This window comes from Pannonibacter sp., assembly GCF_051860505.1.
Lineage (GTDB): Bacteria > Pseudomonadota > Alphaproteobacteria > Rhizobiales > Stappiaceae > Pannonibacter.
Genome location: NZ_JBHYDX010000033.1, coordinates 1 through 48,735 on the forward strand (window position 1 = coordinate 1; position 48,735 = coordinate 48,735).

A 48,735-nucleotide genomic window follows, 5' to 3' on the forward strand; every position below is an offset into this window, starting at 1 on the left:
TCACCAAACTCCTGTTCAGGAGCTTGAATCAAATTTCAAACAACTTGCATAGCTATTTTATGGGTCTGAAACCTAGTGCCCAGCTCTGGTTCCCGAGAGGTAGTCTTGTGATTGCCTTCTCCTCGCTTGCAGCAACGTGCCGCCATTGCGCGGAAAATCGACGCATGCCTGTTGAGCCACCTCCGCCTGGCACGGCCCCATCGTGATGAACACCCGCGAGGAACTCATCCAGGCCGTCACCGAACTGCGCAACGGGACGTTTATCAAGGGATGAGGGGGTGGGCAAAACTCCTGTCATGACATCGTCAGGACGATGAGCTAGTCTGAGCGGGAAGAATTATGCGCCCGCAAAGGTATGGCTGATGTCGTCGCCCGCAAGGACAGAGAAGCTGGAAATGCGCCTCTCGCCGGAAGCCAAGCGGCTCCTGCGGGAGGCCGCAGAGCTGCGTCACAAGAGCATGTCGGAGTTCGTCCTCGACAGCGCCCTGGCCGAAGCCGAGGCGACACTGCTGGATCGCCGCATCATTCAGTTGAACGACGCAGACTGGACCACCTTTCTCGCGGCCCTTGATGGCCCACCTGCGCGCGACGACAGGCTCGAACAGCTTCTGACATCCCCAAGCGTTTTCGACTGAGGCATGACGAGCCCGAACAAGCCCATAATCGAGAAACTGACTGCCCTGCACGATCTTGGCAGCTTCGATTGCGGCTCGGCGGTGCTGAATAGCTTTCTCCAGAACCATGCGTTGGGCAATCAGTCAGCAGGCAGTGCCCAAACCTATCTTGCCCTGATGAACGGCAGTGTCGTCGGCTTCTACAGCCTTGCTGTCGGGCAGATCGAGACCGCTGTCGCGCCAAACCGCCTGCGTAAGGGGCTGCCACGGCATCCGGTCCCGATCATGTTGCTGGCGCGCCTCGCCATCTGCCGCCGCTGGCAAGGGCAGCGTCTCGGCTCCGGCCTGCTCAAGGATGCGCTGCTCAGGACGCTGCGCGCTGCCGACATCGCCGGCATTCGCGCTGTGGTGGTGCATGCGAAGGACGACACGGCCCGCGCCTTTTACACGACCGTCGGCTTCGCCTCGTTCGAAAGCGTGCCGTTTGTCCTCTACCGCCTCATCAAGGATATCCGGCGGATGGCCGGCAGTGATGACTGAGACCCTTGCCGCCCCCTCAATTCAGGGATAGCAAGAGGCAGCCCCCGCCGGCCTGCCAGACTGGACCTTGCCGATATGCCTGCTGCTCCCCGCCTGCGCCCAGGGCGCATTTCTGATGCTGCTGCCCTGACGGATATCCTGCACCGGTCGAAGGGCTCCTGGGGCTATCCGGAGCCGGAGATGGCCGGGTTTCGCGCCAACAACCGGATTACCCCGGCGACGCTGACGTCGCAGACGGTGATCGTTGCCGAGCTTGACGGCAAGCCGGTGGCCTTTGCCTCCGGGGAAAAGCGGGCCGACCACTTCTTTCTCGACTACTTGTTCGTCGCCCCTGAAACCCAGGGGCTCGGGCTCGGGCGCCTGCTGCTTGAGGCCGTGGAGGATCATATGCGAGGAGCCGGCTTCCGACTGCTCCGGGTCGAGAGCGACGCCAACGCCGTCGGCTTTTACGAACAGCTCGGCTTTACCATTGTCAGCGACCGCGCCAGCACGATGATCCCGACCCTCAGGATACCCTTGATGCAGCGCGAACTGGCGCCGCCCGTGACGCCCCTTGCCGGCATCGCCCTGCGCTTCGACCCGGCCGCCCGCTGGGGCTTCGAGGCCGAGAACGAGGAAGAGATCGCCGCCCATTGGGCAAGGGCCCTGGCGCGCAATCCGCATATGTGGAACGGGCGCATGCTGCAGACGACAGACATTGCCATCGATGCCGGCGGCACCTTGTCCGGGACGTCGCTCGAGATCGCCTTCGCCAGTTTCATTGCCTGGCGCGACTGGGGCTGTCCGGACCGCAGCGGCGCCAATGTCTTCGGCTCGGCCGTGGTGCGGGCTTCGGGAGGGGAACTGCTCTATGGCGTCATGGGGCCGAAGACAGCCAATCACGGCCTGATCTATCCCCCGGGCGGCAGCCTCGACCTTGGCGACGTGACCCCCGATGGCAAGGTGGATGTCGAAGGGTCCATCGCCAGGGAACTGGCGGAGGAGACCGGCCTGTCCATCGGCGACGCTTCCGAAGGCGCCCTGTTTGCGGTCCGCGACGGACCAAGACTGGCTGTCGCGCAGGAACATGTGTTCGACCTGCCGGCCCGAGAGCTTCGCGGCCGCATGCTGGCGCACGCCCGGGCGACGGAGGACCAGGAGTTGGAAGATATCCTGATCATTTCGCGGGTCTCGGACCTGCCCTCCTCGAAAGTTCCCGGCTTCTCGCGGCTGATCGCCCGGCATCTTCTTGGTTGACAGGATCCCTTGCAGATCAACCCGTTGCTAACCATTTCGCAACAGGGCGGACTGGCAGAGCGGATAAAACCATGCAAAAGTCCGGCCGGTCCCGGGTGAGCGGGACACGCCTCTGACATGCAACCGGGAGAGATTGCCGATGGGACGCCGCTACGCCGTGCTCGACGTGTTCACCAACAAGGCCCTGGCGGGCAATCCCCTTGCCGTGGTCCAGGACGCAGAAGGGCTCGACACAGCGCAGATGCAGGCCATCGCGCGCGAGTTCAACCTGTCGGAGACCGTGTTCCTGTTGCCCCCGCGCGGCCCGGCCCATTCAGCCCACTTGCGCATCTTCACGACAACCCGCGAGTTGCCCTTTGCCGGCCACCCGACCGTCGGCACCGCGATCTTCCTCGCCATGGAGCGCTTCGGCGACATCAAGGGTGAGCAGAGCGCCGTCGTCGTGCTGGAGGAAGAGATCGGCACCGTGCGCTGCGGCGTGACCCTGAAGGAAAACGCAGCCGGCTTTGCCGAGTTCGACGTGCCCAAGCTGCCGCAGCCGGGCGTGCCGGCGCAGGACAAGGAAGCGATTGCCGCTGCCCTCGGGCTCATTCCCTCAGAGGTCGGTTTCGAAAACCACAAGCCCTGCCTTTATGACGCTGGCGTGCCTTTCCTGTTCGTGCCGGTGGCCGACATGAGCGTCCTGTCCCGTGTCTCGCCGGTCCTATCCCTGTGGTCCGATGCCTTCGGTCCGGCCAAGACCCGCAGCGCCTATATCTACACCCGCCAGACCCGCTCCAACGACAGCGCCTTCCATGCCCGCATGTTCGCCCCCGATCTCGGCGTGCATGAAGACCCGGCCACGGGCTCCGCGGCGGCAGCCTTTGCCGGCGTGGTGCATCACTTCGACCGCCCGACCAATGGCACACATTTCCTGCGCATCGAGCAGGGCTTCGACATGGGCCGTCCGTCGCTGATCGACCTGGAGATCGACGTGGAGGCTGGCGCGCTGCATGCCGTTCGCATCGGCGGCCAGGCAACGCTGATTGCGCGTGGTGAGTTGTTCCTCTGATTGGCTGAGGCGCGCGCGGTCCAATTTGTCTTGCGCGCTTCTCCCCCATCCGTTACAGATTCTGCCTATCGACGCGCGCCAGCCTCTAAGCTGGCCCTCATTCAGCGGTCAGCTGCTGCCGACCGGAACAAAAGGCCGAAAGCCCGCATGATCGCCATTTGCGACATGACCGATGCTTTGAACACCGCGGCTCTCCGCGGCGGCCTTTCTGCGCGCGCCCTTCTGCTTGGCCAGCTGCTTCTGCTTAGATGCCCCTGAGCGTCGGCAGGCCCATGCGTGGGCGGGCTCTCAGGGGATAGCGAACTCACCCAAGAATTGAAGACCGCTCCCGCCTGACGCCCACCATGGCAAGCATTGACCAGGGCCAGCGGGACTGAAGGGAAGGAACTCACCCATGACCGCGACCAGCCAGGCCGAAACGGCCAGCCCGAAGGACAAGGTATTCATTTTCGACACCACCCTGCGCGACGGTGAACAGTCACCGGGCGCCTCCATGACACTGGAGGAAAAGCTGCAGGTGGCCGAATTGCTCGACGATATGGGCGTCGACATCATCGAGGCCGGCTTCCCGATTGCCTCCAACGGTGACTTCGAGGCGGTGCGCGAGATCGCCAAGCGCTCGAAGAACTCTGTCATCGCCGGTCTGGCCCGTGCCATTCACGCAGACATCGACCGCTGCGGCGAAGCCGTTCGTCATGCCGGCAAGGGCCGCATCCACACCTTCGTCTCCACCTCGCCGATCCATCTGAAGTTCCAGATGAACAAGTCCGAGGACGAAGTCCTGGCGATCATCGCCGACACAGTCACCCGCGCCCGCAACCTGATCGATGACGTCGAGTGGTCCGCCATGGACGCCACGCGCACGCCGATCGACTATCTCTGCCGCACTGTCGAGGCCGCAATCAAGGCCGGCGCGACCACGATCAACCTGCCCGATACCGTCGGCTATGCGACGCCGGACGAGTACAAGTCGATGTTCATGGAGATCCGCAACCGGGTCCCGAATGCCGACAAGGCGATCTTCTCGGTACATTGCCACGATGACCTGGGACTGGCTGTGGCCAACTCGCTGGCCGGTGTCGCCGGTGGCGCGCGCCAGATCGAGTGCACCATCAACGGCCTCGGCGAGCGCGCCGGCAATGCGGCACTGGAAGAGATCGTCATGGCGATCCGCACCCGCTCCGACGTGCTGCCCTACACCTGCGACGTGCAGCCGAAGTTCATGACCCGTGCCTCCAAGCTGGTGTCGGCCGTCTCCGGCTTCCCGGTGCAGTACAACAAGGCCATTGTCGGCAAGAACGCCTTCGCGCATGAAAGCGGCATCCACCAGGACGGCATGCTGAAGAACGCCGAGACCTACGAGATCATGCGTCCCGAGGATGTCGGCGTGAAGGCCACCTCCCTGGTCATGGGCAAGCACTCAGGCCGCCATGCCTTCAAGGACAAGCTGAAGGACCTGGGCTATGAACTGGGCGACAACGCCCTGCAGGAAGCCTTCCGCCGCTTCAAGGACCTCGCCGACCGCAAGAAGAACGTCTACGACGAGGACATCGAAGCCCTGGTCGAGGACGAGATCGCAACCGCTGGCGAAGGCGCCAAGGTAATCGCGCTCACCGTCATCGCCGGCACGGGCGGCCCGCAGAAGGCCATCCTGACGATGGACATCAATGGCCGTCACGAGACCAAGGAAGCCACCGGCGACGGCCCGGTCGATGCCCTGTTCAAGGCCATTCGCGCCATCTGCCCGCACACGGCCACTCTGTCGCTGTATCAGGTTCATGCCGTGACCGAAGGCACCGATGCGCAGGCGGAGGTCTCCGTCCGCCTCGAAGCCAATGGCCGCATCGCCACCGGCAAGGGCGCCGACACGGATACGCTGGTGGCTTCTGCCCGCGCTTACGTCGCCGCCATGAACAAGCTCAACCTGCGCCAGCAGTCGACCAATCCGGGCGCGCTGATGGCCGGCTGAGCCGGCAGAGGCACTCCGCAACACTCAAAGGCCGGGGGCAGATGCCCCCGGCCTGAGCTTGATGACAAACCCTCTATCGTCATCCCGGACGTAGCGAAGCGGAGATCCGGGACCGGAGAGCCAAGGTCTCTCCGGGGTTAACTGATTGAAATATAGAGGCCTCGACTCTCCGGTCCCGGCTCGGCGCAGCGCTTGGCCGGGATGACGGGGGTGAGGTCGAGGTTTGCAAGCAGTCCGAGGCCGGGGGCACATGACCTCGGCCTTTTGTGTTCGCAGCCCGCGGTTTTCCGTTGCTCTTTGGTCCTGCTTGCGGATCGTATGGACTTCGACAGCCAGCAAGGAGCCAGCCGTGATTGCCGTGATCTTTGAAGTCGAGCCACACGCTGATCATGTGGCCGCCTATTTCGACCTCGCCGGTGCGCTGAAGAACGAACTTATCAAAATCGACGGCTTCATCTCGGTCGAGCGTTTCGAAAGCGTCACAACGCCAGGCAAGTTCGTTTCGCTGTCGTTCTGGCGCGATGAGGAGGCGCTCGTAGAGTGGCGGCGGCTGACGCTGCACCGCTCGGCGCAGAAGGCAGGGCGGGAGATGATGTTCGCCGGCTACCGGTTGCGCGTTGCCGCCGTCCTGCGCGACTATGGTCTGAAAGAGCGTGACGAGGCGCCAGAGGACAGCCGCAGGCTCAATGGCTGATCAGGTCAGCCATTGGCAACAAGGCGATGCATCACAGGACTAAGGACCTGATAGATATCCCGAGGCATGTCCCGGATGCGGCGGCGCTCGCGGAAACTCATGCCGGCCAGTTCCAGCACCCACCGCGCCCGCGTGTGGTCGCTGCGCGCGAAGCTGATCAGGTGGCTGTAGTAGGTGTTGTCAAAGAACCAGCGCACCAGCGACGGCGCCAGCTCGCGCGCATAGCCCTTGCCCCAATGTTCTCGGGCAATGACGATTTCCATCTCGATTTCCGAGGTTTCCTCAAAAGGCTGAAACCCGGCGCGGCCGACAAACCGGCCGTCATGGGTCAGGATCTTCCACATGCCGAAGCCTTGCAGGGCGTGTCCGGTGACATAGTCAACCAGCCGTCCGGCCAGCCGGACCGCCCCCCAGGCCGACGGATCCCCGTCGAGGAAGCGATTGACTTCCGGATCACCATGCAATGCCTGGAGCGCGGGAAGATCGTTCTGCGTGAAGGAAATGGCCCGCAATTGCCGGGTCGCCAGAACTGTATCTTGCATACCCTTGTTCCTCGGTTTCGACGTTTGGCGTCGCACTCAAACAGCAACCGGGAGATAGCTAGAGATTGTGCATATACAAGGGCAGAGCAGCGGCGAAAGCAGGACTATTTTCGTGGCCAACGCCGGATCAGTTTCCGTCAGCTCAGATCAAAGCTTTGAAATATAACAAGATTGTTTAACCCAATCGACGGATCAAGGCGCGGCCAGCTGCCGAGCTGGCCGCGAAAGAAAGTCTCCTGCCGTTTCGCGTACCGCCGTGTTGCCACCACAAGTTGCCGCTCCGCCTCATCCCGATCCAGTCGTCCAGCTGTCCAGTCCGATATCTCCTTGATCCCGATTGCCCGCATGGCCGGCAGGGTGTCCGACAGGCCAAGGGCAAGCAGCCCGTCAACTTCTGCCGCTCCTTCCGGTCCCAGCATCATCGCCGCCCGCTGCCCAATCCGGGCATGCAGCCATGGCCGTGGCGGGGCAAGGATGACGGAGGTGAAAGTACCGGGCTCCAGCAAGGCCGCGCCTGGCCTGTCGCTTTGCCATTCGGCCAGACGGCGACCGGATGACCGGACAACCTCGAGGGCCCGCGTCAGCCGCTGCAGGTCGATCAGCCGGTCTGCCGCTTCCCCGTCGAGCGGCCGAAGCGCTGCCCGTACCGCTTCGATACCGCCCTCCTCCGCAAGCATCCGGCATTGGCTGCGGACGTCGGCGGCAACCTCCGGGACTTCGGCAAAGCCCTGGGTCAAGGCCCGAAAATACAGGCCCGTGCCACCGACGATGATCGGACGCAAACCGGCAGCCCGTGCTTCGGCAAGGCATTGCGCCACCCGTTTGAGCCAGGCCCCGGTGGAGAACGCCTCGGACGCGGGCAAGACGCCGTAGAGCCAATGCGGCACCCGCGCTTCATCCCTTTCATCTGGTCGCGCTGTGACCAGCCGCAGTTCCCGATAGAGCTGCATGGAATCGGCGTTGATGACCACGCCATGGCTGCGCTCGGCCAACTCCATGGCCAGCGCGGACTTGCCGCTGGCGGTTGGCCCGGCTATCAGGATCGCGCCAGTCGCATCCGCTGTGCTGCTTCCGCCGAAAGGTTTGTCCATGTCCCTGGTTGCCACGCTCGTTTCCAATCCGGCCCGGCCGGTCCTTGATGATCAGCTCGTTGCCAGGGCCGCAACCGTTGTCGGCGCGCCCGCGCCGGCGAGATGGCTTGCTGCTGGGATCGCTGCCGATCTTGATGTTGACGCAACACTATCCGCAACTGAGGCAGACGCGCGCCTTCGCGACCTTCTGGCCGATCTGCCCGTGGATGTCCATGTGCAGCAGGCGGATGGACGGCGCAAGCGGCTGCTGATTGCAGACATGGACTCCACCATGATCGGTCAGGAATGCATAGACGAACTGGCAGCCGAAGTTGGTCTCAAGGACCATGTGGCCGAAATCACCGAGCGCGCCATGCGCGGTGAACTGGAGTTCGAGCCGGCCCTGCGCGAGCGGGTGGCCCTCCTGAAGGACCTGCCGCTGGACGCGGTAACCCGGGTACTCGACACCCGTATCACCCTGACGCCTGGCGCGCGTGAACTGGTTCAGACGATGCGGGCGCAGGGCGCCTACTGTGCGCTGGTGTCGGGCGGCTTCACGCTGTTCACCGGCCCCGTCGGCGAGCGCATCGGCTTCAACGAGAACCGCGCCAACATTCTGGAAGTGGTCGATGGAAAGCTCGCCGGCCTCGTCCGCGAACCGATTCTCGGCCGTGAGGCAAAGCGCGAACGGCTGGAGCACTTGTGCAAGGAACTGGGCCTGCCGCTGGAGACGTCACTGGCCGTAGGCGATGGCGCCAATGATCTGGCGATGATCGCCCGCGCCGGCCTCGGGGTCGCCTATCATGCCAAGCCGAAGGTTGCTGCAGAAGCAGATGCCCGGGTTGACCACGGCGATCTGACCGCCCTGCTCTACTTCCAGGGCTTTGCCGCGTCAGACTTTATTGCCTGACGCCGGTCACTCTCCGGTCAGTTTCCGGCGACGGCGGGGGCACCAAAGCTCTGGACACTCATGCCCATCAGCTCCTGCTGCAACAGCAAGGCGATCGCCTGCTCTGCCGGTATGGGGCGGCCCGTGAAATAACCTTGCGCCTGCGTACAGCCTTCGGCCTTCAGTGCCAGCAGTTGCTCCTCGCTTTCCACGCCTTCGGCAGTCGTTGCGATGCCGAGGCTCGTACATAGTCCGGTTACCGCGCGAACAACTGCAAGCTTGTCATCCCCCTTGTGCACATCCTGCACAAAGGCACGGTCGATCTTCACCTTGTCGAAGCGGAATTTCCGCAGGTAGCTGAGCGAGGAATAGCCCGTGCCGAAATCGTCCATGGCGATCCGGACGCCGAGCCGCTGCAGATCTGACAGGATCGACAGGGTCGCATCGGTATCTTGCAACAGAACCCCTTCGGTGATCTCGATCTCGAGACGATTGGCACTCAGGCCCGACGCACCTAGCGCGGCAATGACCTCAAGAACAAGCGTTCGCGTGCGGAACTGCACCGGGGAGACATTGACCGCAACGCGAACATGACTGGGCCACTTGGCTGCCTCCTGGCAGGCCTTGCGCAGAACCCAGGTTCCGATGCCGCTGATCAGGCCAGTTTCTTCCGCAATCGGGATGAATTCGGCGGGAGAGATAAAGCCGAGGCGCGGATGCGGCCAACGCAACAATGCCTCGAAGCCCTCGATTTGCCCGTCCTGAAGGTTGAACAAAGGCTGGAAATGCAACAGGAACTCATCACTTGCAAGCGCGTGGCGGAGATCAATCTCCAGTTCCCGGCGTGCCTGGATCTCCTTGTCCATGGCCCCTTCAAAGAAGCGGTGGACGTTGCGGCCATCCTGTTTCGCCCGGTAGAGCGCCATGTCCGCATGTTTCATCAGGAGATCTGCATCATCGCCATCGACAGGGGCATTCGCGATGCCGATCGAAACGCCGATGAAGATGCAATGACCGCTGATGTCATAGGGTTCGCCAATGGCTGCGATGATCCGGTCGGCAAGTTCGGCGGCCCGCGTCGGGCTCGACCGGTCAACAAGCAGGACTGCAAACTCGTCGCCGCCGAGCCGCGCAACATGTCCGCTATCGCCCAGTTCTTCCCGCAACCGCTCTGCAACAGCAATCAGCAGCCGATCGCCAATCGGGTGTCCCAGCGTATCGTTGACTGTCTTGAACTGATCCAGGTCGAGATAAAGCAGGGCAGCGGCAGCACCGCTGGTCTGGCAGGCGGCAAGGGTCTCAACCAGTTGCTCGCGAAACAGCACGCGGTTCGGCAGGCCGGTCAGCGCATCATGATGGGCAAGATACGAGATCTTCTCCTCCTGCCGGCGCCGCTCTGTCACATCTTCATGCACGGCGACCGTCCCGCCCTCCGGCGTAATCGCGGTCGTGACCACGATCGTCCGCTCGCCCCTGATGCTGACGATGCGCTGGCTGCTCAGGAAGAAATGCGGATGAAGCTCCGCAGTTCGCTCATTGTCATCGGCCAGCACCACTGCGCCATTCTCCCGGCACCGGGCAATGACCGTTTGCAACTCCGTGCCGGGCTGAACGTCCTCCTCAGCCAAACCAAAAAGAACACGAAAATTTCCGTTGGCAAGAAGGATACGCTCATCCGGCCCCGTCAGCAGAATACCTTGCGGAATGCTCTCAATGGCCGCTTTCAATCGATCGAACTGCTGCTGGACCTCAACCCGCGATGCAGCCAGCAGATCCAGCCGGGCCCGCTCGAGCGAGCGCATCAGATTGTCGAAGGAGGTTGCAAGGGACCCAATCTCGTCCGGTCGGCTGAGAAGCCGTTCGGGCAAGTGATGCGCATAACCACCTTCGCTGCGCAGCCGGCGGACACAGGCTGTCAGTTTCTCGATAGGCCGGGTGACCAGCACCCCGAAGGCCAGAACTGCGGCAATGCAGGCTAGAGCTGCAAAAGCAGCAACGCCGATGATCGTAACGAGGCTGGTGTCGATCTTCTGCGAGATCTGTTCAACGGAATCCTGATTTTCAAGCTTTGCCCAGATTGCAAGCTTCTGCAGCATCTTTGACAGCCGGTATTCATTCAGCCGCAGAAGACGTGTCGTCGTCAGCACACGCTCGCCGATGTGAACGTTCTGCATGAGAACATCCCGCAGACCATTCATGCCGATGAGTTCGTCGGAGATCCGGGACAGGGTCTTCTCCAGATGCTGCACCCGGTCAGACTGGCCACGGCTCTTCAGCCAGGGCGTGATCTTCAGGACATGACGGCGCAACGCCGTCAGTTCCTCCACTTGCCCCTGAATGACCAGCGCCAGGCTCTGGCTGCTGGCGGGATACGCGTCCCCCAGGAGGCTGTCCCGCAGCTTCTGGGCATGCAAGCGCAGATCATAGGAACCGCGCACGAGGGGCCAGTCCCCAACCAGGATGGTTCCGAGCCGGAGAAGTTCGTTGTCCATGCCGTGGGTTTGCCGGAACACGCGTTCCGCGTCGTCAAGGCTGCCGCTGATCGTCTTGTCGCTTTGCTCGAGCAGTCCGGCGACCGCGATATCGAGGCGCGTCAAGCTGACGCGAATTTCACTTTCAGCCTGAAGCAGGCGTTCCCGGTTGGCTTGCCGTGCGTCGCAGACATCGATGATCTGGCGCTGGATCGCGACAAGTTCATCCTGCGCACCGATCAGATTGCGGCCGAGTTCGTCGAGGCGGACCTTCTCGGCATGCAGGCGGAAGGCTTCGATGTCGGCAAAGTCAGCATTGCGCAACGCAAAGACTGATCGGCTGACATCCGCTCCCGTCCGGTTGAAGCATTCATCGATGAGGTTGCGCGACAGGGAGTTGACGTGCTGCAACGCCGCCGAAGCCCGCAAGGCGTCCGTATAGAGCGGTCCCGTCGTCTCGTTGATCAGGCGTATGCCATTCGAGACCGCAAGGATCTGCTGTGTGCTCACCACGCCAAGCGTCCCGATGAGCAGGACAAGGACGGCCCCGATGGCGGTCATGACCACCCGCAGCCTCTTCGCCTGCGGCAAGCTCAGCTTTGGCACACCAAAAGTCATTCAGTCGTCCCACCACGCCATAGGCGCCGCAACTCGGATCGAGCGCGCCAGTCAGGCATTCCCTTTTGCCCTCCCCTTGGTCCGGAGAGGGACATCCATCGCCGAGGCTACCCCGACTTGCTATAATTTCCGTAAAGGCGCATCTGGAATAATGACGATATACTTTATTAACCCTGAGGCAGGGGCGCGAAGAACAGAAATAAAAACGGAAAGAGGGCGAAGCTTTCGCCCCGCCCTCTTAAGAACTCATCAAATCAAAAGCGTTTGACCGCTCACTTGTCCTCGATCCGGACGGGAACGAAACGAAGTTCTCCCGTCGGGTTTGCCAGAAGCAGCAGGGCCGATTTACGCCCCTCCTTCTTCAGCTTTTCAATCTGCGCCAGGACATCCTGCGGCGTTTTCACCGCTTCCTGCGCGACTTCCTTGATCGTGTCGCCAGCCTGAACGCGCTTTTCTTCCGCCGCACTGCCTGGCGTGACCTCAGTCACCACCACGCCTTCGACACTGGCTTCAATCTGGAACTTCTCACGCAGTTGGTCATCCGAAGCCGCCAGTTTCATGCCCAGCACTTCGCTGACGACCTCAGGCTCGGCCGTGGCCGGCTTGTCCGCATCGCCCTCACTCGCCGCCTCGGCTTCTTCGAGCCGGCCAAGCGTGACCTTCAGATTGACCCTTTCGCCCTTGCGCAACACGACAACGTCCACGGCCTTGCCGATTTCCGTATCAGCAACCATGCGCGGCAGGTCGCGCATGCTCGGCACTTCGTTGCCGTCAAACTCGACGATCACGTCCCCCGGCAGGATTTCGGCTGCAGCGGCCGGTCCATCGTCCGAAACACCGGCAACCAAAGCGCCGATTGCCTTGTCCATGCCGAGGCTCTCGGCAATCTCGTCGGTGACTTCCTGGATCCGCACGCCGAGCCAGCCGCGACGGGTCTCGCCAAACTCGCGCAGCTGCGCAATGACGGCAGTGGCTGTCTTTGCCGGAATGGCAAAGCCGATCCCGATCGAGCCTCCCGAAGGCGAGATGATCGCCGTGTTGATCCCGATCACATTCCCGGCCATGTCGAACAGCGGCCCGCCCGAGTTGCCCCGGTTGATCGAAGCATCGGTCTGGATGAAGTTGTCATAAGGCCCGGAATTGATGTCACGATTGCGCGCCGACACGATGCCGACCGTGACAGTTCCGCCAAGGCCAAACGGGTTGCCGATTGCCATCACCCAGTCGCCGACGCGGATCTTCTCGCTGTCGCCGAAGGCAACGGCGGTGAGTTCCTTGACCGGGGTCACCTTGAGCACGGCCAGGTCGGTCTTCTCGTCCCGGCCAATCAGCTCGGCCTTCAGCTTCGACCCGTCGTTGAAGTTCGCCGTGATTTCGTCGGCCCCTTCGATGACGTGGTTGTTGGTGATGATGATGCCTTCCTTGCCATCGATGACAAAGCCGGATCCCAGCGACTGGACGCGGCGCGGCTGCCCGTCGCCTTCGCCCTCGCCCTGCTGCTGCCGGTTGAAGAACTCCTCGAAGAACTCCTGGAACGGCGAGCCATCCGGGACATTGGGCAACGGGATCGAGCGCTGCGCCTTCACCGTCTGCGAGGTGGAGATATTCACCACCGCATCGGCCAGCTTCTCGGCAAGATCGGCGACAGAGGCCGGCCCTTGAACCTGTGCGAGCGCGGCCGGAGCCCCGGCAAGCGAAAACGCGACAACGGCCGCCATCGCGGCCCCTGCCCCACGTGCAATCTGTTTGCGAGCGAACATGAGGGCCATCGGCCTTTGTCCTTCCATCCCAAGAGCGCGTGGCGGCTCCAAGCCGCCCGTCCGCACCACAGTCATACGACAAAATGGCGGCAGTTCGACATCGACACCGCCGCCCTGAAAAATCATCCGCGCACCAACCAGACCAGCAACACCCCTGCTCCCGCTGCGACAAGCCCGGCAAGCCTGAGCGTCTGGTCGGGAGCTTCGAGGACCTTGCGCATCATGGTCTTCATGGTCTCTGGTGCCAGTGCATAGAGGATCCCCTCCAGCACCAGCACCAGTCCAAGTGCGACCACCAGGTCGGTCATTGCGCCGGCAGGGCCTGCGCAGGCTGACTGGCCCCAGCCGGGTTGTTGAAGTACCGGAAGAAGCTGGAATCCGGCGACAGGATCAGGCTGGTGTCACCCGAACGCAGCCCTGCCTCATAGGCCTGCATCGAGCGGTAGAAGCCGAAGAAATCCGGATCCACGCCAAAGGCCTCGGCAAAGATGCCGTTGCGCAGAGCATCGCCATCGCCGCGAATGATTTCCGCGTCACGGCGGGCCTCGGCGACCAGAACCGTTGCATCACGTTCAGCGCGCGAACGGATACGGCGACCCTGCTCCTCACCCTGGGCGCGGATTTCGGTTGCTTCCCGCTGACGCTCCGTCTGCATCCGGTTGAACACCGCCTGGCTGTTGGCTTCCGGCAGATCGGCGCGGCGGACCTTCACATCGACGATCTCGATGCCAAGTTCCGATGCACTGATACCGACATCCCGGCGGATGCTTTCCATGATGCCATTGCGGTCATCGCGGACCACGGCCGTGAACGAGGCCTTGCCGAGTTCAGAGCGCAGCGACGACTGCAGCAGCGTCGACAGGCGCTGGTTGGCCGCCGAGATGTTGTTGACGCGCTGATAGAACAGCACAGGATCCGAGATCCGGTAGCGGGCAAAGGCATCGACCACCAGACGCTTCTTGTCGGAGGCAATCGCTTCCAGCGGCGGCATGTTGAGATCGAGGATCCGCTTGTCGATGTAGATCACGTTCTGCACCAGCGGCAGCTTGAAATGCAGGCCGGACTGCTGGGTGGCAGAAATCACCTTACCGAACTGCAGCACAAGTGCCTGCTGCGTCGGATTGACGATGTAGATCGAGAGATAGACGGCGAAGGCAGCCAGAGCCACGACAACGCCAACGAGGCCAAGAAGACCGTTTTTCATCACTGGGCTCCTACGCTGCTGCGGGCTGCCGGTGCAGAGGACTGACCCTGCGAGCGGTTCAAGAGGTCATTGAGCGGCAGGAAGGGCACGACGCCTTCGTTGTTCTGCTTCTGGTCAATGATGATCTTGGGGTTGGAGCCGAGCACACGCTCGAGGGTTTCGAGATAGAGACGCTCACGCGTCACATCCGGAGCCTTCTTATACTCGTCATAGATCTTGGTGAAGCGCTGCGCCTGACCCGTCGCCTCTGCAACCGTCTGGTCGCGGTAGGCGGTGGCAGCTTCGATCACCCGGGCCGATTCACCACGGGCTTCCGGAACGATCCGGTTGGCGTAGGTCTGGGCTTCGTTCTGGATACGCTCCTGGTCGGCACGCGCAGCCTGAACATCACGGAACGCATCGATGACCTGCTGCGGCGGATCGACCTTCTGCATCTGCACATTGATGATGTCGATGCCGGCACGATAATCGTTCAGCGTCTTCTGCATCAGATCCTGCACCGCAATCTGGATCGGAGCACGGTTTTCCGTCAGGATCGCATCAATGTCTGATGCACCAACCACCTCGCGCATGGCACTTTCGGCGACTGCTTTCACCGTGCCTTCGGGGTTCTGGATGTTGAACAGATAGTCCGACACGCCCTCGCGGGTGTTCCGGATGCGCCACTGAACCTTGAAATCGGCGTCGACGATGTTTTCATCGCCGGTCAGCATCAGGCTTTCCTCCGGAACGTCACGCGACCGCACAGTGCCACCGGTAACGAACTCTTCCATGCCGACGGTCATTTCGCGAACCTGCAGCACGCCCGGGGTCTCGACCTGGCCAATCGGATAAGGCCAGTTGTAGTTGAGGCCCGGCTGCGTCTGGTCGGTCACTTCGCCAAGCACCAGCTCGACACCAACCTGATCCGGCGCCACGGAGTAAAGTCCCGTCGCCAGCCAGACACCAACCAGAACCACGCCCACCAGCGCGATCCCTTTTGCGCCGAGGTTGCCGCCGCCACCGGGCAGCACCGTCTTCATGCGGTCCTGGGTGCGCTTGAGCAATTCCTCGAGATCAGGCGGCGTATTGCCACCGCCACGGTTCGGGCCACCGCCCCACGGGCCGCCGCCATTTCCACCGCCGCCGCCCCAGGGACCACCGGCATTGCCGCCGCCCTTCCAGCCGCCGCCGCCACCACTCTGGTTGCTCCAAGGCATAAGGTCTTCCTTCGTCGGGAAACTGTCAGATGCAGCTTCCTGGTTGATCTAACGGTTTGTGCCCTGCAAGGGGTTAGGGTGAGGTTACCACTTCATCCGGGAAATGATCCAACAAACCCGACCGCGTCTTGCAGCCCACGTACTGCCGGAATTGGGGCTCTTCACCCCAGATTTCAAGCTTTTCAGCCCCACTCCTCAAGTGATCGAAGCGTCGCGCCGCATGTGGACATGGGGTATCCCGTCCTCAAGATAGGTTTCACCATGCGGGCAGAACCCGTGCCCTGCATAAAAACGCTCCAGATGCGCCTGCGCCGACAGGACAATATCAGCGGCCGGAAAGGCCAGTTGTGTCCGTTCAATCGCCAGCTGCATCAAGCGATCTCCAAGCCGCAACCCGCGGAACGCCGGGGCGACGATGATCCGACCAAGCCGAACTTCGTCCTCGCCCAAAGCTCCCGGTGCAAAGCACCGCAGGCATCCGGCAATCTGTCCGTTCGATGCTTCGAGCAGAAGATGGTCCGCCTTCGGATCAAGACCGTCGATATCCGGATAGGCGCACTGCTGTTCCACAACAAACACGTCGACCCGCAGTTTCAACAAGTCGTGAAGCCGATGGGCGCCAAGCTCATCGAAGCGATACCACGTCGAGGTCAGCGTATCGCTCCGCGCTTCATGCGTCATGCCGCTCATCTCCTCGCCCCTGTCCGATGGGGGATTTCGTATCCGCAGTACCCAAACGGCGCTCAAACGTCATATAGGACACGTCAGCCGTATCGCGCTCGCCGCGACGACCGGGAACAAGCGACTTCAGGATCCAGAGCGCCGGATCGATTTCAGGAAACACCGTGTCCCCCTCCGGCGCTGCATGGACACGCGTAATCTCCAGCCTGTCAGCCAGCGACAGTGCCGCAGCGTAGAGCTGCCCGCCGCCGATCACCATGATCTCGTCCACTCCGTCCTGCCCTGCCCGCTGCGCCGCACATACAAGCGCGTCTTCAAGCGATGCAGCCCCCGCAACACCTTCGGGCAAGTGCGGCGCGCCCCGGCTGACCACAATGTTGAAGCGACCCGGCAGGGGCCGACCAAGACTTTCAAATGTCTTCCGGCCCATGATGACCGGCCGGCCAAGTGTCAAGGTCTTGAAGTGCTTGAGATCAGACGGAATATGCCAGGGCATGGTGTTGCCTGCCCCGATGATGCCGTTTTCGGCAACCGCCGCCACCAGGACGATGCTCAAGCGCCTGTCCATTGCCGCCCCGCCTTACTGTGCCAGCGCCGCACGGGCCTGATCAGGTTGATCGGTGAACAGCCCGTCGACCCCGGCTTTCGCGACAGCAAGCCGGATCAGTTCGGCAAACGTTGCAGCAAAGGGCGGCAGGCGGTCGGCGCGGAAGGTGTAGGGATGAACTTCAAGGCCGGCGGCTTGCGCATCCGCGACCAGCGATGTCACTTCGGCGATCCCGTCCTTGTTGTCATCGGTCAGGACCTGGGTCAGCGAAGGGCCGATGCCATTGGCGACCGACGCAATTTCCTTCAGTCCTTCAGGTTTGCGCAACTGGTCATAGTCAGTGCCAGGAGCCATGTTCCAGGCGTTCTCGCCGATCAGTTGCACCAGCTTTCCCTTGTAGCCAAGCTCGTTGCGAACCCGCTTGATCTCGTTGAAATCAAAGGACTGGATGTACACCAGATCATCGGCGCCATAGCCGGCGTCTTCCAGCACCCGCAGAACGGCCGCCGCCAGGTCCTGGCCTTCCTCGCGGTGGAAAGCCGGCGATTTCAATTCCGGATAGATCCCGGCAACCCGTCCGGTCGAAGTGTTCATGCCGCGGATGAACGCCAGTTCCTCGGCAAGCGTCGGAATGGTCAGCCCGGTCTTCTGGCGCGGAAAGCGACCCTTGAACGCCTGTTCGCCCTGCCTGTTGCCGCGCTCCAGCACATCCAGCTGCTTCAGTTCGCTGAGCAAGAAGTCAATGGCATAGTACGATCCGTCAGCCCGGGCGCGGCCCGCGAAAACCTCGGCAACATTCGTCGTCGCATTCAGCGTGATGTCATGCAGCACCACTGGCACTCCATCCTTCGACAGCACGACATCCTGCTCGATATAGTCAGCGCCCATGGCGTGGGCCATGGCCTTGGCCGCAAGCGTATGTTCGGGGACATAGCCGGAGGCCCCCCGGTGGGCGATGACCAGAACCGTGCCAGCATCCGCCCGGGCCGGCACCGTTCCGAATTCGAAGCAGGACAAGGCAAGTACGGCAAGGAGAAGACAGCGGGGCCGGGTACGCAGGAACATGGATTTTCCTTCAATCTTAAGGAGTTGTCAGGTCAGACCGCAATCGGCGCCTTGATCGCCGGATAAGGATCATAGCCCACCAGCTCAAAGTCCTCGTAGCGAAACGCAAAGAGATCGCGCACATCCGGGTTGAGCTTCATCACCGGCAGGGCACGTGGCGCGCGGCTGATCTGCAGCCGGGCCTGGTCGAAGTGATTGGCATAGAGATGCGCATCACCCAGGCTATGGACAAAGTCGCCGGGCTCAAGGTCACAGACCTGCGCCACCATCAAGGTCAGGAGTGCATAGGACGCGATATTGAACGGTACGCCGAGAAACACGTCTGCAGAACGCTGGTACAGTTGGCAGGACAGCCGGCCATCTGCGACATAGAACTGGAACAGGGCATGGCAGGGCGGCAAAGCCATGTTGTCCACCTCAGCCGGATTCCAGGCCGAGACGATCAGCCGGCGCGAGTTCGGCGAGGTCTTTATCATGCTGAGAAGATTGGCTATCTGGTCGATCGAGCGCCCGTCAGGCGCCGGCCAGGAGCGCCATTGCGCACCATAGACAGGACCAAGGTCGCCGTTCGCGTCGGCCCATTCGTCCCAGATGCTGACCCCGTTGGCCTTCAGATAGCCAATGTTGGTGTCACCGGCCAGAAACCACAGAAGCTCATGGATGATCGACTTCAGGTGCAGCTTCTTGGTGGTCACCACCGGGAACCCCCTGGCGAGATCAAACCGCATCTGATGGCCAAAGACGGAGCGCGTGCCGGTCCCGGTCCGATCCCCCCGGTCCGTCCCCTCCTCAAGAATGCGGCGCATCAGGTCGTGATATTGCTGCACGGCTTGCCTCGCTTTTCAGGTCCCGCAGGGGCTCATCCTGCTGGCGGTCTATCCCGGTCCGCGAACCGATGCAAACGGCGCGGACTGATCTGCCAGGACAATACCCGCAGCAAAGCGAGTCGCTCCACAGTCCTTTTAGCCTCCCCCTTTCAATCCTTGTCCTCAGCTTCTATATTGAAGGTGCCGGCTTGCCGGCTATGGCGATAAATTGTCAGTGGAATAAGCCTTTCGGACCCGGGGGCGGTACCCGGCGCCTCCACCCAAGCCCATCTTTTCAAGGTGAGTTTCGGCGGGGGCGAAATAGGATCGACGAGGGTGTAAAGACTGGGCTTTCGCTCGGCATGGTACCACCGATATCGGACCAAATCTGTAGTTGCCAATGACAACTATGCTCAGGACGTCGCTCTCGCCGCGTAATGCGGTGCGGGTTGTCCACTTAAAGTCCTGACGGGTAGCACCGGCAGGCGGGGTCCGGAGGCACCTGGCAACAGAAGCCTCCACTTCCTTTTGCCGGGTTGCGCTGTTGCGTTTTGCGCTGCATTGGTGGGAAGTAGAACGATGAACCGGACGCATCGGGCTTCCCTTTTCGGGCCGCTGACGCCAAGGTGCGACGAGACCAGAGACGATTCCGGCGGACGACGACCATGGCAGAAGACCTGCTCCGTTATGACATTCTCGTGCAGGATGCCCTTCGTGGGGCGGTGAAGAAGATCCTGGCCGAAGTCGGGCGCACCGGCTTGCCCGGCGAGCATCATTTCTACATTGCATTCGACACCAATGCGCCGGGCGTGCGGGTATCCTCGCGGCTGAAAGAGCGCTACCCGAACGAGATGACCATCGTCCTGCAGCACCAGTTCTGGGACCTCGCCATCGGCGAACACGCCTTCGAAGTTGGCCTGTCCTTCGGTGGCATTCCGGAGAAATTGCTGGTTCCCTACAGTGCGATAAAGGGTTTCTTCGATCCCTCGGTACAGTTTGCGCTGGAGTTCGAACCGGGGAAAACGGCTGAGCCCATCCCCGATGACCTGCTCGAAGCCGTCGGCGAACTGACGCGGCTTGAAACAGCCACCAAGCTGGAAGCCCGGGCAGACGACAAGCCCGCCAAGCCAAAACGCGAGGCCGCTGCGAAGTCCGAGGCGAAGTCCGAAAGCAAGGACGAGCCGGTCAAACCGGAAGACGGTGGCGCTGCTGTTGTCTCCCTCGACGCTTTCCGCAAGAAGACCTGACAGGTCAGGCCATGGCCGGTGACATCATCAATCTGCGCCAGGCCCGCAAGCAGCGCGACCGCTTGAAAAAAGAGGCGGAGGCCGCAGAAAACCGCCGAAAATTCGGCCAGACCCGATCTGAACGCGAACTGACGCAAGCGCGGCAGGACAAGGCCCGTGTTCATCTGGACGGCCACCATCTGGGAGACAGCGGTGACGCTGCCGAGCCGGAAGGTGCTGCTGACAAAGCTCCTGACAATTCTCCTGACACCTGACCCGGCTGGCGTCAGTCACCAGCCCGGTTCCACCTTGCGAAGCGGGTGAACCGGTTTATCCTCGACCCTGGCACCTGGAACTGGATGAGCCTGCTGGAGGCGCTGTGATGATGACCTTCGTCAAACGCTCCTTGAGCCTCAAGGGGCATCGCACTTCATTGGCGCTGGAACCCGAGTTCTGGCAGGTCCTGGATGAAATTGCCGTTCAGGAACAACGCTCTCTGGCGGGACTGATCGACCTGATCGACAGCCGACGTTCACCGGAGCAACCCCTGTCCTCGGCAGCGAGGGTGCATGTCGTCCGGTATCTGCTCCAGCGTGGAAACAGCGCCTGACTGGCAAAACCTCGGCTGAGTGCGAGAGCGACAAAGAGTAGCCAAACCTACCCCAAACCAAGCCCACAACGCGACAATTCGCACCCCTCCGATACACGCAAGGAACCGGACGACAGGCTGACGCCGATCTTCAGTTGCGCGGGGGCGGATAGGTGATCACGAGACCATTCGAGTCCGTCACATATCGGGGACCCTGCTGCACAGGAACCGGTTCTGCCGGGCGTACCCGCTGGCCTGCCTGGGCCGTCGGGCGCGTCGCCGATGACGGGATCAGGCGCAACGGATCGGCACTTTCGAGAACCTGCTGCGGCTCCGTCACCGGACCGATCTCACGGGCCGGTTCCAGCGGCGGCAGGGCCGTGGCGGATTGCACCGGGGCACCGGCCAAGGCGTTGGCCGGAACATTTTCCGGAACGCTTGCAGGAGTGCGGGCATCGAGTGTGGAGCGGATGCGATTCTCGAAGTTCAGAAGATCACCGATGGTATCGCCATTCTTCGGCGGAGCCGTCGAGGCGGGAGGCTGAACGGTGCCTTGCCGCTGCGGGGCAGCCGGAGCCGGCGCTTCAGCAGGCGCTGCAGGTTCTGCAGGGGCAACAGGGATCAGGCTTGCCGCCCGTTCCTGCTGGCGGCGTAGGGCCTCCTCGCGGAAATACTTCACCTCGCGCATCAGGCGGTCCCGTTCGAGGATCTCGGCCTGAAGCCGCTCAACCCGTTCCACCTCCTGCTCGAAGGCGCGCAGGGTCAGGAAAGCGGTGAAGGGGGCAACGTCGATCCGCCGCTCCGGCTCGGCGAGCGGGCCGCTGAACAACAGGGCCACCTGCGGCTCGGCGCCGGCGACAGCGTCGAGGCCGGCATCCACTTTCAAAGTGATGTCGCTATCGAGCGTCCAGTCATTGAGGTTGACCAGCGCCTGACCGGACAGGCCGGCGTCGTCCGCGTCAACGGCGACATTGCGCAGGGCAAGCCGGCCGCCGTTGAGAGCCAGGCTGCCATCGAGACGTTTGAGCGCCAGCGACCCGGCATCCAACTGGCTGGCGAAGACCTCCCGGATCTTGTCGTCCTCAAGCGCGAGCCCGGCGTCGGCCGCACGGATGACGAGATCGAAGGCAGCCGGATTTATCGACCGCAGCTCAGCATCGGACAGTTGCAGGGTACCGCCACCGGACAGATTGGCAACGACGGCGGAGATCGAGCGTCCGGTTCCCTGAAACTCGCCGGACAGATCAAGACCGCCAGTAGCCGACGCCCGCCCGGACGGATGCCAGACGAGATCCTCGAGCCTGGCACCTGCGACCTGCAATGTGCCGCTCAGCGCAGCCTCCGGGCCAGTGCGGGTCAAGGCAAGCTGGCCGGTGACCGTACCACCAGCCAGACTGGTTTCCATGCCCTCCAACCGCAAAAGGTCGGGCTTGAGGCGGAGCTTCGCAGTCAGCGGACCAAGGACGAGATCATCGGAGACGAAGGTCTCGGTGGCGCGCAGATCCAGGCCCAGATCCAGATGCGGCAGTTGCAGCGGGCCAAAAGCCGCCTTGGGCCAAGTCTCGCCGTCCTCGGGTTGCAGCCACTGATCCGCCCCGAGCAACAATTCCGACAGGGCCCTCAAATCGAGAGCAGAGAAGTCCAGCGCCCCGGTCAGACGCCGCAAACCGGACGCATCGCCGGGCTGCAGATTGCCGGCCAGGCGCCCCGCCACTTCGACGCCGGCAAAGCGTCCCTTGAGATCGTCCAGCGTCAGGCTGGTGCCTTCGCCAACCACTTCAAAGGTAAAATCCGCCCCGATCTCGCCGGAGAGCACCGGCAGGACCTTGCCCCACAGGAGTGCGATCGGCGCCAGATCCTCTACCTTTGTCTTCACTTCCGAAGCGTAACGCGGCTGCGAGCCTTCGACGAACTGAAGCTCACCCGTCGCGTCCAGCCTGGCATCGCCTGCCCGCGCCAGCACGCTCATGGCCATGCCGTCTACGGGCCGGCCATTCAGCCGCGCCTCGATCTGTCCGGCGTCAAGGCTCCCTTCGGTGTCGATATCAAGCCCGATCTGCCGCACCAGGACGGCCGCGTCAGGCCCCTTCAGGCGCAGGCTCGCAGCCACATCCCCTTCCCGCCAGGTATCGGTCCGGCCGGCAAAGCGGGCCGACAGCTCCAGTTCGGCACCTGCGGCCTGGCCTGAAATGCGCAGATCCGTATCGCTGCCATCCGCAGTCGCCTGCGCTTCGAGCCGTGCTGCAAGCTGCGCTGGAACCAGATGATCGGCCGCACGCATCAGCTGGAGCGTTACGGGAGATTCCGGGGCGAGGTCTTCGGCAAGGGCGACAATGCCTGCGAGCGACCTTGCGTCCACTTCGGCGGTAATCAGCCCGGATGGCGAAGTTGAGATGTTGTCGATAGAGCCACTGGCCTCGATCCTCGCGCCGGCAAAGTCCGCCGCCGAAAGGCTGGAGATCTCGAGGTCATCCCCCGCCAGGGCGGCTTCAAGCGACAGGGCCTTGCCGTCAATGCCGCGAATGGACAGTTCCCGGGCTGACAGACGTAAAGAAATGTCCGAGGACACCAGCGCGCCGGCGACTTCGGGCTGGCGCACCAGACCACTGAGGCTGGCAAGCTCATCAAAATCCAGCCAGTTGGCATCAAGGCTGGCTGCAAAACGCCCCCGTCCCGATCCGTTGGTCTCGTAGGACATCGAACCGGTCGCGCGTGCGCCGGCCAGATCAAGGGTTGCTCCGGTCAGCGACCAGCCGCCGCGCTGGAGCGCAACCCGTCCGTCAACTCCAATCGCCCCCCCCGTCACCATGCCGGACTGCGTCCTGTTGAGCCAGGCAACAAGCGCCTGGGGCTGGGCAGAGTTCAGCGACACCGTTCCGGCATAAGACATCTCGCGGCTGGTGGTAATCTCGCCCTGGGTTGTCAGGTCGGTGCGTCCGGGCAACCGGGCGGCCAGTCGCGCGACGCGCCAGCCACCCACGACGGTTTCCAGATCCAGCCGCGTTGACTGGATGATCCCGCCGCCGACAACGATCGCCGGCACGTCGAGTTCGATCTGGCCCGGAATCGGGGCTGTCGGAATATCAGCGATAAAGGCCAGGATCCCGTCACGGGCGGCAGCAAGTCCAACGGGCTTCTGCGGACCCTCGCCAAGAATCCGGTCAAGATCGACCTGCTTGGCGCTGGCCCGGATTTCAAAGCGTCTCGGCGCGGAAAGGTCTATCCGGCCATCGCCCTTGAGGCTGATGGCGCGATCTTCCGGCCCCATGCGCAGGTCAAACGTGGGGACCGTCAGGCCGGCAGGGCCGACGACGGCCTGACCCTCCGCGCGCCAGACGCCAGCCTCCGTCGCACCCCCGACCGAAGCGACGGTGAAGCGGCCGTCAAAGCCTGGCGCCCCCGCATCCTGCGTCACTGCCCCGTCGACGACCAGTTGCAACGGCTGCAGGGCAGGAACAAGCTCGGCCCGCAGCCGCAATGGACCATCCGCCAGCCGTTCCCCGGTGGTCAGGCGCAGGGAATAGGGTTTGCTGTCATGCACCAGGCTGCCGTCAACCTTGAACGGGCCTTGCAGCGAGCGGGCACTGACGGCAACGTTGACGTTCTCGACTTTCTGGCTGGAACTGTCGCGGGCATCGAGCAGGGTGATCGAGCCATTGTCGATTTCGATCTGGTCGAAAGCAATGTTCTTCGGGTCGAGCCGCGCCAGTCCGGCCGATCGGGTGTTGTCCGTCAGCCAGTCGAGCCGGCCGTATTCGTCCATCGCGAGGGTCAGTTGCGGCCGTTCCAGCCGCATGTCGAGAACCCGGATCTCGCCCTTCAACAGCGGCGGCAGTTCCACCCGCATCTGGAAGCGCGAGACAATCAACAGCGGATCTTCGGCCTCGCCAACGCGCACGTCGGTGAAGGTGAGCGTCGGGGCCGGCAACAGGCTCATGTCCGCCTTGCCGAGCACCGTCACCTTGTGGCCCAGCGCCTCCTCGGCATAGGATTCGAAGGTGGAACGATAGGCTGTCCAGTCGACAAAGAACGGCCCGACCAGCGCCGTCAGCAGCGCCAGAATGATGACCACGCCTGCCGTGATATAGACCGAGTTCAGCTTCGTTCTCCAAAGGCTCTGCCAGTCCGATGCCGGATGATCCGGATTGGACTATACGAAGGATTCAGGCCGATTGCGGCTCCAGTGCGGCAAGGGCGCAGCCGGCTGGCCCGCCCCTGCAGATCAGATCAAGATGATCAGACCGTGACGATCTTGCCTGGGTTCATGATGTTCTGCGGGTCGAGCGCCATTTTCAGCGTACGCATGACGTCCAGCGCCTCGCCATGCTCCCGCTTCAGGTATTTCATCTTGCCCTGGCCGACACCATGCTCGCCGGTGCAGGTTCCTTCCATCTCGATGGCACGCCAGTTGAGGCGCTCGACAAAGGCTTCCGCCGCTGCAATCTCGTCTGGCTGGTCCACGTCAACCAGCACCATCACATGAAAGTTGCCGTCACCCACGTGACCAACCAGCGGCGCGATCAGGCCTGAAGCGGCAATGTCCTCCGCAGTTGCCGCAACGCATTCGGCAAGACGGGAAATCGGGACGCAGACGTCGGTCGTCACGGCCTTGCTGCCGGGGCGAAGGCCGGTTCCGGCGAAATAGGCATTGTGGCGGGCGGTCCAGAGCTTGGTCCGTTCCTCCGCCTGGGTCGACCATTTGAAGGCACCGCCGCCGCAGTCGGCGGCGATGGCCTCGAACAGTTCGGCCTGTTCCTTGACCCCATTCTGGGTGCCATGGAACTCCAGGAACAGGGTCGGCGTCTCTTCGAGGCCAAGGCCGGAATAGGCGTTGCAAGCCTTCACCTGCAGCGCATCAAGCAGTTCGATGCGGGCGACCGGGATGCCCGACTGGATGGTCATGATGACGGCGTTGCAGGCGCTTTCCACGTCCGGGAACGGGCAGACGCCGCCGGAAATGGCTTCCGGCTGGCCGAACAGGCGCAAGGTCAGCTCGGTGATGATGCCGAGCGTGCCCTCGGAGCCCACAAACAGACGGGTGAGATCATAGCCAGCGGAGGATTTGCGGGCGCGGCCACCGGTGTGGATGATCTTGCCCTCGGCGGTCACCACGGTGAGGCCCAGGACGACATCCTTCATCGTCCCGTAGCGCACCGCATTGGTGCCGGAGGCGCGGGTAGACGCCATGCCGCCAAGGCTGGCATCGGCACCCGGATCAATCGGGAAGAACAGGCCAGTGTCGCGCAGATAGGCGTTGAGCTGCGACCGGGTGACGCCCGGCTGCACCACGCAATCAAGGTCCTCGGCATGAACGGCCAGCACCTTGTTCATGCGCGAGACATCCACCGACACGCCGCCGCCAGGGGCATTGACGTGACCTTCCAGCGAGGAGCCCGTGCCGAACGGAATGACCGGGACGCGGTGCTCGGCGCAGATGCGCACGATCTCGGCGACCTCGTCGGTGCTTTCGGCGAAGACGACGATGTCCGGCGCCTGATTCGGCAGCCAGGACGTGGTGTGGCCATGCTGCTCGCGAATGGCGGAGGAACGGGCGCAGCGCTCACCAAACCGGGCAGAGAGTGCCGCACCGGCGGCCTCGATTCCAGCCTCGTTGCGACGGACAAGCACCTGCATGGCTGCCAGGGACATCGGATCCTCCTTCAGTCTTTTTGCCCCGTTTCCGGGGAACCGGGCGAACCCTAGCAAATCCCTCCGCAGCACCAAAGGCTTCATGTTGATCTGACGTGAAATGACCTGTCGCGCCCGATGGCTCAGATGCGCGCCGGCTCACCGACCTTCACCTTGCCAACATGCCGATGCGAGGTCGGCTTGCCGGTGAGACGTTCCTTGAGGTCCATGATCTGGACATGCAACTGGCCCTGCCGTCCGGCCAACCCCGGCAACAGCAGCGGATCAAGCCCGGTGAAAGGAAGGAAGGGATTGCGCCGGAGCGAGCCATAGATGCCGATGCGCACCGAGGGTCGCAGGCTTTCGCCACGCGCATGAAACCCATGGGTGTCAGCGACGACGAGCGTGTTTGCCGGAACTGCCAGACTGACCGGTTTGGAAAAGCCGCGCGAGGTCAGTTCCTCGCGGGAAATCCGGAACGAGCCGCGTGCGTGCAGCCTGTCAGGATGGGCGGCGGCAATCAGGCTCTGCTCGTGTTCGAATGCCCGCCGCTGAGGTGTCAGGCGGTGGGAGCCGGGGACATATGTGAAGGGCCCCTCCTCTTCCTTGACATCATAAAGGAAATACCAGGCCTTTGCCGTCGGCTGGAAGGTATCGGAGTGGAAATGGGTTTGCGGATCCGGGCTGCCGACGTCGGGGACGGTCAGGACCACATGCAGGAAGACAATCGGGTCGCCGGCGGTGGAGGCGACGTATTTCAGCGTGTTCTGGAACAGCCCACCGGTCACGAAGCGCTTCAGGAAGGGCAATCCCGCAAGCACCTCGGGTGGCAAGGGAATAAAGCGGGTGACGGCATTGCCCTGACGCATCTCCCAGGCCTCAAACAGGTTGGCCTCGATTTCGGACCTCAAGCCGGCCAGTTCGTCCTCCGGCAAGGCATCGCGCCTGCAGATGAAACCGTCGCGGGCATAGGCGGCACGATCTTCCGGCGGCACCAGATCCGCAAGCCGGCGGCGGCGCCAGTCCGACATGGCCTCGGCCAGTTGCACACGGCGGACATGCAGGCCACGTGCGTTCAATGCGGGGCTGCCGATGATCGGATTGTCGAGAAAGGACTTGGCCCCGGTGGCGAGTTCAAAGGTCCACCAGGGAGCTTTCACGAAAGACATGAAGCGCATGGGTACTCCGCAGCACGGCTTGGGAACAGGCCGAATTGCATCATACGCAGATGGCACAAACAAGACAAAGGGCCGCGCCGGGAAGCCGGTACGGCCCATTTGTGGGAACTGGCCGCAGGCCTCAGACCGGCTTGGTCGCAGCCTCGAGCCAGATGCGGGTGCGGGCGTCGAGGTGAGGACCAACCTCCTCGTTGACACGGGCGTGGTAGCGGTTGAGCCAGTCGCGCTCCTCGATGGTCAAAAGCGCGGGCTCGACGAGGCGGCGGTCGATGGGCGCGAGCGTCAGCGTTTCGAAGCCGAGCATCGGCCGTTCACCGCCGGAAATGTCCCGCGCCTCGGTGACAAGCTCGAGATTCTCGATGCGGATGCCGTAGGCGCCAGCCGGGTAATAGCCCGGTTCGTTCGACAGGATCATGCCCGGGCGCAGCGGCTGGGTGCCGGTCTTGGCGATCCGCTGCGGCCCCTCATGCACGGACAGGAAGGAGCCGACGCCGTGGCCGGTGCCATGGTCATAGTCGAGACCGGCCTTCCACAGGGCGATGCGGGCGAGCGTATCGAGTTGCGCACCCGTCGTGCCAACGGGGAAGCGGGCCGTGGCGATGCCGATATGGCCCTTCAGCACCAGCGTGAAATGCCGCTTCATCTCCGCCGTCATCTCGCCCACCGCAATGGTGCGGGTGATGTCGGTGGTGCCGTCCTCGTACTGGCCGCCGGAATCGATCAGGTACGGCCGGCCGACGGGGATCTTGATGTTGCTCTGCCGGTTGACCCGGTAATGGCAGATCGCGCCGTTGGCGCCGGCGCCGGAGATGCTGTCGAAGGAAATGTCCTTGAGCACGCCGGTGTCGACGCGGAAGCGTTCCAGGGCTTCGGCGGCGGAGATTTCATCGAGGGTGCCGGACGGGGCGTGGTCATCCAGCCAGCACAGGAAGCGGGCGAAGGCGGCGGCATCACGCAGATGCGCGGCGCGGGCGCCAGAAATCTCGACCGGGTTCTTGATCGCCTTGGGCAGCAGGATCGGATCCGGCCCCTCGACCAGCTTGCCGCCCGCCGATGTGATGCAGGTGGCGATGGCCTCGCCCGCAAGATCCGGGTCGACCAGCACGCTCTGGCCGGCCGCACCCAGCGCCGACAGGGCGGCCAAGAAGCCAGATGGCTCGGCAATATCGGTCAGTGTTGCCAGCGTGTCGCGGACGGTGTTGGACAACTTGCGCCCGTCGATGAAGAGCTGTGTCTCGCCCTTGGCCGACAGCACGGCGAAGGACAGCGGGATCGGCGTGTGTATCACATCCGAGCCGCGAATGTTGAACAGCCAGGCGATGGAATCAGGCTGGGTGATGACCACGGCATCGGCGCCGGCCTTGGCGACCGCTGCGGCGATGCGGGTGATCTTGTCCCTTGCCTCCTCGCCGGCCTTGTCCATGGGCTGCAGGCTGACGGCGCCGAGCGGCGCGGCGGGACGATCAGCCCAGACCGCATCGACCGGGTTGTCCGTGACGGCGACCAATTCGGCACCGGCAGCGGCGCAGACCTGCCACAGGCGGCGGGTGCCGTTCAGCGTGTGCAGCATCGGATCAAAGCCGAGCTTCATGCCGGGCTTCAGGCGGGCGGCGAGCCAGTCGGCCGGCGGGGCCTCGATCAGATGATGCGGCTCGAACAGCGCGCAGTCGACCTCATCGCGCACCTGCAGCGTGTAGCGGCCGTCGATGAAGATCGCGGCCGCATCGCCGAGCACAGCGGCAACGCCGGCCGAACCGGCAAAGCCGGTCAGCCATTGCAGGCGGCAGTCGCAGGGCGGGACATACTCGCCCTGATGCGCATCGGCGCGGGGGATGAGAAAGCCATCCAGCCCGCGGCGGGCAAGTTCGGCCTTGAGCGCAGCAAGCCGGGGGCGGCCAACACTCGGATCGGTGACGGTGTCAAAGGTCTGGAACATGGCCAGACACTAGCCAGAGGCCGCGCGCCGCGCAATGCCATTGGCGATCGCCAGGGCGGGGAAATGGTTAAGAATCAGTTTCCTGCTGCGCTGCAATACAAATAATTCGCACATGCGAAATCCGCAGGGCAGTCATGCGAAACCGTGCCTTTTCGCAGGGCCGGTCGAGGCGCATATTCGTGTCAACAACGGCCGGGCATTCCGGTTTCTCTTGAACGAATGGAGTAAGACCATGGCTCTTTCGACCGCCACTTCGACTGGCCTTATCGGCGAAGGCCGTCGCCCGGCTCGCGGCCTGTTCCGTCGCGCCTTCGACCACATGATCGCCGCCCGCCAGAAGCAGGCCATGCGTCATGTGAACAGCTACCTGCTGTCGCTCGACGACGCCACGCTGGCCCATTACGGCTATGACCGTGAAGAACTGAAGCGTCAGGGCGCTGCCAGCACCCTGCTCTGAGGTTCACTCAGGCATCCGGCTCGGCTTGATCCGACAAAACAGGCGGCATGCGGTTCAATCAACCGCAGCCGCCTTTTTCTTTGTCCGTGATGCGACAATGTCAGTGCGCGTGCACCCCGCCACGCACCAGGGTCAGCGTGATCCAACCGTTCTTCTCCCAGCGCCGCGCCAGGCGGAAGCCTTGGGTGCTGTAGGCAAACAGGATACGCGGGCCATCCTCGACACGCAGGCCTGACAGGATCAGGGTCGCATCAGCGGTCATCCGCGCCGAGATCGACTTCGCCATCTGCATCAGCGGACGGGCGAGGATGTTGGCGATGACCAGATCAAACGGACCAAACTCGGCAAAGCGCCGGTCCTCGACGCCGGCGGCCGTGAAGGTGCGGATGAGATGCGGCACCTCGTTGAGGACCGCATTCTGCTGCGCCGTCTGCGTGGCGACGGGATCGATGTCGGTGGCAACCACGACCTGGCGGGCGAGCTTGGCGGCGGCAATCGCCAGCACGCCGGTGCCGGTGCCCAGATCCAGGATCCGGTCAAAGCGCCAACGGCCAACCAGCCGGTCGATCTCGCGCAGGCAGCCTTCGGTGGTCCCGTGATGGCCCGTGCCGAAGGCAAGCGCTGCCTCGATCTCGATGCCGATCATGCCCGACCGCAGCTTGTCGCGGTCATGCGACCCGTGAATGAGAAAGCGGCCCGCAGCGACGGGGGCAAGGCCCTCAAGGCTCTTCTCGACCCAGTTGAGGTCTTCCAGCAACTCAGCCTGCGGAACAGCGTCAAAGGCATCCGGACCAACGGTTGCCAGAAGCTCGGCAATCGCCTCCTCCGGCTCCATGCCGAACATCAGGATCTCGACCGCCCAGGTCTTGCCGTCCGGGGTGAACTCATAGACGGTGACCGGGTTGCCCTCGTCCTCGAAGGCCTGCTCGATCACGCCATAGATGCGCTTGGCTTCCTGTTCGTCGGCGGTGATCCGTAACCTGACCGTCTGCATTCTGTCCTCGGAGTGTAGCAAGGGAAGCGCCGATATAACCGCCCCCCTGAAAAACAGCCAGCCCAAAGCGCCGGCAGATGCAACAGCATCACGCTGCAGGCAGTTGCATGCGTGCGGTCAACCCGCCACCGGGCGTATCCAGCAGATCCAGCCGTCCGCCGTGGCCTTCGGCAATTGCCCGGGCCGTGGCAAGACCAAGGCCGAAGCCGGTGCCCTGCCCCTCTCCCATCGTGCGGGCCGCATCGCCGCGCTCGAACGGCTCGATCAGGCGGTTCATTTCCTCGCGCGTCAGGCCCGGCCCATGATCGACGACCTCGATCACGACCAGGTCATCCTTGCCCGAGGCCCTGACGTCGAGACCGCCGGCATGACGATGGGCGTTGTCGATCAGGTTGGACACCGCCCGCACCAGCTCGCTGACGCGGCCGTTCACGACAAGCCCCGACGCGCAGTGCAATCCCAGCGCGATGCCCATGTCCTCATACTGGTCCTGCACCGACAGCAGCAGGCTGGGAAGATCGACCGGCGCCGTGCGTTCTCCGGTGCGTCCTTCGCGCAGGAAGGTCAGCGCCCCATTGATCTGCCCTTCCATGACGGACAGATCGGCAAGATTTCGGCTCTTGAGGTCGCCCTCCGGCATCAGGTCCAGACGCAGGCGCAGGCGTGTCAAGGGCGTGCGCAAGTCATGCCCGATGGCCGCCAGCATCCGCGTGCGCCGCTCGATGAGATCACGGATGCGCACCTGCATCCGGTTGAAGGCAGCAGCAGCGGCCCGGACCTCGCGGGGGCCTTTTTCCGTCAGCGATACCGGATTCCCCGGCCCTTCGCCGAACACGGAGACGGCACGCTCAAGCTCCGACAAGGGACGAACCAGAGTACGCACAGCCCAGACCAGAAGCATGGCCAGGCTGAGGGCAAGAAACAACAGGATCTGCAAGAACGGATTACCCAGAAGCCCTCCGCCGCGCTTGGCAAGATGGTCCGCCCGGATCCGGCTGCCATCATCCAGGGCGATTTCGACGACCAGTTCCTTTTCCTTTCCCAGCGGCTGGGCGCCCAGAAGACGCATGCCGTTTGTCAGATCCACCGGCACCAAGGGATGCCGTAAAATATCCTCCGGAACGCCCAACACGGGCTCTCCGGGCGATACCAGTTCTATGTGATAGTGGCGGTTCGCCGCATTCAACGCATCAACGAGGCCCGGCCGTTCTGCCTGACCAGCCTCGTTCAACGTCTGCAAAGCACTGCCAAGCATCAAAAGCTCGGAAATCGACCGGGCATGCTGGGGCACGGGCCGAAGCAAAACAAAAAACGCAAAAACTAAGGTGGTGATCAGCACCAAGGCAGAAATCATCACCAGCATGACCTGGGACGCGATACGATCCGGCCAGAAATAGTCCTTCAGCGCCTTCACGCAACGCTCACTTCGGCGACAAACTCATAACCGCCGGCCCGCACGGTCCGGATGTATTGGCCGCCGCTCGACGAGGGTTCGAGTTTCGAGCGCAGGCGACTGACAAGAATGTCGATGTTACGGCCTGTGGAACTGATGTTCACACCTGTCGTCAGGTCCACCAATTGCTCCCGGCTGAGCACGCGACCGGGGCGCTCGCAGAACACCTGAAGCAAGGCCAGCTCGGCCGGGGTCAGGGTCACGATGGCCCCTTGCCGGTTGTGCAGGCTGTGCGCAACGCAATCGAGCACCCAGCCATCAAACCCGAGCCGTCGCCCGTGCAGCGACGGCACTGCCGCGCCAAGATCCATGCGACGGAACAGGGCACGGATGCGGGCGATCAGTTCGCGCGGGTTGAACGGCTTGGCGAGATAGTCATCCGCCCCGACCTCAAGCCCGATCACCCGGTCGAAATCATCGGATTTGGCCGAAACAATGATGATCGGTATGGCACTGGAGGCGCGCAGGCGATGGCAGATGCTGAGGCCATCCTCGCCTGGAAGCATCAGGTCAAGCACAATGAGATCGACCCGGCTCGTCTCCATCAGCCGTTGCATTTCAACGCCGCTGCGGGCGAGCGAGACCCGCCACCCGTGCGCCGTCAAATGCTGCTCCATCAGACAACCGATCTCCGGATCGTCCTCAACGATCAGCACATGCTGGCTGGCGTGAAGGGCCGCACCTGGCCGGACAGACTGAAGGGAGACCGCGTCTTTCATTCACATCATCCAAACGTTGCCGGCCAAATGCTGCCGGCCAAACGCTGCCAGCTCGCCTAGCGGCCTTCGCTCAATGGCGCTCGACGAAACTGTCGATCACCCGCTTCTCGCCGGCTTTCTCGAAATCGATCGTGAGTTTGTTGCCCTCGATCACTGTGATGCGACCATAGCCGAACTTGATGTGAAACACCCGCTCGCCTTTTTCAAAATTCGACGGCGTTTCGGAGGTGGAGCGGGCAACCAGTTGCCCTTCGATGGTCAGCGGCCCTTGGGCCCGCGTGCGGGCAGAGCGCATGTCGGATCGGTTGCCTTGGTCCTGATTACCCGCCTCGCGCGCGCGCTGCGCCCGCTGCCAGCCCGGCGTCGAATAGGTGTTCTGGAACGGATCGCGCGCGTCGAAGCGGGAGACGCCATAGGCGTTGCCGCCACCATAGCCGCCCCCGCTGTAGCCACCGTAGCGGGTGGAGCTTTCCACCACCTCGACATGTTTTTCCGGCAACTCGTCCAGGAAGCGGGAGGGGATGCTGGACTGCCACGACCCGTGAATGCGGCGGTTGGAGGCAAACCAGATCTTGGCCCGCTTGCGCGCCCGGGTGATGCCGACATAGGCCAGCCGTCGCTCTTCCTCGAGGCCGGCCCGGCCGCTCTCATCCAGCGCGCGCTGGTGCGGGAACAGCCCCTCCTCCCAACCCGGCAGGAACACGGTGTCGAACTCCAGCCCCTTGGCCGAATGCAGCGTCATGATCGACACCGCATCGGCGGCATCGGCAGAATCCCGATCCATAACCAGCGCGATGTGCTCAAGGAAGCCCGGCAGGGATTCGAACTCCTCCATCGAACGGACGAGTTCCTTCAGGTTGTCGAGACGGCCCGGTGCTTCGGCCGACCGGTCCAGCCGCCACATCTCGGTGTAGCCGCTCTCGTCCAGGATGATTTCGGCCAGTTCCGAATGTTTCATATGGACGAGCTGCGCCCGCCAGCGGTCCAAGCTGGCGATGAGATCGGACAGGGACTTGCGCGCCTTCGGCTTCAACTCTTCCGTGCGGCAGAGCTGGGTGGCGGCCTCCAGCAGCGGGATGCGGCTGGCGCGGGCCAGTTCATGCACCAGCTTCAGGCTCGCCTCGCCGAGGCCACGCTTCGGCGTGTTGACGATGCGCTCGAAGGCCAGATCATCGGCCGGCTGCACCACGCAGCGGAAATAGGCCATCGCATCGCGGATCTCGAGCCGTTCATAGAAGCGCGGGCCGCCGATGACCCGGTAGTTGAGGCCAAGCGTGACGAAGCGGTCTTCGAACTCGCGCATCTGGAACGAGGCGCGCACAAGAATGGCAATCTGGTTGAGCGAATGACCCTGGGTCTGCAGCGCCTCGATCTCCTCGCCGATGGAGCGGGCTTCCTCTTCCGAATCCCAGGACGAGGCCACCGTGACCGCTTCGGCTTCCGGGTCCTTGTCGTCGGTGAACAGCGTCTTGCCGAGACGGCCCTCGTTGTGGGCGATCAGATGCGAGGCCGCGCCCAGGATGTGGCTGGTGGAGCGGTAGTTGCGCTCGAGGCGCACCACGACGGCGCCCGGAAAATCGTGCTCGAAGCGCAGGATGTTGTCCACTTCCGCGCCGCGCCAGCCGTAGATCGACTGGTCGTCGTCGCCGACGCAGCAGACGTTGGAATTGCCCTGCGCCAGCAGTCGCAGCCACAGATACTGGGCGATGTTGGTGTCCTGGTACTCGTCCACCAGCATGTAGCGGAAGCGGCGCTGGTAGTCCTTCAGAACGTCCGGCTGGGTCTTGAACAGGGTGATGCAATGCAGCAGCAGGTCGCCGAAATCGGCGGCATTCAGCACTGACAGGCGGTCCTGGTATTCGGCATAAAGCTTGCGGCCCTTGCCGTTGCCGAAGGCGCGCGCCTCGCCCTCCGGGATGTCCTTCGGTGTCAGGCCGCGGTTCTTCCAGCTGTCGACCACAGAGGCGAACATGCGCGCGGTCCAGCGCTTCTCGTCGAGGCCCTCGGCCTGGATCACCTGCTTCATCAGGCGCAGCTGGTCGTCGGTGTCGAGGATGGAGAAGCCCGACTTGAGGCCGACCAGTTCTGCGTGATTGCGCAGGATCTTGACGCAGATCGAATGGAACGTGCCGAGCCAGGCCATGCCCTCGACGCCGGAGCCGATGTAGCTCGCAATGCGCTCGCGCATCTCCCGTGCGGCCTTGTTGGTGAAGGTGACCGCGAGGATCTGCGACGGCCAGGCGCGCTGGGTGGCGAGGATATGCGCGATGCGGGTGGTCAGCACCCGGGTCTTGCCGGTGCCGGCACCGGCCAGCACCAGAACCGGGCCATCGACGGTTTCCACCGCCAGCCGCTGTTCCGGGTTGAGGCCGGCAAGATAATCGGCGGCAGCCGCCTGGGGCGCACCTTGCCGCGCCGCGAGCGCCCGGGCCGCGATGCTCCCGCCCTGTGGCCGATGGGTGGGCGCGGGCGTTGACGGACCCTGGTCATAGGCCGCGTCGATCTCGCTCCAGTCGTCGGAAAATCCCGTGGGCACGCTCATCCATCCCGCCGCATGTGGTTACTCACAGAGAACAATATAGCAACAATGGCGGCAAGAGCGAGGCGGATAGGGGCGTTTTCCCGTGGTGTGAGGGGGTTGGGGGACCTAATCGGCTGTCATGCCAGCGAAGGCGGGGCCAGTAGCCACCTGCTTCCAGCCACGCCTGCGGATACTGGATCCCGGTCTTACCGCGTTGCGGCAAACCGGGATGACAGCGAAACGGCATCGCTGAAGTCAGGAAATCGCGCAGCTCCACCAAACTCAAATTGTCATCCCCGCGAAGGCGGGGATCCAGTAACCACCTCCCTCCAACAGCGCCCTGCGGATACTGGATCCCGGTCTTGCCGCGTTGCGGCAAACCGGGATGACAGCGAAACGGCATCGCTGAAGTCAGGAAATCGCGCAGCTCCACCAAACTCAAATTGTCATCCCCGCGAAGGCGGGGATCCAGTAACCACCTGCTTCCAGCTACGCCTGCGGATACTGGATCCCGGTCTTGCCGCGTTGCGGCAAACCGGGATGACAGGAGAGAATCAGACAAGACCGGGAAACAGATCGACCCAATCCGGGTTCCGCTCCTCGATGAGGCGGATTTTCCAGGCGCGGTTCCAGCGCTTGAGCTGCTTCTCGCGGTGGATTGCCTGCTCAACATCATCAAATAGCTCGTAGTAGACGAGCCGGTGAACTTCATAGCGCGCCGCAAACCGGCTTCCGATGCCTAGCCGATGTTCGGAGATCCGGCGGAGGAGATCGTTGGTCACTCCGATGTACAGCGTGCCACCCAGCCTGCTGGCAAGCATGTAGACGTAGTAGTGGTGGCCACCGACCATCCCTCACCCGCCGACCAGATCGAACCACTCGTCTTCGGTAATCACCTCGATGCCGAGGTCCTGGGCGGTCTTGAGTTTGGAGCCGGCGCCGGGGCCGGCGACGAGGAGGGTGGTCTTCTTGGAGACAGAGCCCGCGACCTTGGCGCCCAGCCGTTCGGCCATGGCCTTGGCCTCGTCGCGGGTCATGCGTTCGAGGGAGCCGGTGAAGACGACGGTCTTGCCGGCCACCGGCGAGCCGGACGCGTCGATCTTCTCGGCGTCCAGCGGGGTGACTTCGGCGAGCAAGGCCGCAAGCGCTTCGCGGTTGTGGTCCTCGGCGAAGAACTGCACCACGGCTTCGGCCAGCGTTTCGCCGATGCCGTCGACGGCGTTGAGATCGGCCCAGGCGTCGCTGGCGTGATCGAGCGCGGCCGTCATCGCGGCCTCGAACACGCCCCAGGAGCCATAGGCGCGGGCGAGGAGCTTGGCGTTGCCCTCGCCCACATGGCGGATGCCGAGGGCGAAGATGAAACGGTGAAGGTCTATGCGGCGGCTGGCGTTGATCGCCTCGAACAGGTTCTTCGCCGAGACCGCGCCCCAGCCGTCGCGGTTGCGCAGCTTGGTCAGCGCCGCCTTGTCGCGCGCTTCCAGAGTGAAGATATCGGCCGGCGTGCGCACCAGCCCTTCGGCAAAGAAGGCATCGATCTGCTTGTCGCCGAGGCCCTCGATGTCGAAGGCATTGCGCTGGACGAAATGCTTCAGCTTCTCCGAGGCCTGGGCCGGGCAGATCAGGCCGCCGGTGCAGCGGCGCACCGAATCAAGCCGGCCGGTCTTGGCGTTTTCCTCGCGCACCGCATGGCTGCCGCAGGCCGGGCAGACGGTGGGGAAGACGTAGGGCTGTGCATCGGCAGGCCGGCGCGCGAGGTCGATGTCGACGATCTGCGGGATGACGTCGCCGGCGCGCTGGATCATCACCGTGTCGCCGATGCGCAGATCCTTGCCCCCACGGATCGGCTCGCCGTCCATGCCGATGGCCTTGATGTAGTCCTCGTTGTGCAGGGTGGCGTTGGAGACGACGACGCCGCCGACGGTGACGGGCTCGAGCTTGGCCACCGGCGTCAGCGCGCCGGTGCGGCCGACCTGGATCTCGATGTCCTTCAGGACCGTGTAGGCCTTCTCCGCCGGGAATTTGTGCGCAATGGCCCAGCGGGGGGAGCGGGAGACGAAGCCGAGGCGCTGCTGCAGGTCGAGCCGGTCGACCTTGTAGACGACGCCGTCGATGTCGTAGCCAAGGCCCGAGCGGTCCTCCTCGATGCCGTGATAGACGGCCAGCAGTTCCTCGACGCTGGTGCAGCGCTGCATGCGCGGGTTGACCGCAAAGCCCCAGTCGCCGAACTGGCGCACCATGTCGTACTGGGTCGCCGCCGGCACCTGGCTCATCTCGCCCCAGGCATAGGCGAAGAAGCGCAAGGGCCGGGAGGCGGTGATCTCGGGATTGAGCTGGCGCAGGGAGCCGGCGGCGGCATTGCGCGGATTGGCGAAGGTCTTGCCGCCGTTGGCCGCCATGCGCGCGTTGAGTGCGGCGAAATCGGCGTGCGACATGTAGACCTCGCCGCGCACCTCGACCACCGCCGGAACGCCGGCGGGCAGCCGGTGCGGAATGTCTGCAATGGTGCGGGCGTTGGGAGTGACGTTCTCGCCCACCGTGCCGTCGCCACGGGTGGCGGCGCTGATGATGACGCCGTTCTCGTAGCGCAGCGACAGGGACAGGCCGTCGATCTTGGGCTCGGCCACCACAACCAGATCGCCCATCAGCGGATCGAACTTGAGGAAGCGGCGGACGCGGCCGACGAAATCGCGCACGTCCTCGTCGGTGAAGGCGTTGTCGAGCGACAGCATCGGCACCGGATGCGTGACCTTGCCGAAACCGTCAGCCACACCGGCCCCCACCCGCTGGGACGGGCTGTCGGGGCGCACCAGGTCCGGGAACTGCGCTTCGATCTCGGCATTGCGCAGGCGCAGGGCGTCGTAGTCGGCGTCGGAAATGGTCGGGGCGTCTTCGCCATGATAGCGCCGGTCGTGGCCGGCGATCTCTGCGGCCAGCCGTTCCAGCTCGGCGGCAGCCTCCTCGCGGGTCAGGCGGTCGGCGGCAAGGGCGTTAACAGGCAAGTCGCTCATGGTCGGTCCGAAGGCTCACAGGAGGATCACAACAGTGCCGGGGTAATGGAACCAATGCGGCAGCTCAAGAGTTACCACCCCGGACAACGCGGTTAGGCCACACCCTACAGGAGATCACAATGGCATACGAAACCAATGGCACGAATGTTCGCTCGGCTGGCGCAAGTGCGGCCTGGTTCATCGCTGGGGCACTGCTGGTCGCCCTGATCGGTCTCGGCCTCTACGCCTATAATGGCGGCTTCGCCAACGACAACAAGGTCTCGATCGAGCTTGAAGTACCGAACGTCGACGTTCCGAAGGTCGAGTTGCCGAAGGTCGAACTGCCAGAGCTGAAGACCGAACCGATGCGCACGCCCACCGTCGAGTAACTGGCGCGCACCCTACCCCGCCGTCTGCGCGATCAACCGCGCGGCGGCGGCGCGGGCCTCATCCGTGATGACGCTGCCAGCCAGCATGCGGGCGATTTCCTCACGGCGATGGGCCTCGTCAATCGACGTGATGCGGGTGGCGACACGCTCGGGAGCGACCTCTTCCTTGGCGATGAGGAAGTGTCCATCGGCGCGCGCGGCGACCTGCGGCGCATGGGTGACGGTCAGGACCTGGACGCTGCGGGCAAGGCGCGCAAGGCGCCAGCCGATGGCTTCGGCCACAGCGCCGCCAACGCCGGTGTCGATCTCGTCGAAAACAAGCGTCGGCACGGAACCGCTGTCGGCAAGCGACACTTTCAAGGCAAGCAAGAAGCGCGAGAGTTCGCCGCCAGAGGCGACCTTCATGATCGGTCCGGGCCGGGTGCCCGGGTTGGTCTGGACCCAGAACTCCACCACGTCGACGCCAGTCGCGGTGCGGTTTTCCGGATCGCTGGTGATCTCGACAATGAAACGGGCGCGGTCCAGCTTCAAGGATGGCAACTCGGCGGCCACGGCGGCTTCAAGCTTGTGAGCCGTTGCAGCCCGCGCGGCCGAAAGCGCGCCGGCGAGTTCATCAAACGCCTTGCGTGCGGCACTGGCTGCGGCCGCCAGCGCGTCGAGCTTTTCCTCGCCTGCATCAAGGTCACCAAGGTCGGACGCCATGCGCGCGGTCAGGGCGGCAAGCTCCTCGACCGGGACCGAAAACTTGCGTGCAGCAGCGCGCAGGGCGAACAGACGCTCCTCGGTTGCTTCCAGTTCGCGCGGATCGAAATCCGTCTGGCGGATGGCAGCCTCAAGCCCGGCCCGCGCCTCCTCCAGCGCATCCAGGGCCGTACCGAGAGCAGATACCGGACCGGACAGCATCTGCGGTGCCTGATCGGCCTTGCGCTCCAGCCGCCGCATCAGACTGGACAAGTCCGGAATGGGAGAGGCTGACCCATTCAGGGTCTCATAGGCCTCGTTGAGATCGCCGGCGATCTTCTCCACCTGCATCATGGCCGCACGCCGTTCGGCAAGCTCGGCTTCCTCGCCCGGCTTCGGGGCAAGGCGGGTCAGCTCGTCGGCGGAGGCCCGCAGGTAGTCGGCTTCGCGCCGCGCCGCCTCGATGCGGGCCTTGTGGTCCTTCAGAGCCTTGTCGGCAGCACGCAGTCGGCCATAGGCTTCACCGACGCCGGCAACATCCCCATCAAGGCGGCCGAAACTGTCGAGCAGCAGGCGGTGGCTTTCCGGATCGACGAGCGCACGCTCGTCATGCTGGCCATGCACCTCGACCAGCATCTGGCCGGCTTGACGGAGCAGACCAACGCTGACGGGCTGATCATTGATGAAGGCGCGGCTGCGACCATCCTGGGTCTGGATCCGGCGCAGGATGACATCACCGTCGTCGGGGACATCGTTTTCGCGCAGGAGCGCACGGACCGGGTGGACGCCAGCGACGTCAAAGACGGCGACGACCTGGCCCTGAGCCTCGCCGTGACGGACAAGCCCGGCATCGCCGCGACCGCCGAGCGCGAGCGTCAAGGCATCGAGCAGAATGGATTTGCCCGCACCGGTCTCGCCTGTCAGCACAGTCATGCCGGCGGAGAAATCGATGTCGAGCCGGTCAATCAGAACGATATCGCGAATCGAAAGTGTCGCCAGCATGGAAGGTGCCCCGCCCCTTCAGTCCCAGACGTCTGCCTCAGAACAGCTTGACGCCCTGGAACGCCTTGCTGATCCAGCTGCCACGATCCTCGGACGGCTCGTAGCCCCCCTTCTGCAGCAGCGAATAGGAATCCTTGTACCACTGGCTATCGGGATAATTGTGACCGAGAATTGCAGCCGCAGTCTGCGCTTCGCTGACCACACCAAGGGCGTAGTAGGACTCGGTCAAGCGGGCGAGAGCCTCCTCGACGTGGCGGGTGGTCTGGTAGTTGATCACGACCGACTTGAAGCGGTTGATCGCTGCGATGTAGTTGCGCTTCTCCAGATAATAGCGCCCAACCTGCATTTCCTTGCCTGCGAGCTGGTCATAGGCCACCAGCAGCTTCGACTTGGCATCTGCGGTGTATTCGCTGTCCGGATAACGGGTCACCAGTTCATTGAGGGCGGATGCGGCCTGCTCGGTGATGCGCTGGTCGCGCGAGATATCCGGAATCTGGCGGTAGTAGGACTGACCGATCAGATAGAGCGCGTAGGGCGTATCCTCACTGCCGGGATAGAGCGTGTTGAACCGCTCGGCGGCTGTGATTGCCTCCGGGTAGCGCCCCAGCGAGAAGTTGATGAACGCCAGGTTCATCAGCGACTTCTTGGCAAACTCGGAATAGGGATAAAGCTTGTCGAGTTCGGAGAACTTCTTGCCGGCGTCCGACAAACGGCCGGCATTGCGCAGCGCCAGCCCTTCGTTGAACAGCACCTCGGCCGGCGTGTCGTCCAGGGCAAGGTCATCGTCATCATTCGATGAACAGGCCGTCAGCACCAGGGCGGTCGCCAACAGCAGGGAGTGGATGAGGATCGTCTTCCTGCGCGGACGCTTGCCCGTTCCGGTCGCCATGTTGTCCAGCACGCCTTCCAACTCCTTGCCCAGGACACCGCCCATGAACCGGTCACACTGACCAGACCGGGACGGCACCTTCGTATTGATGCGTGATCGATTGCCGATCAGGTGACAGCACCGGAGCGGAAATCGATCTGACAGATTTCATCCTGCCTGTCAGGCAAGGCTTAAGCTGCCGCGTGGCAAATGCCAACCATTTTCCAAGGCACGGCTTTTACCGGATCTCGGCTGGACCTGCCACGCCATGTGTTCAATTTTTGAAGCTTTTTTGTGGCGGAGGGGTTGCGTGGGCCGATTTGCCCGATTGCGGGGTCGGACGTAGGCCCGTGTTCTCCCGGTCGTCATGCCATGACTTGATCATGGCATCCAGGCCGTTGCCTGAATACGCGGGGAGCTTAACGAGGCGGGCCGCGGGAGCAACTGGGCGAAGCTGATCGTGTGGAGAGGGCACGGCATGGATGCCATGGCCCGGCCATGGCATGACGAAGGACGAGGCTGGTCAGACGATCAGGAGACGTCGGGGCCGAAGGCGGCGGCAGCAAGGGCCGGGCGGCCGGCGGCCTGGCTGTTGTCGCGCCAGACCGGAGCTTCCACGATCTCGAAACTGTCCTTGGGGGCGCGGGTGAACAGTTCTTCCAGGATGGCGTGGTTCATCTTGTGACCGCCCTTGAAGGAGCGGTAGATGCCGAGGATCGGCAGGCCGGCAAGAGCAAGATCCCCGACGGCATCCAGTGCCTTGTGGCGGACGAATTCGTCCGGCCAGCGCGTGCCTTCGGGATTGAGAACACGGTCATCGGCAATCGCGACGGAGTTCTCCAGCGACGAACCGAGGGCAAAGCCCATGGCCCAGAGCTTCTCGACATCCCTGACCTGGCCAAAGGTGCGCGCTCGGGCCAGTTCCTTGCGGAAGACATCCGGGGTGAGATCGCGGGCAAAGGTCTGGCGTCCGATCAGGGCGCCGTCGAATTCGATGGTGACTTCAAAGCGGGTGCCGTCATAGGGCAGCAACTCGCACCAGGCGGATCCTGCGTCGATCCGTACCGGCTTCTTGATGCGCAGATAGCGTCGGCCGCGATCCAGCCGGCGCAGGCCAACCTGATCAATGGCCTCGACAAAGGGGGCGCTGCTGCCGTCCATGATCGGCATTTCCGGGCCATCCATCTCGACAACGACGTTGTCGACACCGAGCGCGATGAGCGCAGCCATCAGATGTTCGACGGTGGAGACGCCGTTGCGGGCCGGATCGGCAATGACGGTGCAAAGGGCCGTGGCTGTCACCTGATCCCAACGGGCCGGAATTGCGCGCGCGCTGTCCTGGGCATCGCACCGGGTGAAGACGATACCTGTGCCGGCATCTGCCGGAAGGAGGGTCACACTCGCCGGCTTGCCAGAATGGACGCCAACCCCGGTAAGGGTTACCTGATCGGCCAGGGTCGTCTGGAAGTCGGTACGGTGGGTCATGAATGATGCCTTGGTTCGGTCCGGCGCCACAGGACCCGCAAGCTTTACGCAAGCTTGATAGGGTCTGTTAACGCTCTGCGATCTGGCCGAACAATAGACCCGGGCGATCTGTGACCGAAATAAAGCTTTATTACGCTTTGTAACGCGTCAAACTCCTGTAAGCATTTGATATCGTTGCGATACGGGAAGCGCATTGCCACAATGTTACAAACGGAAACGACCCGGTGTCACCACCGGGCCGCTCCGAAGGGAAGAGTGTCAGTGCGAGTCGGAACGACTCAGTTCGACTGCCGGCGCAGGAATGCCGGAATCTCGAGCTGGTCTTCCTCGCTCTGGCTGTGCGGACGGGCGGGAGCCCGGCCGGTTGCATCCAGCTGACCGGCAGCACCCATCTGCGGACGGGGAGCCGGAGCCATCTGCGGCATGCGCGGAGCCGGACGCATCTGCGGCTGCGGCGCGACCGGAGCGGCCGCACGCGGCTGCACCTGCGGCTCCGGAGCCACGTCGTCATGTTCGACATGACGCGACAGGCCCGAGGCCAGACGACGCAGCAGGCCCATCGGACGGCGGTCGTCACCGTGATCGTCCTCGACGTGATGCTGCACCGGTGCTGCCTGCGGGGCGACGTCCTCGGTCCGGGCCGCCTGGGCGCGCATTTCACGCTGGGCGATCGGCGGGAAGTCTTCCATGCGCGGCATGCGCGGATTGGCAACCGGCTGTTCGGCGACCGGCGGGATATACGGACGGCTGACCGGGGCTTCGGCGGCCAGCGGCACCTGGACCGGCTCGCCGAGATCGGCAGCAGGAACCTTGGTGGTCATCAGGTCGGGAGCCGGGCGAAAGGCTTTGATCTGGACATCCGGGTCCGTCGCGGAGGCAACGGCGACCGGCTCCGGGATCGACAGTTCGCGCTCAAGGCTGGCCAGTGCGCGGGAAGCGGCATCCTGCTGGAAGGAACTGACAGGGGCGGCGGGACGCGCTTCAGCCGGGCGGGCTGCCTGCGTCACGACCGGCTTCTGCACGCTGTCCACGCGCGGGGCCAGCATGACGTTCATGTCAGCGTTTCCCAGGGTCTGTTCCTTGTCGATGCCGGTGGCAACAACCGAGACGCGGATGATGCCGTTGAGGCTTTCGTCGAAGGTCGCGCCGAGAATGATGTTGGCGTCCGAATCCACTTCCTCGCGGATGCGGGTGGCCGCTTCATCGACTTCGAACAGGGTCAGGTCCGTGCCGCCGGTGATCGAGATCAGGAGGCCCTTGGCGCCCTTCATCGAGGTCTCGTCGAGCAGCGGATTGGCGATGGCAGCTTCTGCGGCCTGCTGGGCGCGCTTGTCGCCGGAGGCTTCGCCCGTGCCCATCATGGCCTTGCCCATGCCGCGCATGATCGAGCGCACGTCGGCAAAGTCGAGGTTGATGAGCCCTTCCTTGACCATCAGGTCGGTGATGCAGGCAACGCCCGAGTAAAGCACCTGGTCCGCCATCGCGAAAGCGTCGGCGAAGGTGGTCTGGGCGTTGGCGATCCGGAACAGGTTCTGGTTCGGAATGACGATCAGCGTGTCGACGTTCCTCTGCAGTTCCTGGATGCCGGCTTCGGCGATGCGCATGCGGCGCGAGCCTTCGAACTGGAACGGTTTGGTCACCACACCTACCGTCAGTATACCTTGCTGTCGGGCCGCCCGTGCAATGACGGGGGCAGCGCCCGTGCCGGTGCCACCGCCCATGCCGGCGGTGATGAACACCATGTGCGAGCCGGACAGGTGATCGTTGATCTCGTCGATCACTTCCTCGGCGGCCGCAGAGCCGACTTCCGGCTGCGATCCGGCCCCGAGGCCTTCGGTCACGGCAACGCCCATCTGGATCAGGCGCTCGGCGTGGTTCATGGCAAGAGCTTGCGCGTCGGTGTTGGCCACCACGAAATCGCAGCCCTGGAGGCCGGCCGAAATCATGTTGTTGACGGCATTGCCGCCAGCACCGCCGACGCCGAAGACCGTGATTCTCGGCTTCAGCTCCTGAATGTCAGGCATCTTCAGGTTGATGGTCATAAGTTCCTCGCGACCCTCTAAGGGCACCCGATTCTCGGGGGCCCAGTTCTTCCCTTGTGTGTGCGCCGTTGCCGGCATTTCAGTCCGACGCGGCGTCCCGCGTCAGAAGCTTTCCCTGATCCACTGCCCGACCCGGGCGAGATACCCCTGATTGCCGCCCCAGCCGGAGCGCTTGTACTTCGGCTGGAACTGCTCGATCTGGGACACCTGCGGATAGATGAGAAGGCCAACGGAGGCAGCAAACGCCGGTCCCTTGGCCGCCTCGGGCAGTCCCGCCACACCGAGCGGCCTGCCCAGTCTGACGTTGCGGCCGATCACCCGGCGGGCCACTTCGCTGAGACCGGTGAGCTGGCTGGCCCCGCCGGTCAATACGATCTGCTTGCCGACACGCCCGGCAAAGCCGGACGCCGTCAGCCGGTCCCGCACCAGTTCGAGGATCTCCTCGACACGGGGGCGGATCACACGGGTCAGCGCCGACCGGGGGATCTGGTTGGGCAGATCGCCCTCGCCCTCGACGGGCGGAATGGTCAGCATGTCCCGGTCATCAACACTGGTGGCCAGCGCCGAGCCGTGCAGGGTCTTCAGCCGCTCGGCATCGGTGAGCCGTGTGGCAAAGGCACGGGCGATGTCGGTGGTGACATGCTGCCCGCCCACGGCGATGGCATCCAGATGGACCATCTGGCCTTCAACGAACACGGACAGCGTGGTTGTGCCACCGCCCATGTCGATGCAGGCCACGCCCAGTTCCGCCTCGTCGTCCACGATGGTCGAGAGGCCGCTGGCGAAGGGCGTTGCCACCAGCGTTTCCACCTGGAGATGCCCGCGATTGATGCAGAGCTCCAGATTGCGGACGGGAGGAACTTCCGTCGTCACCACCTGCATGTCGACCCCGAGCTTGAGGCCCATCATGCCGCGCGGATCGCGGATGCCGCGGTTGCCGTCCAGCGAATAGGAAATCGGCAGCGCATGGGTTACGGCCCGTCCATCCGTAGCGGAATGGGACGACCCGGCCACCAGCACCCGCTGGATATCTGCCTCTGTGACAGATTCGCCGGCTAAAGGCACGGTGGCGCTGAAGATTTCGCTCTGCAGTCGCCCGCAGGACACATTGGCAATCACGGATTCAACCGTCACACCGGCCATGCGCTCGGCCGCATCCACGGCAAGGCGGATCGCCTGCTCGGCCGCATCCATGTCGACGATGACGCCGGACTTGATGCCACGCGAGCGCTGGTAGCCGTAACCGAGGACTTCCACGGCATGGGAGCGACCGGCCAGCACATCCGAGCCTTCGCGCGGGGTCAGCTTGGCAATGAGGCAGCAGATCTTGGTCGAGCCAACGTCCAGCACGGACATGACAACAGCTCTGCGCCCCGGCAGGGGGCGCATGCGCGGCAGGTAGAGGGCAGTGCCGTTGCGGCTCATGTGTTTGCCCCCCGTTTCGCGACCTTGTCGCGCCCCTTGGGGGCTTCGTCACGCCGTTTCACAGCCTCATCGGTGAGGCGCACCACAATCCGGTCCGGCAGGCGCATGTCGACGGCAGCAATGTCACGGGTCAGCAGCGCGTTGTCGGCATCCATGCGCAGAAGCTCAGCCAGCGCTGCGGACATGCCGCTTTCCGGCAGGCGAACGGTAATGCCGTTCTCCAGCATCAGGTCCCAGCGGCGATGGCTGACCAGGAAGGCCGCGCGGACGCGGGGACGCAGGGAGGGCACATCTTCCAGCGCCGAGATGATCTCGCCTGCCCGCTTCTCGGCCCCGTCATTGACCACGAGCAACAGGTTGGCATAGCGACCGTCGACTTCACGGGTGATGATGTCGCCCTGCTCGTTGATGATCGAGACAACATCGCCATCCTGCCACAGCGCAAACGGGATCCGCTCCTCGACCGTCACCTTGAGGGTGTTCGGGTAAAGCTTCATCACCGAGGCATTTTTGATCCAGGCGATGGACGTCAGCCGCTCGCGGGCTCCGTCCACATCAAACAAGGACAGGGAGGTGCCCTCCTCGATGCCGAGCGCGGACAGGATCTGGTAGTCGGAGGTCTCACGCTGACCGGAGAGTTTGACCGTCTCGATGCCGAAACCGGCAGCACTGATCAGGGACTCCGACACCATCCGGCCGTAGCCGCCGAGAATGACACCATATGTGATTGTCGCAGCCAGAAAGGCCACGGCCGCAACCGATCCCGTCCCGCGCGGCAGCTCGGCCAGCCGCCCGGCCTGGCGCCAGAGCGGGCGCTGATGCAGGCGTGCGACACCACGCCCGCGCGGTGCGAGCTCCGCTTCAAGCGGAAAGGCGGTCTCTTCCTTGGCCTTGCGTCTCAGCGAGAGCAACTTGCGTCCTCCACCATCCAGGTGACGAGATCTCCGAAATCCGTACCCTCATGGGCAGCGAGTTCCGGGACCAGAGAGGTCGGGGTCATTCCGGGTTGTGTATTTACTTCCAGGCAGATCAGGGTTCCGGTGCCATCGGGCTTCTCGTCAAAGCGGAAATCCGCCCGCGAAACACCCCGGCACCCGAGAGACTGATGCGCCGTCAGGGTAAGTTTCTGTACTTCTTGGTAAACAAAGGTTGAAAGATTTGCAGGAAGGATGTGGTCAGACCCACCTTTCGCGTATTTGGCATCAAAATCATAAAAACCGTGCCCTTTTGGCACGATGTCAATAACGCCAAGCACCCGGTCTCCCATGACCGCGCAGGTCAGTTCGCGGCCCGGAATATAGGTTTCGCACATCAGGATGTCGGAATACGGCCAGTCTGCCCGGTAAAGCTCCTGCGGCGGATGGGCGGCATCTTCCTTCACGATGAGGACGCCAAAGCTGGAGCCTTCGTTGATCGGCTTCAGCACGTAAGGCGGCGGCAACGGGTGATCACGGCCGATCTGGTGGCGATTGACCACCACATGACGCGTCACCGGAACGCCGGCGGCAGCCATCACGGCCTTGGCCTTGACCTTGTTCATGGCCAGCGCCGAGGCCATCACGCCGGAGTGGGTGTAGGGAATGCCAAGGATTTCCAGAACGCCCTGGATACATCCATCCTCGCCGAACGGACCATGCAGGGCATTGAAGGCAACGTCAGGACGAAGATCAGCCAGGCGGTGAGCAATGGTGCGGTCGACATCGACGCGGGTAACGCGAAAGCCTCGCGATTCCAGCGCATCTGCGCAGGCGTTGCCCGATGAAAGGCTTACGGGCCGCTCATGCGCCCAACCACCCATCAGCACCGCTACATGTTTACCCGTCATTGCCGCGACTCACTCGAACACGTGTTTCCCGCCGACAATGCGCAGCAATTTGGTAAAGAATCGTTAACCAAGGCGTTAAGGATTGTGTTTACGAATGGGCGGGGCGGAGTGTTGCGGCGGCGCAACATTTTTTGGGGGCGACCTTGTTGTTCAAGCTTGCCGTCCACCCCTCGTCGCTCCTGCGGAGGCAGGAGCCTAGTAGCCCCGGTGTGGATTGGTGATCCCAGCGGGTGTTTCTGCTTATAGCTCAACGCGGGTTGCCGACCGTCCGCCGCAACGGGCCGCCTCGGTTACTGGGCTCCTGCCTGCGCAGGAGCGACGAAGGAGGGGTGGACGGGGGCGGTGAAGATGCGTTGGGTGCAATCAAACTGGCT

At 63.4% G+C, this 48,735-nt stretch carries 40 protein-coding genes, 1 other RNA gene and 1 pseudogene; 14 read left to right on the plus strand and 28 right to left on the minus strand.

Going from position 1 to position 48,735, the window contains the following annotated elements; genetic code table 11:
• Window positions 1-184: 184 nt before the first annotated feature.
• From ACTIFE_RS18840 to ACTIFE_RS18870, 7 genes and pseudogenes are all read left to right on the plus strand, one after another.
• Window positions 185-274: pseudogene (locus ACTIFE_RS18840) on the plus strand (pirin-like C-terminal cupin domain-containing protein); the annotation flags it as partial.
• Window positions 275-362: 88 nt separating this feature from the next.
• Window positions 363-635, plus strand: a complete 273-nt coding sequence (locus tag ACTIFE_RS18845) for a DUF1778 domain-containing protein (RefSeq protein WP_439530682.1) — start codon at window positions 363-365, stop codon at window positions 633-635.
• A gap of 3 nt (window positions 636-638) precedes the next feature.
• Window positions 639-1,154, plus strand: a complete 516-nt coding sequence (locus tag ACTIFE_RS18850; RefSeq protein ID WP_439530683.1) for a GNAT family N-acetyltransferase — start codon at window positions 639-641, stop codon at window positions 1,152-1,154.
• A 75-nt stretch (window positions 1,155-1,229) separates the two neighbouring features.
• Complete coding sequence (locus ACTIFE_RS18855) at window positions 1,230-2,390, plus strand: GNAT family N-acetyltransferase (RefSeq protein ID WP_439530684.1); 1,161 nt, start codon at window positions 1,230-1,232, stop codon at window positions 2,388-2,390.
• 139 nt (window positions 2,391-2,529) lie between these two features.
• Window positions 2,530-3,441, plus strand: a complete 912-nt coding sequence (locus ACTIFE_RS18860) for a PhzF family phenazine biosynthesis protein (RefSeq protein WP_439530685.1) — start codon at window positions 2,530-2,532, stop codon at window positions 3,439-3,441.
• A gap of 394 nt (window positions 3,442-3,835) precedes the next feature.
• Complete coding sequence (locus ACTIFE_RS18865) at window positions 3,836-5,410, plus strand: 2-isopropylmalate synthase (protein ID WP_439530686.1); 1,575 nt, start codon at window positions 3,836-3,838, stop codon at window positions 5,408-5,410.
• Between the two features lie 349 nt (window positions 5,411-5,759).
• On the plus strand, window positions 5,760-6,104 hold the full coding sequence (locus ACTIFE_RS18870; RefSeq protein WP_439530687.1) for an antibiotic biosynthesis monooxygenase family protein: 345 nt from the start codon (window positions 5,760-5,762) through the stop codon (window positions 6,102-6,104).
• Between the two features lie 5 nt (window positions 6,105-6,109).
• On the opposite strand, the gene ACTIFE_RS18875 is transcribed toward ACTIFE_RS18870, so the two are convergent.
• Window positions 6,110-6,646, minus strand: coding sequence for a GNAT family N-acetyltransferase (locus tag ACTIFE_RS18875; protein ID WP_439530688.1), 537 nt, complete (start codon window positions 6,644-6,646; stop codon window positions 6,110-6,112).
• 137 nt (window positions 6,647-6,783) lie between these two features.
• Complete coding sequence (gene miaA / locus ACTIFE_RS18880) at window positions 6,784-7,752, minus strand: tRNA (adenosine(37)-N6)-dimethylallyltransferase MiaA (protein WP_439530689.1); 969 nt, start codon at window positions 7,750-7,752, stop codon at window positions 6,784-6,786.
• Between miaA and serB the strand changes: the two genes are divergently transcribed.
• Entirely contained in the window at window positions 7,736-8,626 is an 891-nt protein-coding gene (serB, locus tag ACTIFE_RS18885; RefSeq protein WP_439530690.1) for a phosphoserine phosphatase SerB, read from the plus strand. The genes miaA and serB overlap by 17 nt on opposite strands.
• A gap of 17 nt (window positions 8,627-8,643) precedes the next feature.
• Here serB and ACTIFE_RS18890 read toward each other — a convergent pair whose 3' ends face one another.
• The 9 genes from ACTIFE_RS18890 to ACTIFE_RS18930 form a co-directional block, all read right to left on the minus strand.
• Complete coding sequence (locus ACTIFE_RS18890) at window positions 8,644-11,694, minus strand: putative bifunctional diguanylate cyclase/phosphodiesterase (RefSeq protein ID WP_439530691.1); 3,051 nt, start codon at window positions 11,692-11,694, stop codon at window positions 8,644-8,646.
• Window positions 11,695-11,966: 272 nt separating this feature from the next.
• A complete protein-coding gene (locus ACTIFE_RS18895; protein WP_439530692.1) occupies window positions 11,967-13,463 on the minus strand; it encodes a Do family serine endopeptidase in 1,497 nt (498 codons plus the stop codon).
• Window positions 13,464-13,576: 113 nt separating this feature from the next.
• Window positions 13,577-13,762: a DUF2065 domain-containing protein gene (locus ACTIFE_RS18900; RefSeq protein ID WP_439530693.1), complete on the minus strand. Its 186-nt coding sequence runs from the start codon at window positions 13,760-13,762 to the stop codon at window positions 13,577-13,579.
• Window positions 13,759-14,658, minus strand: coding sequence for a protease modulator HflC (hflC, locus tag ACTIFE_RS18905; protein ID WP_439530694.1), 900 nt, complete (start codon window positions 14,656-14,658; stop codon window positions 13,759-13,761). Before hflC ends, ACTIFE_RS18900 begins: the two co-directional genes overlap by 4 nt.
• Complete coding sequence (gene hflK, locus ACTIFE_RS18910) at window positions 14,658-15,857, minus strand: FtsH protease activity modulator HflK (protein WP_439530695.1); 1,200 nt, start codon at window positions 15,855-15,857, stop codon at window positions 14,658-14,660. The genes hflC and hflK overlap by 1 nt, the downstream gene beginning before the upstream one ends.
• A gap of 195 nt (window positions 15,858-16,052) precedes the next feature.
• Window positions 16,053-16,538, minus strand: a complete 486-nt coding sequence (locus tag ACTIFE_RS18915) for a GNAT family N-acetyltransferase (protein WP_439530696.1) — start codon at window positions 16,536-16,538, stop codon at window positions 16,053-16,055.
• Window positions 16,528-17,106: a dihydrofolate reductase gene (locus tag ACTIFE_RS18920; protein WP_439530697.1), complete on the minus strand. Its 579-nt coding sequence runs from the start codon at window positions 17,104-17,106 to the stop codon at window positions 16,528-16,530. The genes ACTIFE_RS18915 and ACTIFE_RS18920 overlap by 11 nt, the downstream gene beginning before the upstream one ends.
• Window positions 17,107-17,118: 12 nt before the next feature.
• Window positions 17,119-18,150: a glycerophosphodiester phosphodiesterase gene (gene glpQ, locus ACTIFE_RS18925; protein WP_439530698.1), complete on the minus strand. Its 1,032-nt coding sequence runs from the start codon at window positions 18,148-18,150 to the stop codon at window positions 17,119-17,121.
• Between the two features lie 32 nt (window positions 18,151-18,182).
• The gene (locus ACTIFE_RS18930; RefSeq protein ID WP_439530699.1) at window positions 18,183-18,977 is read right to left on the minus strand and encodes a thymidylate synthase; all 795 of its coding nucleotides are present in this window, start codon (window positions 18,975-18,977) and stop codon (window positions 18,183-18,185) included.
• Between the two features lie 143 nt (window positions 18,978-19,120).
• Between ACTIFE_RS18930 and ssrA the strand changes: the two genes are divergently transcribed.
• The 4 genes from ssrA to ACTIFE_RS18950 all read left to right on the plus strand — a co-directional run bounded on the left by ssrA (window position 19,121) and on the right by ACTIFE_RS18950 (window position 20,792).
• Window positions 19,121-19,479: a transfer-messenger RNA gene (gene ssrA, locus ACTIFE_RS18935) on the plus strand.
• A 142-nt stretch (window positions 19,480-19,621) separates the two neighbouring features.
• Window positions 19,622-20,203: an SspB family protein gene (locus ACTIFE_RS18940; protein WP_439530700.1), complete on the plus strand. Its 582-nt coding sequence runs from the start codon at window positions 19,622-19,624 to the stop codon at window positions 20,201-20,203.
• Between the two features lie 11 nt (window positions 20,204-20,214).
• Window positions 20,215-20,457, plus strand: a complete 243-nt coding sequence (locus ACTIFE_RS18945; RefSeq protein ID WP_439530701.1) for a DUF4169 family protein — start codon at window positions 20,215-20,217, stop codon at window positions 20,455-20,457.
• Between the two features lie 107 nt (window positions 20,458-20,564).
• The gene (locus ACTIFE_RS18950) at window positions 20,565-20,792 is read left to right on the plus strand and encodes a ribbon-helix-helix domain-containing protein (RefSeq protein ID WP_439530702.1); all 228 of its coding nucleotides are present in this window, start codon (window positions 20,565-20,567) and stop codon (window positions 20,790-20,792) included.
• A 130-nt stretch (window positions 20,793-20,922) separates the two neighbouring features.
• On the opposite strand, the gene ACTIFE_RS18955 is transcribed toward ACTIFE_RS18950, so the two are convergent.
• From ACTIFE_RS18955 to ACTIFE_RS18970, 4 genes are all read right to left on the minus strand, one after another.
• Entirely contained in the window at window positions 20,923-24,843 is a 3,921-nt protein-coding gene (locus ACTIFE_RS18955) for an AsmA family protein (RefSeq protein ID WP_439530703.1), read from the minus strand.
• Between the two features lie 164 nt (window positions 24,844-25,007).
• Window positions 25,008-26,420 carry an FAD-binding oxidoreductase gene (locus ACTIFE_RS18960; RefSeq protein WP_439530704.1) on the minus strand — a complete coding sequence of 471 codons (1,413 nt, stop codon included), beginning with the start codon at window positions 26,418-26,420 and terminating at the stop codon, window positions 25,008-25,010.
• Between the two features lie 122 nt (window positions 26,421-26,542).
• Window positions 26,543-27,577 carry a phytanoyl-CoA dioxygenase family protein gene (locus ACTIFE_RS18965; RefSeq protein WP_439530705.1) on the minus strand — a complete coding sequence of 345 codons (1,035 nt, stop codon included), beginning with the start codon at window positions 27,575-27,577 and terminating at the stop codon, window positions 26,543-26,545.
• Between the two features lie 121 nt (window positions 27,578-27,698).
• Entirely contained in the window at window positions 27,699-29,513 is a 1,815-nt protein-coding gene (locus tag ACTIFE_RS18970; protein ID WP_439530706.1) for an aminopeptidase P family protein, read from the minus strand.
• 232 nt (window positions 29,514-29,745) lie between these two features.
• On the opposite strand from ACTIFE_RS18970, the gene ACTIFE_RS18975 reads away from it, so the two are divergent.
• A complete protein-coding gene (locus tag ACTIFE_RS18975; protein WP_106753064.1) occupies window positions 29,746-29,970 on the plus strand; it encodes a hypothetical protein in 225 nt (74 codons plus the stop codon).
• Window positions 29,971-30,070: 100 nt separating this feature from the next.
• Here the strand turns inward: ACTIFE_RS18975 and ACTIFE_RS18980 are convergent, their stop codons facing one another.
• The 6 genes from ACTIFE_RS18980 to ligA form a co-directional block, all read right to left on the minus strand.
• Window positions 30,071-30,964 (minus strand): 50S ribosomal protein L11 methyltransferase, encoded by an 894-nt coding sequence (locus ACTIFE_RS18980; protein WP_439530707.1) that lies wholly within the window; start codon window positions 30,962-30,964, stop codon window positions 30,071-30,073.
• Window positions 30,965-31,052: 88 nt separating this feature from the next.
• Window positions 31,053-32,378: an ATP-binding protein gene (locus ACTIFE_RS18985; RefSeq protein ID WP_439530708.1), complete on the minus strand. Its 1,326-nt coding sequence runs from the start codon at window positions 32,376-32,378 to the stop codon at window positions 31,053-31,055.
• Window positions 32,375-33,136, minus strand: coding sequence for a response regulator (locus ACTIFE_RS18990; protein ID WP_439530709.1), 762 nt, complete (start codon window positions 33,134-33,136; stop codon window positions 32,375-32,377). Before ACTIFE_RS18990 ends, ACTIFE_RS18985 begins: the two co-directional genes overlap by 4 nt.
• Before the next feature lie 70 nt (window positions 33,137-33,206).
• Entirely contained in the window at window positions 33,207-35,678 is a 2,472-nt protein-coding gene (locus tag ACTIFE_RS18995; protein WP_439530710.1) for an ATP-dependent helicase, read from the minus strand.
• A gap of 533 nt (window positions 35,679-36,211) precedes the next feature.
• On the minus strand, window positions 36,212-36,508 hold the full coding sequence (locus ACTIFE_RS19000; RefSeq protein WP_439530711.1) for a GIY-YIG nuclease family protein: 297 nt from the start codon (window positions 36,506-36,508) through the stop codon (window positions 36,212-36,214).
• Window positions 36,509-36,511: 3 nt separating this feature from the next.
• Window positions 36,512-38,665 carry an NAD-dependent DNA ligase LigA gene (gene ligA, locus ACTIFE_RS19005; protein WP_439530712.1) on the minus strand — a complete coding sequence of 718 codons (2,154 nt, stop codon included), beginning with the start codon at window positions 38,663-38,665 and terminating at the stop codon, window positions 36,512-36,514.
• A 119-nt stretch (window positions 38,666-38,784) separates the two neighbouring features.
• Here ligA and ACTIFE_RS19010 point away from each other — a divergent pair, with 119 nt between their 5' ends.
• Entirely contained in the window at window positions 38,785-39,033 is a 249-nt protein-coding gene (locus ACTIFE_RS19010; RefSeq protein ID WP_439530713.1) for a hypothetical protein, read from the plus strand.
• Between the two features lie 12 nt (window positions 39,034-39,045).
• Here the strand turns inward: ACTIFE_RS19010 and recN are convergent, their stop codons facing one another.
• The 7 genes from recN to ACTIFE_RS19045 all read right to left on the minus strand — a co-directional run bounded on the left by recN (window position 39,046) and on the right by ACTIFE_RS19045 (window position 48,361).
• Window positions 39,046-40,716, minus strand: coding sequence for a DNA repair protein RecN (gene recN, locus ACTIFE_RS19015; RefSeq protein ID WP_439530714.1), 1,671 nt, complete (start codon window positions 40,714-40,716; stop codon window positions 39,046-39,048).
• Window positions 40,717-40,753: 37 nt separating this feature from the next.
• Window positions 40,754-41,605 (minus strand): outer membrane protein assembly factor BamD, encoded by an 852-nt coding sequence (locus ACTIFE_RS19020; protein ID WP_439530720.1) that lies wholly within the window; start codon window positions 41,603-41,605, stop codon window positions 40,754-40,756.
• A gap of 510 nt (window positions 41,606-42,115) precedes the next feature.
• On the minus strand, window positions 42,116-43,069 hold the full coding sequence (gene lpxC, locus ACTIFE_RS19025) for a UDP-3-O-acyl-N-acetylglucosamine deacetylase (RefSeq protein WP_439530715.1): 954 nt from the start codon (window positions 43,067-43,069) through the stop codon (window positions 42,116-42,118).
• 278 nt (window positions 43,070-43,347) lie between these two features.
• Window positions 43,348-45,111 carry a cell division protein FtsZ gene (gene ftsZ / locus ACTIFE_RS19030; RefSeq protein ID WP_439530716.1) on the minus strand — a complete coding sequence of 588 codons (1,764 nt, stop codon included), beginning with the start codon at window positions 45,109-45,111 and terminating at the stop codon, window positions 43,348-43,350.
• Window positions 45,112-45,213: 102 nt separating this feature from the next.
• Window positions 45,214-46,536 carry a cell division protein FtsA gene (gene ftsA / locus ACTIFE_RS19035; RefSeq protein WP_439530717.1) on the minus strand — a complete coding sequence of 441 codons (1,323 nt, stop codon included), beginning with the start codon at window positions 46,534-46,536 and terminating at the stop codon, window positions 45,214-45,216.
• Window positions 46,533-47,447, minus strand: a complete 915-nt coding sequence (locus ACTIFE_RS19040) for a cell division protein FtsQ/DivIB (protein ID WP_439530718.1) — start codon at window positions 47,445-47,447, stop codon at window positions 46,533-46,535. The genes ftsA and ACTIFE_RS19040 overlap by 4 nt, the downstream gene beginning before the upstream one ends.
• A complete protein-coding gene (locus ACTIFE_RS19045) occupies window positions 47,435-48,361 on the minus strand; it encodes a D-alanine--D-alanine ligase (RefSeq protein ID WP_439530719.1) in 927 nt (308 codons plus the stop codon). Before ACTIFE_RS19045 ends, ACTIFE_RS19040 begins: the two co-directional genes overlap by 13 nt.
• Window positions 48,362-48,735: the final 374 nt, after the last annotated feature.

Bases quoted from the DNA above. Each gene is read 5' to 3' on its own strand.
- ACTIFE_RS18945 (WP_439530701.1), top strand. From the start codon at position 20,215: ATGGCCGGTGACATCATCAATCTGCGCCAGGCCCGCAAGCAGCGCGAC.
- ACTIFE_RS18940 (WP_439530700.1), top strand. From the start codon at position 19,622: ATGGCAGAAGACCTGCTCCGTTATGACATTCTCGTGCAGGATGCCCTT.
- ACTIFE_RS18970 (WP_439530706.1), bottom strand. From the start codon at position 29,513: ATGTTCCAGACCTTTGACACCGTCACCGATCCGAGTGTTGGCCGCCCC.
- ACTIFE_RS18950 (WP_439530702.1), top strand. From the start codon at position 20,565: ATGATGACCTTCGTCAAACGCTCCTTGAGCCTCAAGGGGCATCGCACT.
- ACTIFE_RS18995 (WP_439530710.1), bottom strand. From the start codon at position 35,678: ATGAGCGTGCCCACGGGATTTTCCGACGACTGGAGCGAGATCGACGCG.
- ACTIFE_RS18860 (WP_439530685.1), top strand. From the start codon at position 2,530: ATGGGACGCCGCTACGCCGTGCTCGACGTGTTCACCAACAAGGCCCTG.
- ACTIFE_RS18975 (WP_106753064.1), top strand. From the start codon at position 29,746: ATGGCTCTTTCGACCGCCACTTCGACTGGCCTTATCGGCGAAGGCCGT.
- ACTIFE_RS18875 (WP_439530688.1), bottom strand. From the start codon at position 6,646: ATGCAAGATACAGTTCTGGCGACCCGGCAATTGCGGGCCATTTCCTTC.
- ACTIFE_RS18965 (WP_439530705.1), bottom strand. From the start codon at position 27,577: ATGCGCTTCATGTCTTTCGTGAAAGCTCCCTGGTGGACCTTTGAACTC.
- ACTIFE_RS18845 (WP_439530682.1), top strand. From the start codon at position 363: ATGTCGTCGCCCGCAAGGACAGAGAAGCTGGAAATGCGCCTCTCGCCG.
- ACTIFE_RS18990 (WP_439530709.1), bottom strand. From the start codon at position 33,136: ATGAAAGACGCGGTCTCCCTTCAGTCTGTCCGGCCAGGTGCGGCCCTT.
- glpQ (WP_439530698.1), bottom strand. From the start codon at position 18,150: ATGTTCCTGCGTACCCGGCCCCGCTGTCTTCTCCTTGCCGTACTTGCC.
- ACTIFE_RS18915 (WP_439530696.1), bottom strand. From the start codon at position 16,538: ATGACGCATGAAGCGCGGAGCGATACGCTGACCTCGACGTGGTATCGC.
- ACTIFE_RS19045 (WP_439530719.1), bottom strand. From the start codon at position 48,361: ATGACGGGTAAACATGTAGCGGTGCTGATGGGTGGTTGGGCGCATGAG.
- ligA (WP_439530712.1), bottom strand. From the start codon at position 38,665: ATGAGCGACTTGCCTGTTAACGCCCTTGCCGCCGACCGCCTGACCCGC.
- ACTIFE_RS18980 (WP_439530707.1), bottom strand. From the start codon at position 30,964: ATGCAGACGGTCAGGTTACGGATCACCGCCGACGAACAGGAAGCCAAG.
- recN (WP_439530714.1), bottom strand. From the start codon at position 40,716: ATGCTGGCGACACTTTCGATTCGCGATATCGTTCTGATTGACCGGCTC.
- ACTIFE_RS18900 (WP_439530693.1), bottom strand. From the start codon at position 13,762: ATGACCGACCTGGTGGTCGCACTTGGACTGGTGCTGGTGCTGGAGGGG.
- lpxC (WP_439530715.1), bottom strand. From the start codon at position 43,069: ATGACCCACCGTACCGACTTCCAGACGACCCTGGCCGATCAGGTAACC.
- ACTIFE_RS18920 (WP_439530697.1), bottom strand. From the start codon at position 17,106: ATGGACAGGCGCTTGAGCATCGTCCTGGTGGCGGCGGTTGCCGAAAAC.
- ftsZ (WP_439530716.1), bottom strand. From the start codon at position 45,111: ATGACCATCAACCTGAAGATGCCTGACATTCAGGAGCTGAAGCCGAGA.
- ACTIFE_RS18890 (WP_439530691.1), bottom strand. From the start codon at position 11,694: ATGACTTTTGGTGTGCCAAAGCTGAGCTTGCCGCAGGCGAAGAGGCTG.
- ACTIFE_RS19000 (WP_439530711.1), bottom strand. From the start codon at position 36,508: ATGGTCGGTGGCCACCACTACTACGTCTACATGCTTGCCAGCAGGCTG.
- ACTIFE_RS18865 (WP_439530686.1), top strand. From the start codon at position 3,836: ATGACCGCGACCAGCCAGGCCGAAACGGCCAGCCCGAAGGACAAGGTA.
- ftsA (WP_439530717.1), bottom strand. From the start codon at position 46,536: ATGAGCCGCAACGGCACTGCCCTCTACCTGCCGCGCATGCGCCCCCTG.
- ACTIFE_RS18850 (WP_439530683.1), top strand. From the start codon at position 639: ATGACGAGCCCGAACAAGCCCATAATCGAGAAACTGACTGCCCTGCAC.
- ACTIFE_RS18895 (WP_439530692.1), bottom strand. From the start codon at position 13,463: ATGGCCCTCATGTTCGCTCGCAAACAGATTGCACGTGGGGCAGGGGCC.
- ACTIFE_RS18960 (WP_439530704.1), bottom strand. From the start codon at position 26,420: ATGTCCCTGGCAGCCATGCAGGTGCTTGTCCGTCGCAACGAGGCTGGA.
- hflK (WP_439530695.1), bottom strand. From the start codon at position 15,857: ATGCCTTGGAGCAACCAGAGTGGTGGCGGCGGCGGCTGGAAGGGCGGC.
- hflC (WP_439530694.1), bottom strand. From the start codon at position 14,658: ATGAAAAACGGTCTTCTTGGCCTCGTTGGCGTTGTCGTGGCTCTGGCT.
- ACTIFE_RS19020 (WP_439530720.1), bottom strand. From the start codon at position 41,605: ATGGCGACCGGAACGGGCAAGCGTCCGCGCAGGAAGACGATCCTCATC.
- serB (WP_439530690.1), top strand. From the start codon at position 7,736: ATGTCCCTGGTTGCCACGCTCGTTTCCAATCCGGCCCGGCCGGTCCTT.
- ACTIFE_RS19010 (WP_439530713.1), top strand. From the start codon at position 38,785: ATGGCATACGAAACCAATGGCACGAATGTTCGCTCGGCTGGCGCAAGT.
- ACTIFE_RS18855 (WP_439530684.1), top strand. From the start codon at position 1,230: ATGCCTGCTGCTCCCCGCCTGCGCCCAGGGCGCATTTCTGATGCTGCT.